Source organism: Streptomyces sp. bgisy100 (assembly GCF_057709105.1).
On sequence record NZ_JBYITE010000004.1, the window covers coordinates 1 to 56015 of the forward strand.

General features: G+C 72.7%; 47 protein-coding genes and 2 pseudogenes (1 of these 49 running past the window's edge). 22 read left to right on the forward strand and 27 right to left on the reverse strand.

Annotated elements, in window-relative coordinates; genetic code table 11:
* Positions 1-128: 128 nt before the first annotated feature.
* The 7 genes from AC3EQ1_RS04030 to AC3EQ1_RS04060 form a co-directional block, all read right to left on the reverse strand.
* The gene (locus AC3EQ1_RS04030) at positions 129-773 is read right to left on the reverse strand and encodes a LuxR C-terminal-related transcriptional regulator (RefSeq protein ID WP_351505671.1); all 645 of its coding nucleotides are present in this window, start codon (positions 771-773) and stop codon (positions 129-131) included.
* 193 nt (positions 774-966) lie between these two features.
* Entirely contained in the window at positions 967-2520 is a 1554-nt protein-coding gene (locus AC3EQ1_RS04035; protein ID WP_432092839.1) for a sensor histidine kinase, read from the reverse strand.
* Positions 2521-3027: 507 nt separating this feature from the next.
* The gene (locus AC3EQ1_RS04040) at positions 3028-5346 is read right to left on the reverse strand and encodes a prolyl oligopeptidase family serine peptidase (protein ID WP_432092840.1); all 2319 of its coding nucleotides are present in this window, start codon (positions 5344-5346) and stop codon (positions 3028-3030) included.
* Positions 5343-6875: a M20/M25/M40 family metallo-hydrolase gene (locus AC3EQ1_RS04045; protein ID WP_432092841.1), complete on the reverse strand. Its 1533-nt coding sequence runs from the start codon at positions 6873-6875 to the stop codon at positions 5343-5345. The genes AC3EQ1_RS04040 and AC3EQ1_RS04045 overlap by 4 nt, the downstream gene beginning before the upstream one ends.
* Positions 6868-7701, reverse strand: a complete 834-nt coding sequence (locus AC3EQ1_RS04050; RefSeq protein ID WP_432092842.1) for a M55 family metallopeptidase — start codon at positions 7699-7701, stop codon at positions 6868-6870. Before AC3EQ1_RS04050 ends, AC3EQ1_RS04045 begins: the two co-directional genes overlap by 8 nt.
* Before the next feature lie 398 nt (positions 7702-8099).
* Positions 8100-10523, reverse strand: coding sequence for an MFS transporter (locus AC3EQ1_RS04055; RefSeq protein WP_432092843.1), 2424 nt, complete (start codon positions 10521-10523; stop codon positions 8100-8102).
* 285 nt (positions 10524-10808) lie between these two features.
* Entirely contained in the window at positions 10809-11252 is a 444-nt protein-coding gene (locus AC3EQ1_RS04060) for an SRPBCC family protein (protein WP_432092844.1), read from the reverse strand.
* A 149-nt stretch (positions 11253-11401) separates the two neighbouring features.
* On the opposite strand from AC3EQ1_RS04060, the pseudogene AC3EQ1_RS04065 reads away from it, so the two are divergent.
* Both AC3EQ1_RS04065 and AC3EQ1_RS04070 read left to right on the forward strand, forming a co-directional pair.
* Positions 11402-11800 (forward strand): annotated as a pseudogene (locus tag AC3EQ1_RS04065) (Rv2578c family radical SAM protein); the annotation flags it as partial.
* Positions 11801-11853: 53 nt separating this feature from the next.
* Complete coding sequence (locus AC3EQ1_RS04070) at positions 11854-12414, forward strand: GNAT family N-acetyltransferase (RefSeq protein ID WP_432092845.1); 561 nt, start codon at positions 11854-11856, stop codon at positions 12412-12414.
* 171 nt (positions 12415-12585) lie between these two features.
* On the opposite strand, the gene AC3EQ1_RS04075 is transcribed toward AC3EQ1_RS04070, so the two are convergent.
* The gene (locus AC3EQ1_RS04075; RefSeq protein WP_432093030.1) at positions 12586-13125 is read right to left on the reverse strand and encodes a HEAT repeat domain-containing protein; all 540 of its coding nucleotides are present in this window, start codon (positions 13123-13125) and stop codon (positions 12586-12588) included.
* A gap of 644 nt (positions 13126-13769) precedes the next feature.
* Between AC3EQ1_RS04075 and AC3EQ1_RS04080 the strand changes: the two genes are divergently transcribed.
* From AC3EQ1_RS04080 to pssA, 9 genes are all read left to right on the forward strand, one after another.
* The gene (locus AC3EQ1_RS04080) at positions 13770-15587 is read left to right on the forward strand and encodes a 3-hydroxyacyl-CoA dehydrogenase family protein (protein WP_432092846.1); all 1818 of its coding nucleotides are present in this window, start codon (positions 13770-13772) and stop codon (positions 15585-15587) included.
* A gap of 85 nt (positions 15588-15672) precedes the next feature.
* Entirely contained in the window at positions 15673-16497 is an 825-nt protein-coding gene (locus AC3EQ1_RS04085) for a TetR family transcriptional regulator (protein ID WP_432092847.1), read from the forward strand.
* Between the two features lie 642 nt (positions 16498-17139).
* Entirely contained in the window at positions 17140-18477 is a 1338-nt protein-coding gene (ccrA, locus tag AC3EQ1_RS04090) for a crotonyl-CoA carboxylase/reductase (protein WP_432092848.1), read from the forward strand.
* A gap of 10 nt (positions 18478-18487) precedes the next feature.
* The gene (locus AC3EQ1_RS04095; protein WP_432092849.1) at positions 18488-20557 is read left to right on the forward strand and encodes a protein meaA; all 2070 of its coding nucleotides are present in this window, start codon (positions 18488-18490) and stop codon (positions 20555-20557) included.
* Complete coding sequence (locus AC3EQ1_RS04100) at positions 20554-21561, forward strand: HpcH/HpaI aldolase/citrate lyase family protein (protein WP_432092850.1); 1008 nt, start codon at positions 20554-20556, stop codon at positions 21559-21561. The genes AC3EQ1_RS04095 and AC3EQ1_RS04100 overlap by 4 nt, the downstream gene beginning before the upstream one ends.
* Positions 21562-21566: 5 nt before the next feature.
* Positions 21567-22094, forward strand: coding sequence for a MaoC family dehydratase (locus AC3EQ1_RS04105; protein WP_432092851.1), 528 nt, complete (start codon positions 21567-21569; stop codon positions 22092-22094).
* Complete coding sequence (locus tag AC3EQ1_RS04110; protein ID WP_432092852.1) at positions 22094-23299, forward strand: acyl-CoA dehydrogenase family protein; 1206 nt, start codon at positions 22094-22096, stop codon at positions 23297-23299. The genes AC3EQ1_RS04105 and AC3EQ1_RS04110 overlap by 1 nt, the downstream gene beginning before the upstream one ends.
* Before the next feature lie 168 nt (positions 23300-23467).
* A complete protein-coding gene (locus AC3EQ1_RS04115; protein WP_388846716.1) occupies positions 23468-24115 on the forward strand; it encodes a phosphatidylserine decarboxylase in 648 nt (215 codons plus the stop codon).
* The gene (gene pssA, locus AC3EQ1_RS04120; RefSeq protein ID WP_432092853.1) at positions 24102-24953 is read left to right on the forward strand and encodes a CDP-diacylglycerol--serine O-phosphatidyltransferase; all 852 of its coding nucleotides are present in this window, start codon (positions 24102-24104) and stop codon (positions 24951-24953) included. The genes AC3EQ1_RS04115 and pssA overlap by 14 nt, the downstream gene beginning before the upstream one ends.
* A 784-nt stretch (positions 24954-25737) precedes the next feature.
* On the opposite strand, the gene AC3EQ1_RS04125 is transcribed toward pssA, so the two are convergent.
* Positions 25738-26910, reverse strand: a complete 1173-nt coding sequence (locus AC3EQ1_RS04125; protein WP_432092854.1) for a glycerate kinase — start codon at positions 26908-26910, stop codon at positions 25738-25740.
* A gap of 141 nt (positions 26911-27051) precedes the next feature.
* Here AC3EQ1_RS04125 and AC3EQ1_RS04130 point away from each other — a divergent pair, with 141 nt between their 5' ends.
* Positions 27052-27558 carry an NUDIX domain-containing protein gene (locus tag AC3EQ1_RS04130; protein WP_432092855.1) on the forward strand — a complete coding sequence of 169 codons (507 nt, stop codon included), beginning with the start codon at positions 27052-27054 and terminating at the stop codon, positions 27556-27558.
* 274 nt (positions 27559-27832) lie between these two features.
* Positions 27833-28576 carry an SIR2 family NAD-dependent protein deacylase gene (locus AC3EQ1_RS04135; protein ID WP_432092856.1) on the forward strand — a complete coding sequence of 248 codons (744 nt, stop codon included), beginning with the start codon at positions 27833-27835 and terminating at the stop codon, positions 28574-28576.
* Positions 28577-28638: 62 nt separating this feature from the next.
* Here the strand turns inward: AC3EQ1_RS04135 and AC3EQ1_RS04140 are convergent, their stop codons facing one another.
* Entirely contained in the window at positions 28639-29193 is a 555-nt protein-coding gene (locus tag AC3EQ1_RS04140; protein ID WP_432092857.1) for a methylated-DNA--[protein]-cysteine S-methyltransferase, read from the reverse strand.
* 59 nt (positions 29194-29252) lie between these two features.
* Positions 29253-30818, reverse strand: coding sequence for an AlkA N-terminal domain-containing protein (locus AC3EQ1_RS04145; RefSeq protein ID WP_432092858.1), 1566 nt, complete (start codon positions 30816-30818; stop codon positions 29253-29255).
* Positions 30819-30954: 136 nt separating this feature from the next.
* Between AC3EQ1_RS04145 and AC3EQ1_RS04150 the strand changes: the two genes are divergently transcribed.
* Both AC3EQ1_RS04150 and AC3EQ1_RS04155 read left to right on the forward strand, forming a co-directional pair.
* Positions 30955-31188: a hypothetical protein gene (locus AC3EQ1_RS04150; protein WP_351505724.1), complete on the forward strand. Its 234-nt coding sequence runs from the start codon at positions 30955-30957 to the stop codon at positions 31186-31188.
* A gap of 2 nt (positions 31189-31190) precedes the next feature.
* Positions 31191-31811, forward strand: a complete 621-nt coding sequence (locus AC3EQ1_RS04155) for a Clp protease N-terminal domain-containing protein (protein ID WP_432092859.1) — start codon at positions 31191-31193, stop codon at positions 31809-31811.
* Positions 31812-32074: 263 nt separating this feature from the next.
* Here the strand turns inward: AC3EQ1_RS04155 and AC3EQ1_RS04160 are convergent, their stop codons facing one another.
* The 3 genes from AC3EQ1_RS04160 to AC3EQ1_RS04170 all read right to left on the reverse strand — a co-directional run bounded on the left by AC3EQ1_RS04160 (position 32075) and on the right by AC3EQ1_RS04170 (position 36630).
* A complete protein-coding gene (locus AC3EQ1_RS04160; RefSeq protein ID WP_432093031.1) occupies positions 32075-33487 on the reverse strand; it encodes a phytoene desaturase family protein in 1413 nt (470 codons plus the stop codon).
* Between the two features lie 170 nt (positions 33488-33657).
* Entirely contained in the window at positions 33658-34506 is an 849-nt protein-coding gene (locus tag AC3EQ1_RS04165) for an inositol monophosphatase family protein (RefSeq protein ID WP_432092860.1), read from the reverse strand.
* 288 nt (positions 34507-34794) lie between these two features.
* Positions 34795-36630 carry a gamma-glutamyltransferase family protein gene (locus AC3EQ1_RS04170; RefSeq protein ID WP_432092861.1) on the reverse strand — a complete coding sequence of 612 codons (1836 nt, stop codon included), beginning with the start codon at positions 36628-36630 and terminating at the stop codon, positions 34795-34797.
* A 344-nt stretch (positions 36631-36974) separates the two neighbouring features.
* On the opposite strand from AC3EQ1_RS04170, the gene AC3EQ1_RS04175 reads away from it, so the two are divergent.
* Together AC3EQ1_RS04175 and AC3EQ1_RS04180 are read left to right on the forward strand one after the other, a co-directional pair.
* Positions 36975-38120 carry an ADP-ribosylglycohydrolase family protein gene (locus AC3EQ1_RS04175; protein WP_432092862.1) on the forward strand — a complete coding sequence of 382 codons (1146 nt, stop codon included), beginning with the start codon at positions 36975-36977 and terminating at the stop codon, positions 38118-38120.
* 27 nt (positions 38121-38147) lie between these two features.
* Positions 38148-38314: pseudogene (locus AC3EQ1_RS04180) on the forward strand (IS5/IS1182 family transposase); the annotation flags it as partial.
* On the opposite strand, the gene AC3EQ1_RS04185 reads toward AC3EQ1_RS04180, so the two are convergent.
* From AC3EQ1_RS04185 to AC3EQ1_RS04200, 4 genes are all read right to left on the reverse strand, one after another.
* Positions 38315-39133, reverse strand: a complete 819-nt coding sequence (locus AC3EQ1_RS04185) for an ABC transporter permease (protein WP_432092863.1) — start codon at positions 39131-39133, stop codon at positions 38315-38317.
* On the reverse strand, positions 39130-40143 hold the full coding sequence (locus tag AC3EQ1_RS04190; RefSeq protein ID WP_432092864.1) for an ATP-binding cassette domain-containing protein: 1014 nt from the start codon (positions 40141-40143) through the stop codon (positions 39130-39132). The genes AC3EQ1_RS04185 and AC3EQ1_RS04190 overlap by 4 nt, the downstream gene beginning before the upstream one ends.
* Positions 40144-40572: 429 nt before the next feature.
* Positions 40573-40830 (reverse strand): hypothetical protein, encoded by a 258-nt coding sequence (locus AC3EQ1_RS04195; protein WP_432092865.1) that lies wholly within the window; start codon positions 40828-40830, stop codon positions 40573-40575.
* Positions 40831-41016: 186 nt separating this feature from the next.
* Positions 41017-41235: a hypothetical protein gene (locus tag AC3EQ1_RS04200; protein WP_432092866.1), complete on the reverse strand. Its 219-nt coding sequence runs from the start codon at positions 41233-41235 to the stop codon at positions 41017-41019.
* Between the two features lie 341 nt (positions 41236-41576).
* Between AC3EQ1_RS04200 and AC3EQ1_RS04205 the strand changes: the two genes are divergently transcribed.
* Positions 41577-42257, forward strand: coding sequence for a DUF5753 domain-containing protein (locus AC3EQ1_RS04205; RefSeq protein ID WP_432092867.1), 681 nt, complete (start codon positions 41577-41579; stop codon positions 42255-42257).
* Positions 42254-42463, forward strand: coding sequence for a DUF397 domain-containing protein (locus AC3EQ1_RS04210; protein ID WP_432092868.1), 210 nt, complete (start codon positions 42254-42256; stop codon positions 42461-42463). Before AC3EQ1_RS04205 ends, AC3EQ1_RS04210 begins: the two co-directional genes overlap by 4 nt.
* A 77-nt stretch (positions 42464-42540) precedes the next feature.
* Here the strand turns inward: AC3EQ1_RS04210 and AC3EQ1_RS04215 are convergent, their stop codons facing one another.
* The 7 genes from AC3EQ1_RS04215 to AC3EQ1_RS04245 form a co-directional block, all read right to left on the reverse strand.
* On the reverse strand, positions 42541-43542 hold the full coding sequence (locus AC3EQ1_RS04215) for a TIGR03842 family LLM class F420-dependent oxidoreductase (protein ID WP_432092869.1): 1002 nt from the start codon (positions 43540-43542) through the stop codon (positions 42541-42543).
* Between the two features lie 177 nt (positions 43543-43719).
* Complete coding sequence (hydA, locus tag AC3EQ1_RS04220; RefSeq protein ID WP_432092870.1) at positions 43720-45120, reverse strand: dihydropyrimidinase; 1401 nt, start codon at positions 45118-45120, stop codon at positions 43720-43722.
* A 109-nt stretch (positions 45121-45229) separates the two neighbouring features.
* Positions 45230-46507, reverse strand: a complete 1278-nt coding sequence (locus tag AC3EQ1_RS04225; RefSeq protein WP_432093032.1) for an aspartate aminotransferase family protein — start codon at positions 46505-46507, stop codon at positions 45230-45232.
* A 56-nt stretch (positions 46508-46563) separates the two neighbouring features.
* On the reverse strand, positions 46564-47406 hold the full coding sequence (locus AC3EQ1_RS04230; RefSeq protein ID WP_432092871.1) for a nitrilase-related carbon-nitrogen hydrolase: 843 nt from the start codon (positions 47404-47406) through the stop codon (positions 46564-46566).
* 203 nt (positions 47407-47609) lie between these two features.
* On the reverse strand, positions 47610-49424 hold the full coding sequence (locus AC3EQ1_RS04235; protein ID WP_432092872.1) for a hypothetical protein: 1815 nt from the start codon (positions 49422-49424) through the stop codon (positions 47610-47612).
* Positions 49425-49593: 169 nt separating this feature from the next.
* A complete protein-coding gene (locus AC3EQ1_RS04240) occupies positions 49594-49974 on the reverse strand; it encodes a PPOX class F420-dependent oxidoreductase (protein WP_432092873.1) in 381 nt (126 codons plus the stop codon).
* A 28-nt stretch (positions 49975-50002) separates the two neighbouring features.
* Positions 50003-50260: a helix-turn-helix domain-containing protein gene (locus AC3EQ1_RS04245; RefSeq protein ID WP_432092874.1), complete on the reverse strand. Its 258-nt coding sequence runs from the start codon at positions 50258-50260 to the stop codon at positions 50003-50005.
* 49 nt (positions 50261-50309) lie between these two features.
* Between AC3EQ1_RS04245 and map the strand changes: the two genes are divergently transcribed.
* Positions 50310-51077 (forward strand): type I methionyl aminopeptidase, encoded by a 768-nt coding sequence (gene map / locus AC3EQ1_RS04250; RefSeq protein WP_432092875.1) that lies wholly within the window; start codon positions 50310-50312, stop codon positions 51075-51077.
* A 24-nt stretch (positions 51078-51101) separates the two neighbouring features.
* Here the strand turns inward: map and AC3EQ1_RS04255 are convergent, their stop codons facing one another.
* A complete protein-coding gene (locus AC3EQ1_RS04255; protein WP_432092876.1) occupies positions 51102-51797 on the reverse strand; it encodes a 5-formyltetrahydrofolate cyclo-ligase in 696 nt (231 codons plus the stop codon).
* A 275-nt stretch (positions 51798-52072) separates the two neighbouring features.
* A complete protein-coding gene (gene ggt, locus AC3EQ1_RS04260; RefSeq protein WP_432092877.1) occupies positions 52073-53971 on the reverse strand; it encodes a gamma-glutamyltransferase in 1899 nt (632 codons plus the stop codon).
* A gap of 251 nt (positions 53972-54222) precedes the next feature.
* Between ggt and AC3EQ1_RS04265 the strand changes: the two genes are divergently transcribed.
* Together AC3EQ1_RS04265 and AC3EQ1_RS04270 are read left to right on the forward strand one after the other, a co-directional pair.
* Complete coding sequence (locus AC3EQ1_RS04265; protein WP_432092878.1) at positions 54223-54978, forward strand: hypothetical protein; 756 nt, start codon at positions 54223-54225, stop codon at positions 54976-54978.
* A 134-nt stretch (positions 54979-55112) separates the two neighbouring features.
* A protein-coding gene (locus AC3EQ1_RS04270; RefSeq protein WP_432092879.1) for a CocE/NonD family hydrolase crosses the window boundary here: on the forward strand, positions 55113-56015 show its 5' portion. The gene runs 714 nt beyond the window's last position; 903 of the gene's 1617 nt are visible here — the first part of the coding sequence; it begins with the start codon at positions 55113-55115; its stop codon lies off the right edge, out of view.

The window sequence follows — 56015 nt, forward strand, 5'->3', positions numbered from 1 at the left end:
GCCACACAGGACGGGACCGCCCCGGGCCGCAGGCACCCGCTCGGACCCCGGGTACCCGCGGCCCCGGCCCCGGCCTCAGCCCTGGCCCCTGGCTGTCGGCTGTCGGCTGTCGGCTGTCGGCTGTCGGCTCAGACCCTCAGGTAGCGGAGGACGGCCAGCACCCTGCGATGGCCGTCCTCCGACGGCGGCAGGTCGAGCTTGAGGAAGATGTTCGAGATGTGCTTCTCGACGGCCCGCTCCGACACCACCAACTGCTGAGCGATCCCGGTGTTCGTGTGTCCCTCGGCCATGAGGGACAGGACTTCGCGCTCCCGCGGAGTGAGGTGCTCCAGGCCCCGGGGCTGTCGTCCCGCGCCCATCAGGCGGGTCACCACCTCGGGGTCGAGGGCGGTGCCGCCGTCGGCGACCCGGCGCAGCGCGTCGACGAATTCGCCGATGTCGACGACCCGTTCCTTCAGCAGATAGCCGACGCCTGCCGAGCCCTGCGCGAGCAGATCGGCCGCGTAACGGGTCTCCACGTACTGGGAGAAGATCAACACGCCCACCTCGGGCGTCTCCCGGCGGATGGCGATCGCCGCGCGCAGACCTTCGTCGGTGTGGTCGGGAGGCAGCCGGATGTCGATCACGGCCGCGTCCGGCCGGTGTTCGGTCACCGCGGTGTGCAGGGCCGCCGCGTCACCGACGGCCGCCACCACCTCCACGCCCCGCAGGGCGAGGAGCCCGGCGAGCCCCTCGCGCAGAATCGCGGAATCCTCGGCAATGACGACGCGCATCGTCGGACAACCCCCGTGTTCTCGTCACCGTTCGGGACGCGCGCCGCCACCGGTCTCCCGGGCGGACCTGCCGCCCCGTCACCGCCCCGGACACACGCGCTCCCGGCTTCCCCGCCCGCCCCGCCACCGTCCTGACCTGCGTCACCGCCCCGCCATCCGTCCCGTCATGCGTTCCGTCATGCGTTCCGTCCCGTCATGCGTCACCGGCAGGTGCCGGGCGGGCGGAGCGGGAGACGGCGTCGAGCGGTCGACTCGACGGCGGGCAGGGCGGAGCAGGAGAGGGCGGGGCAGGACACGGCGGAGCAGGACACGGCAGTACGACGGTGACCACCGTAGGCCCTCCGGCCGGGCTGTCGACGACGAGTGTCCCGTCCACCGTCCGGACCCGGGCCAGCAGTCCCGTCAGACCGCTGCCGCCGCCGATCCGCGCTCCACCGCCGCCGTCGTCCGAGACGGTCAGCCGGAGCAGCGCCGCCTCCCGCCGCACCGCCACCGCCGCGGAGCTGCCGCCGCTGTGTTTGACGACATTGGCCAGCAGTTCGGCGGCGCAGAAGTAGGCGATGCTCTCGATCGCCGGAGGCGGCCGCTCGACGCCGTCCGCCGAGACCTCCACCGGTAGCGCGCAGTCCGCGGCCAGCGTGGCCAACGCCGGTCCCAACCCCTGGTCGAGGACGGGCGGATGGATGCCGCGCACCAGGTCACGGAGGTCGGCCACGGCCCGTTTGGCGTGGTCGCGAGCGGTGTCGACCACCGAGAGCAGCTGCTGCCGCTCCGCACCGGTGTCCACCAGTTCCCGGATCATGGTGAGGTGCATGCCCAGGCCGACCAGCCGCGCCTGCGTACCGTCGTGCAGGTCGCGTTCGATGCGCCGCAGGGTGGCTGCGGCGTCGTCCACGGCATGGGCCCGGGTCTCCTCCAGATCCCGGATACGGCTCTGGGCGGCACTCGGACCGAGCAGGACGCGCAGCAGCGACCGGTGCGGGGCCAGGGCGGCACGCAGCACCAGGGGGCCGCAGAGCAGCAGCGCCAGCCCCACCACCGACAACACCACCAGCAGCGGCCAGGAATCGACCTCCAGCCCGGCGAAGGACACCGCGACACGGCGGGTGGTGCCGTCCGGCTCCCGGACCGTGGTGTGGTTCCACCGCTGAAGCACCGGCATGGTCAGGAACACCAGCCCGTAGACGTAGGCGACGAGCACGGTGACGAACGGGAGCACCGCGGTCACCGGGGCGGCGAGCAGCCAGCCCACCGCCCGCCACCCGGCCGGGTCCCGGAGCATCGCGCGGCGCCGGTTGAAGAGGCCGGACGCGGTACGGCGCTCCGGCACGTCGAGGTGATCACCCAACAGGACCCGGGCCAGAGCACGGTGGGCACCGGCGGCGCCCAGACAGGCGCGCACGGCACCGGCGATCAGCCACGGCCCCAGCGGGGTCACCGACAGCACACCGCCGACCAGCAGCCCGGCCACCGCCAGGACCGCCCCGGCCAGCGCGAGAGGCAGCGCGAGGATCCCGTACAGCGCGGCGGCCAAGCTGTGGGAGGAGAACGGCGCGGTGAACAGTCGCGCCGTTCGTCTCCGACGCGGTCCCCCGTGAGCCGTGGAGGCCACGGTGCCACTGCCGCCGCTGTCGCCCCCGCCACCACTGCCGCCGCTGCCGACGCTGTCGCCGCCGCCGCCACTGCCGCCGCTGCTGGCACTGCTGCCACTGCTGCCACTGCTGCCACTGCTGCCACTGCCGGACATGCTCCGCCCCTCCTGGAATCTCCGCGGTCCCCCGCTCCGGCCCGCGTCCTTCACGGATTCCCGGACGAGGTCGGCGTCCCGGACGGTCCCCCGGACGCCGTCCCGGGCGGGCTCCCGGTCGTCACCCGGGTTGCGCTCCTCGCCTCCCCCGCCGTGCCGAATCCAGGATTTCCCGCGGACCCAGCGGCTCACCAGGGTGACACCACGAGTCCAGGGGGTTCGGCCTCCCCCACCCCCTCCCTCCCCTCCCCTTCCTCCCCCAGAGCGGTGAACTCCCGTACTGCGAAGGGTCCGTCACCGAGCACAGCGAGCTCACCAGGGCGACGCCCCCGCGCGGAACAGCGCTACCCGAACCGAACGGGCGCTGCCTCACCTAACGGCACTGCCTCACCGAGGCACTGCCTCACCGAAGCGCTGGCCCACCGATGCGCTGCCCCACGGACCGGCGCCACCCCCGCGAACCGGTGGCCCCAGAGGCCACCGTGCCCGCCGGCCGGACAGAGTCCCTCACGGCACACCGAGCCCAGGCGCCGTGGCTGTCCCGGACCGGTCAGCACGACGGCCGGCGCTCCCACCTTCCCCAGGAGCCCCCGAAACCTCCGGCGGCTCGGGCGGCTCGTACGGTTCGGACGGCTCGGACGGCTCGGACGGCTCCGGCAGTGCAAAACCGAACACCTCCGCGTAGAGGGCAAGTTCCGCTCCGAGCACCCGGATCATGGTGTCCGCGCGGCGGAATCCGTGCCCCTCCCCCTCGAACGTGAGGTACCGGTACGGCAACCCCCGCGCGGCCAGTTCGGCGGTGAACCGCTCGCACTGCTCGGGCGGGCAGATGACATCGTCCAGCCCCTGGACGAGCAGCAGGGGCGCTCTGATCCCGTCCGCGCGGTGCACCGGGGACCGTTCGCGGTTCCGGTCCGGGAGGTCGTCCGGCGGGCCCACCAGGCTGTCGAGATAGTGCGATTCGAAGTCGTGGGTGGCGTCGGCCCAGCTCGTGAGGTCCAGGACGGGGTAGGCGGCGGTGCCGCAGGCGTACACGTCCGTGCGGGCCAGGGAGGCCGCGGCCGTCCAGCCGCCGGCGCTGCCGCCGCGGACGGCGAGCCGGGCTCGGTCGGCGCTGCCCTCGTCGGCCAGGGCCAGGGCGACGGCGGCGCAGTCCTCCACGTCGACGATCCCCCACTGTCCCCGCAGCCGGTCGCGGTAGGCGCGCCCGTAGCCGGTGGAGCCGCCGTAGTCGACCAGGGCGACCCCGATGCCCCGGGAGGTGAAGTAGGCGACCTCCAGGTCGAGTACAGGAGCGGCGCGGCCGGTGGGGCCGCCGTGCGCCCACAGAACGTACGGCGGGAGCTCGCCGGCCGGGCCGGTGTGTGCGGGGTTGCGAGGCGGGTGGACATGGGCATGGATCTCCCGGCCGCCGGGCCCCGGGAACGTCCGGTGCCGGATCTCCGGGTAGTACGCCGGGGCGACCGGATCGTGGTGCGCGGCCCCGACGACCCGGGTACGGCCGGTGGCGGTGTCGAGTTCGACGACCTCGTGGCCGCTGTACGGCCCGGCGGCGACACCCGTCACCCGCGAGCCCTGTACGGCGAGGGACGGCTCCCAGTCCGTCCACGGCCCGGGGGCGTCGTACAGTTCGCCGGTCCGGGGGTCGAGGATGCCGAGGGCCGTGGTCTCCGTGCCGTGCACCACGGCGATCAGCCCGTCCGGCAGCGGGGCGAACCAGCGGCTGCCCAGCTTCCACAGCGGCCCGGCGAACTCCTCGGCGCGCGGGCAGAGTGCGGTGGCCCGGCCGTCCTCCGGGCGGACGCGGTACAGGTTCCACCAGCCGCCGCGGTCGCTCGCCACGAGCAGCGTCCCGTCGTCCGCCCAGGCGACCTGGGCGAGGGCCTCTTCCCCGCTCTCCGGCGCCCCCAGCAGCGTCCGGGGCGCGCCGAGGGTGCCGTCCGGCAGGACGTCGGCGAGCAGCAGCTCGGTGCCGTCCCAGGGCATCCGGGGGTGGTCCCAGGCGATCCAGGCGGCGTGACGGCCGTCGGGGGAGAGCTGCGGGCCGGTGACGAACCGGTGTCCGGCGCCGGTGAGTTCGCGCACGGCGGTCCGGTCCTCGGCGGCCGAGCCGTCCAGCGGCACCGCCGCGAGGACCCGCCGCACGTCGCAGGGGCGGTCACCGGTGAACTCCTCCAGCACGCACCACACTTCGCCGCGCTCGGGCAGGATCTGCGGGTCCGCCCAGCGCAGGCCCCGGCCGACCGGCGACAGCGGCGTGAGGGGACGGGGCGCACCGGGGCGGTCCGGGGCGCCGGGGAGATCCGGGGCGCCGTGGGTGCCGGTCGGCCGTCGGGTGCCGGTGGTGACATGGGCACCGGCCCCGCCGTGGGCGCCAGTCGGCCGTTGGGTGCCGGGTGCGCCATAGGTACCGGATCCACCGTGGGCACCGGACCCACTGTGCGCACCGGACCCACTGTGGGTGCCGGACGCGCCCCAGCCGGGGGAGCCCGAAGCCGCGTCCGGCTCGAAGGCGTACAGCCGCTGGTCGGCGAAGTGGACGAAGACGCCGAGCGGTCCGCCCCCGTCCCGGGGCACGGCCGCCCAGGGTCTGCCGCCGTACTCCATGACCCGGCTGCGGACGTTCCAGGGCGGGGGAAGCAGGGAGTGCGCGGGGCCGTCCGCGGTGCGCCGCACCAGGGCTCGCCGGCCGTGCTCACCGGGCCGCGGCTCGGTCCACCAGGTCTCGGCCCCGACCGTGCCGAGGAACTCCGGCCGGCCGTCGCGCGCGGCGGCCAGCGCGGCGTCGATCGGCGAGCGCCACCCGCCGTAGGGGGCCGTGGTCATGTTCCACCGCCCGTACCCGCACCATCCGGTTCCGTACCGCCCGGTTCCGTACCGCCCGGTTCCGCACCGCCCGGTCCGCCGCTCCCGGTCCGCGACGTGGTGCCGTTCCGCGACGCGGTGCCGTTCCGCGACGCGGTGCTGTTCCGCGACGCGGTGCCGTTCCGCGACGCGGTGCCGTTCCGCAGGAAGCGGTCGAGGGCACGGACGCCGAACCGGAGGGCCTCCACCGGCACCCGTTCGTCGACACCGTGGAACAGCGCCTGGTAGTCGAAGCCTTCGGGCAGCTTCAGCGGGGAGAAGCCGTACCCGACGATGCCCAGTCGGGAGAACTGCTTGGCGTCCGTCCCCCCGGACATGCAGTAGGGCACCGCGGTCGCGCCCGGGTCGAAGTGCTCCACGGCCTCCCGCATGGCCAGGAAGGACGGGGAGTCGACCGGGGCCTGCAGCGGGACCTCGCGGTGGTGGAACTCCCAGTCCACGTACGGGCCGGTGAGCCGGTCGAGGGTCTGCCGGAACTCGTCCTCACCGCCCGGCACGATCCGGCCGTCGACGAAGCCCGTGGCATGGCCTGGAATCACATTGATCTTGTAGCCGGCATCGAGCATGGTCGGGTTCGTGCTGTTGCGCACCGTCGGCTGGACGATCGCGCCGGCCGGGCCCAGCTCGGCGATCAGGGCGTCGACGGCGCGGGCCAGGGCCTCCGGATCGTCCGCGGGCAGCTCCGCCGCGATGCCGTGCGCCGCCGCGAGTTCGGTCAGCGCGGCCCGTACGGTCGGGGTGATGCGGACCGGCCACCGGTGGTCCCCGATCCGGGAGACCGCGCCGGCCAGTCTGCTCACGGCGTTCTCCCGGTTGACCTTGGAGCCGTGCCCCGCGCGGCCGTCGGCCGTCAGCCGCAGCCACGCCGTGCCCCGCTCCCCCGCCCCGATCGGGTAGAACCGCCGCCCGTTGGCGTGGAAGGTGAACGCACCGGACTCCGAGATGCCCTCCGTGCAGCCCTCGAACAGCTCCGGGTGCCGGTCGGCGAGGAAGCCCGAGCCGTACTCGCCGTTGTCCTCCTCGTCGGCGGTGAAGGCCAGCACGATGTCCCGCCGGGGCCGGGCCCCGGTGCGTGCCCAGGACCGGAGCACCGACAGGACCATCGCGTCCATGTTCTTCATGTCGATGGCGCCACGGCCCCACACCACGCCGTCCCGGACCTCGCCGGAGAAGGGGTGCACGGTCCAGTCGGCCGGTTCGGCCGGCACCACGTCCAGATGGCCGTGGACGAGCAGGGCCGTCTCCGTCGGGTCGGTGCCCTCGATCCGGGCCACCACATTCGTCCGGCCGGGCGCCCGCTCCAGCAGGACCGGTTCCAGGCCGGCCTCGGTGAGCAGCCCCGCGACGTACTCGGCGGCGGGCCGCTCGGCGCAGTCCCCGCCCCCGCGGTTGGTGGTGTCGATACGGATCAGGTCCGAGGTGAACCGCACCACCTCGTCCATGGCGGCCTCGTCCACCGCCGCCCCCTCCGGGGCCGTCCGCTCAGCCATACTGCTCCTCCGTCGCCGCCGACACGATGGTGGTGACGGCCTTGAAGCAGCGGATGCCGTCGTACATCGTGTCGCTCGTGTAGGCGACCCGGCGCTCCCCGGTGGCCGCCACGCCCGGAACCACCGTCGCCGCTCCCGCCAGGTGCTCCGCGTCGAATTCCAGCTCCACGGTGAACGGCCCCTTCCGGGCCGGTTCGTGACGCAGCGCCAGCCCCGCCGCCTCCTTCGCCGCCGCGCGGATGTCGGCGGCCGTGCGGGCCGGGGTGCGGCAGACCGCCGCGTACCGCGAGACGTAGTCCTTGACGGCCACGCCGCGCGCCCGCGGGGCCCACCCGGCGGCGTCCTCGCACGTTCTGTCGTCGCCGGTCACCAGCACCACCGGAACCCCGAACTCCGCGGCCACCAGGGCGTTGAGCAGGCCTTCGCTCGCGCGGGTGCCGTCGACCCAGACCCCGGTGACGGAGTTGGCCAGATAGGTGTGGGCCAGCACCCCCTCGGTGCCCGCACCGGTGTGATAGCCGACGAACGCCACCCCGTCCACGTCCCCGTGCTGCACGCCCTCGACCATGCTCAGCGACTTGTGCCGCCCGGTGAGCATCTGCGCCCGGTCGTCGAGCTGCTCCAGCAGCAGGTTGCGCATGGTCCAGTGCGCCTCGTTGACCACCACGTCGTCCGCGCCGCCGTCGAAGAAACCGGCGATCGCCGCATTCACATCGGACGTGAACAGGGGGCGGCAGCGCTCCCACTGCTCACTGCCCGGGAGCACATCGCCCGGCCAGGTCACACCGGTCGCGCCCTCCATGTCCGCGGAAATGAGGATCTTCATGCCACGACGGTACGCGCCGCCGCGGAGCCGAACCAGGCCTGTGGACAACCGCACCGGGCCGGCCGCGGGAAGTCAGCCCGTACGGCCCATGACCAGCGGCCGGACGGGCAACGGAGCACCTTCCGGGCGGACGCGACGGCCGTGACCGGCGGCCGGAGGGACGGCGCCACCCACGCGCCCGCAGCCGCGACGGAGGCACATCCCGGTGACGGACCGCCCTGACCGAAGCCTGCCCCGACCCCGGCCGCCGAGGGCGAAACCCTGTGTCGCCGAAGGCCGGCGCGGACAGCATGCCTCCTCAGCGCGGGCCCCCTCCCGACGGCTCCTCACCACCCGTTCGGCCGCACCACCGCCGGCGCCGCACCACCGCCGGCCGCGGTCGCCCGCCCGACCGCCCGTCAGTCCTCGTGCCCGAGCTGGAGGTCCCGTTCGGTGCGGCCCCCGCCGGCCACCTGGAGCACAGTGGCCACCGGCGGGTACCCGGCGGCGATCACCGTGTACTCGCCGGCCGACAGGTCGACGAACCGGAAGGTGCCGTCCAGTCCCGTCGTCAGGGTGTCGACCACATTGCCCGCCGCGTCCAGCAGGGTGACCCGGGCGTCCTCGACGGCGCGGCCCGCGTGCGCCCGTACGGTGCCGCGGAGCACCGCGCCGCCCGCGAGCTCGACGTCCTGCCGGGTCTCCCGCGCCGCCTGGACGGTGACGGCGAGGGCGGCCGGGCGGAAGGCCGGGGCGCTGGCGGCGAGGACGTACTCCCCGGCGACCAGCTCCCCCATCACATATCCGCCCTCCCGCCCGCTGCGGGTGGTGGCGACCACCTCGCCGCGGACGTCGGTGAGGGTCACCGTGGCGTCCCGCACCGGCGAGCCGTCCGCGGTCAGCACCGTCCCGGCGAGCCGGCCCGCGCCACCGAGCACCACGTCGAGGTCGACCGGGCGCTCGCCGACGGTGACGCTCACGGCCTGCGGCTGGTGCCCGCCCGCCGCCGCGATGAGCACATAGGACCCCGGTCCGGGCGTGCTCAGCGCGTACCGCCCGTCCTCGCCGGAGGCGCCGCGTCCGATCTGCCGGCCGGAGACGTCGATGAGGGTGAGCGCGGCGCGGGGCACCGTGGTCCCGTCGTGGTGCTGGACGGTGCCGCAGACCGGTACCCCGGTCGGCGCCGCGCCGGTGCCGGACACCGGGGCGGGGGCGGCGGTGGCGGCCCCGGAGGAGGACCGTGCGGGCGGGACGGTCATGGTCTCGGCGGTGGGGGCGTGGTAGGACACCAGGGGTTTCTCCGTCAACAGGAAGGCGAGCAGGAAGCCGAGCAGGAGCACCGGCACGAGGTAGAGGAAGATGCGCGGCATGGCCTCGGCGTACGCCCGGATGTATCCGTCACGCAGCGCCGCCTCCATGGCGTGCACCATCTGCGGGGTGATCGAGTCCGGCTCCGGCAGGGCGACCCCGGCGGGGAGTTCGTCCGCCAGGCTGTCGGTGAGCCGGCCGGCGAAGAGCGTGCCGAAGACCGCAGCGCCGACCGAACCGCCCATCTGCCGGAAGTAGTTGTTGGCACTGGTGGCCACGCCGAGGTCGGCCGGCGGCACCGCGTTCTGCACCGCCAGGACGAGCACCGGCATGACCAGTCCGATGCCGACACCGAGGATCGCCATCCAGACGCTGTACTCGGCCCGGCTCGTGTCCGTGCCGAGCCGGGACAGCAGCCACATGCCGACCGCGGAGACGGCGCAGCCCGTCACCGGATAGACCTTGTAGCGGCCGGTGCGGCTGATCAGCCGGCCGGAGAGCACGGAGGCGAGCACGATGCCGCCCATCATGGGCAGCATCAGCAGTCCGGACTCGGTGGCGCTCACCCCGTCGACCATCTGGAGGAAGGTCGGCAGATAGCTGGCGGCACCGAACAGCGCGACCCCGATGACCATGCCGATGAGCCCGGTCATGGTGAACACCCCGTCACGGAACAGCCGCATCGGAATGATCGGTTCGGGTGCGAAGTTCTCGACGACGACGAAGAGCAGCACCGAGCCCACGGCCCCGCAGGCGAGCCCGAGGACGACCCGGGAGGTCCAGGCGTACTCGGTGCCGCCCCAACTGGTCAGCAGGACCAGGCAGGTGGAGGCGGCGGCGAGGAGGAGCGCGCCGAGGATGTCGAGGCGTGGGCGGGCGGCGGGCTTCGGCAGCTTGAGCACGACGGCGACGACGGCCAGGGTGATCAGGCCGAAGGGCACGTTGATGTAGAAGCACCAGCGCCAGGACGCGTGGTTGGTGAAGAAGCCGCCGAGCAGCGGTCCGGCGACGGAGGCGAGGCCGAAGGCGGCCCCGATGACACCCATGTACCGGCCGCGTTCCCGGGCCGGGACGATGTCGGCCATGATCGCCTGGACGCCGATCATCAGGCCTCCGCCGCCGACGCCCTGGACGGCGCGGAAGGCGATCAGTTCGTTCATCGTCCCGGAGCGGCCCGCGAGGGCGGAGCCGACGACGAACACCACGATGGCGAACTGGAAGACGCCCTTGCGGCCGAAGAGATCGCCGCACTTGCCGTAGAGGGGCAGCACGACGGTCGAGGCGAGGAGGTAGGCCGTCACGGCCCAGGACATCCGGTCCAGGCCGTGCAGTTCGCCGACGATCCTGGGGAGCGCGGTGGCGACGATGGTCTGGTCGAGCGCCGCGAGGAGCAGGGTCAGCATCAGCCCCAGGAAGACCGCCCGGATCCGGCGCGGGCCGAGCTGCGGGGGCGGTACGGGGCCGGCGGGAGTGGGGCCGGCGGGGGCGGCCGCGGCGGGCGGCCGGGCGTCCTTCACCAGTGTGGTCCCGCCCACGTACAGCTCCCCTCGTCGCGTTTGCGCCGCCAGTTGTCGCATTGCACGACAACCGGGAGCAAGCGCGACGATTCACCGGGACGAGGGACCGGATCGGGGCCCGACTACCGTGCGCCGGACGGGCATCGGGCGCTCATCAGCGTGTTTCGGCCGAGCCGGGGAACCTGCGGCACCTGCCCGAAGCCACCGGAAAACCACTCGTTCCGGTGAGCTTCGGGTGCACTGCGGCGACGGCCCGGGAGCGCGACCCGTCGCCGGACGGCGCGCCTCCCGGTCTCTCTCGGGCTACTTCTCGACGTGGGCGGCGAGCTTCGCGAGCACCGCGTCGTAGATCCTGCCGAGGCCCTTGGGGGCGAAGGTCTTCTCGAAGAAGCCGCCGATGCCGCCCGCGCCGTTCCAGACGGTGGTGACGACGACGTTGGACGCGCCGGTCCCGGCCGGGGTCACGGTCCAGGTGGTGACCATGGAGGAGTTGCGGTCCTTCTCCACCAGCTGCCCGGCGCTGGGCTCGGAGACCTCCAGCAGGCAGTCGCGGACCCGCTTGCTGGTGGCCTGGAGCTTCCAGTGCACCAGGGTGCCCTCCCCGCTGCCGCCCTCGCGCACCTCGTACTCGCTGAAGTGCTCGGGGAGCAGCTCGGCGCGGGTGCCGGAGTAGTCGGCCAGGGCCGCGAACACCGCCTCCGGTTCCGCCTGGACGATCCGCTCCGTGGTGGCCTCGACCTGCGCCATCGCTGTTCCTTCCGTCGACCTGCCGGTGTCCGCATCCGGGCCCGGATCCGGTGCCGCACAGCCAACCACCGGCGGCGCGCCCGCCCAAATCCGGGCGCCGCCGGGCACCGGCCGCCGGTACACCAGCCACCCGGTACCGGCCGCCGCCGGGACCGGCCGTCTGGATGGCCCCGGTCATCCCCTTCCTCAGCGATACACCCGAGCAGCTCCGCGCGACGGTGCGGGCCATCGCGGCCGCCGGGGCGGCCTCGGTGACACCGCTGGTGCTGCATCTGCGGCCGGGCGCCCGGGAGTGGTTCATGGAGTGGCTGGGCCACCACCACCCGCACCTGGTGCGGCGCTACGAGACGATGTACGCGGGCGGGTCGTACGCTCCGACGTGGTACCAGCGCCGGATCACCCGCCAGGTCCACGAATACGCCAGGGAGTTCGGCATGGGCCCCTTCCGCGCGGGCGCGGCACGCCGCATCGCCGAACCGCCGGCCACGGAACCGTCGGCCCCGTCAGCCCCGTCGACTCCGGAACCGACGCAGCTCACGCTGCTGTGAGCGCCCGGGAAAACCGCGGTGCGCCGGCCGAAGCGCGCACCTAGCCTGAACACATGTTGCTCATCAGGGACATGACGGAGCGGGACCTCCGGGCCGTGTCGACCGCGCGGGTGCGCGGCTGGCAGTCCGCGTACGCCGGGCTGCTGCCGCAGGCCACGCTCGACGCGATGAGCGTCGAGGAGGACCTGGCCCGGCGCCGGGAGATCTTCGCGCACGGCCGCGGCACCGCCGGCGGCCCCGCCGATCTGGTGGCCGAGCGCGGCGGCGAGGTCATCGGCTGGGCCTGCACCGGCCCCTGCCGCGACGCGGACGCCGGCCCCGGCGACGGTGAGCTCTACGCCCTCTACGTACTCCCCGAGCACCTGTCCACCGGTACCGGGCGGGCCCTGCTGGCCGCTTCGCTCGCGCACGCCGCCGACCGCGGCTTCACGGCGCTGCGCCTCTGGGTGCTCGAAGGCAACGCCCGAGCCCGCCGCTTCTACGAGATCGCGGGCTTCGCCCCGGACGGCGGGCGGGATCCGAACACCGTGGACGGCGCACCGGCTCCGGAGGTCCGCTACGCGCTCCGGCTGTCCGGCGCGGCGCCTGCCGGCGCTGTCCCGCTCGGCCCGTAGCCCCCTTCCCGGCCGGCCGTCTCCATCTCTTCCAGCCGGCCGCCTCCTCCCCTCACCGACCCGCCGACCCCACCTCTTCCAGCCAGGCACCTCCTCCCCTCACCGACCCGCCGACCCCACCTCTTCCGCCCCACCATCTCCGCCTCGTCCGACCCGTCGCCTCCACTCCTCTCAGCCCGCCGCCTCCGCCCCCAGCCGCGCCAGCGACGCCGCCGCGGCCGCCGCCAGCCGGGGGTGGTCCCGGGCCGCTTGCAGCACCGGTACGGCACGGTCGTCGCCCAGCGCGCCCAGCCCCTCGACGCACGCCAGCGCGATCCGCCAGAACGGGTCGTGCGGGGCCAGCAGCCGCCGCAGGGTCGCGGTCAGCGCCGGCGCCGACTCCGGTGCGCGCAGCGCGGTGAGCAGCCGGACGGGGTGCAGGGCGTAGGCCGTGCGCAGCGGGTTGGTGGCCAGCGCGGCCGCCGCCCGGGCCGTCCGGGGGTCCCCGAGCCGGGCCAGGGCGACGGCCGCGGTGGCGCACCGCTCCGGGTCCCGGTGGTTGAGCAGCAGGACCAGCGGTTCGAAGGCGCGCCGGTCACCGGCGCACGCCAGGCCGAACGCCGCGATCTCCCGGGCCCACAGCGGCCGGCCGGCCTCGGCCAGCACCCCCGCCAGCTCCGCGACCGCACCGCCCGTACCGGCCGGAGGAACCGCCTCCGGGGACGCGTCCAACGGCGCCCGGGCCGTCGTCCGCGCACCGGACGCACCGCCACCGTTCGCCGCCGCGTGCGCCGCATCCGCACCCGCCGCCCCGTCCGCATCCCGTTCCGTGGGCGCGGCAGACGCCTCCGCCCCCGGGGCCGGCGCCACCGCAGTGGGCTCCCCGGTGAGCTCCGCGGTGAGCGCGACCAGCCGGACGTACTCCGCCCGCTCCGCCGCCCCCGCCGCTTCGCTCCGCACCCGTTCCGCCAGTTCGCGGAAGTCCTCTTCCATCGGCCGTCCTCCCCAGTGATCGGCAGTTGCCCGGCGTCCGTTCGGCATCCGTTCGGCAGCTGATCGGCAGTGGTCGGCGCCACATCTCCCGGCGCTCCCCGTCCTCTGGCGTACTTGGTTACTGACGGGTTAAGCTCTGGGTACGAGCACACCCGCTCGGGCGGCCTGGTGACGCAGCCGCCAGTGCAGTCGGTTCTGCACAGCACGCAGTACGGCACGGCCCCGGGACAGGGCCTGCCGCTTTCTTCTCCGGGCAGTGCTGCCCGTCGTGCATCACATCACGCAACTCCCTCCCGCGGTACGCCCTTTGGCGACCCCGGAAAACCCTCAGTCGTCACTCTCCCCGCGCCCTCGGCCCGGGGAACACCCTCTGGAGTCTCGCGATGGACCGTTCGTCCACCCCTGATCCCGCCCCTGTCCCCACCGCTCTCGGCACGATCGCCGTCGTCGGCCTCGGCACCATGGGTGCCGGTATCGCCGAGGTGCTGGCCCGCGCCGGCCGCGAGGTCATCGGGATCGACATCAGCGAAGCCGCCGCCCGGCAGGCCGTGTCCGCCCTGGAAGCGTCCACCGCCCGCGCCGTGGAGCGCGAGCGGCTGACCGAGCAGGAGCGGCGGGACGTTCTCGCCCGCTTCCGCACCTTCTCCGACCTGCAGGCGGCGGCCGACGCCGACCTGGTCATCGAGGTCGTGCCGGAGAGTTACGAGACCAAGCACGAGGTGTTCTCGGCCCTCGACGCCGTCGTCCGGCCGGACACCATCCTGGCGACCGGCACCAACGCCCTCTCGGTGACCCGGCTCGCCGCCGACTCCGCCCGTCCGGAGCGCGTGCTGGGCCTGCACTTCTTCAACCCGGCGCCCGCGATGAAGCTGGTCGAGATCGTCTCCTCGGTGCTCACCGCGCCCGCCGCCGTCGCCGCGGTGACCTCCCTCGCCCAGGAGCTGGGCAAGCAGCCGGTGGCGGTCGGCGACCGGCCCGGCTTCGTCGCCGACGGCCTGCTCTTCGGCTACCTCAACCAGGCCGCCGCGATGTTCGAGGCGAAGTACGCCACCCGCGAGGACATCGACGCCGCCATGCGGCTCGGCTGCGGTCTGCCGATGGGCCCGCTCGCCCTGCTGGACCTGGTCGGCATCGACACGGCCCGCCGGGTCCTGGACGCGATGTACGCCTCCTCCGGCGACCGGCTGCACGCCCCCGCGCCGATCCTGGGGCAGCTCGCCGAGGCCGGGCTGACGGGCCGCAAGGCGGGCCGCGGCTTCTACACGTACGAGGCCCCGGGCAGCGCCACGGTGGTGCCCGACGCCGAGACGCCGGACCCGGCGGGTGCGGCCGCCGGGTCCGGCCGCACGGTCCGCAGCGTGGGCGTGGCCGGCTCCGGGACCATGGCGAGCGGCATCGCCGAGGTGTTCGCCAAGGCGGGCTACGACGTCGTGCTGGCCGCCCGCAGCCAGGACAAGGCGGACACCGCCAAGGGCCGGATCGCCAAGTCCCTGGCCCGCTCCGTCGACAAGGGCCGGATGACGGCCGAGGCGCGGGAGGAGGCGCTGGCCCGGGTCACCCCGGCCGGCTCCCTGGACGCGTTCGCGGACGTGGACCTCGCGGTCGAGGCGGTGGCCGAGGACTTGGAGGTCAAGCAGCAGCTGTTCGCGACGCTGGACAAGGTCTGCAAGCCGGGTGCGGTGCTCGCCACCACCACCTCCTCGCTGCCGGTCGTCGCCTGTGCCCGCGCCACCTCGCGGCCGCAGGACGTCATCGGGATGCACTTCTTCAACCCGGCCCCGGCGATGAAGCTGGTCGAGATCGTGCGCACGGTCCTGACCTCCGGCGAGGTGCACGCGACGGTCCGCGAGGTCTGCAACAAGGTGCGCAAGCACCCGGTGGACTGCGGCGACCGGGCCGGATTCATCGTGAACGCCCTGCTGTTCCCGTACCTCAACAACGCGGTGAAGATGGTCGAGGAGCACTACGCCACCCTCGACGACATCGACGCCGCGATGAAGCTCGGCGGCGGCTACCCGATGGGCCCGTTCGAACTCCTGGACGTGGTGGGGCTGGACGTCTCGCTCGCCATCGAGCGGGTGCTGCACCGGGAGTTCCGCGATCCGGGCCTGGCTCCCGCTCCCCTGCTGGAGCACCTGGTGGCGGCGGGCTGCCTGGGCCGTAAGACGGGGCGCGGCTTCCGCGAGTATGCCCGGCGCTGACCGGTCACCGGGGTGGGGCGGGCTCCTGGAGCCTTCAGGGAGTCCGCCCCCGCACACGGACAGTGCACCGTGTTACGTTCCCCACATGTCCCAGCCCGTGAAGTCCGCTCGTACCCTGCGATCGTCCGAGAAGGGGGCGTCCGAGGGGGCCCCAGAGAGCGCGGGCAGCCGGCGGGCCGCCGCACAGCGCCTCAAGATGCGCCGCGAGCTGGCGTCCGCGGCGATGGAGCTGTTCGCGACCAAGGGCTACGAGGCGACGACGGTCGACGAGATCGCCGCCGCCGCGGGGGTCGCCCGCCGGACCTTCTTCCGGCACTTCCGGTCGAAGGAAGAGGCGATCTTCCCGGACCACGACGACACGCTGGTGCGGGCGGAGGCGGTGCTCGACGCGGCGCCCCCGCACGAGCACCCGCTGGACACCGTGTGCCGGGGCATCAAGGAAGTCATGCGGATGTACGCGTCGTCCCCCGCCGTCTCGGTGGAGCGCTACCGGCTGACCCGGGAGGTGCCCACGCTGCGGGAGCGGGAGATCGCCTCGGTCGCCCGGTACGAGCGGCTGTTCACCCGCTATCTGCTGGGCCACTTCGACGAGCGCGCCCACCATGTCGGCAACGACGACCCGCTGCTCGCCGAGGTCGCCGCCTCCGCGGTGGTGACGGCCCACAACCACGTGCTGCGGCGCTGGCTGCGCGGCGGCGGCAAGGGGGACGTGGAGGCGCAGCTCGACCACGCCTTCGCCATCGTCCGGGACACCTTCGGCAGCGGGATCGGCGCGGGCCGCTCCACCGCCGACCGGGAACCGGCGGCCTCGGTGTCCGCGACCGGGGAGGTGCTGGTCACGGTGGCCCGCACGGACGCGCCGCTCAGCGAAGTGATGCGCACGATCGAGCGGGCCCTGAAGGACCGCTGAGACCCGCCGGGCCCGTCAACGTCCCGGGGGCCCACGCCCGCCCACAGCACCGTGCGGCGGCCCGCAGGAGGCCGGAGCACAGCGGACGGAGCATCGCGGACCGGGCACGGCGGACCGAGCACAGCAGCAAGAGCGGGGCACGCACCGCGGGCCGTCCTGCCCCGTGCGGTCGGCCGCGATCCGGCCAAGCGGCCGACCGGCGTCACCCCGAAGGCTTCCGGGGGCTTCCGGCCGGCGCCTGCGGGCCTCCGGGCGGGTACGCCGGAAAGCATGAGGAGCGTAACTTTCCGTACATTTTCGAGCACTTTTGGCAACGGCCGCCTCCATAGAGGCGGCCGTTGTTGCTCATACGTACCCCCCGGATGACATCTGAGAGAAATTCTTGGCACGCAGTGTCTTGCCGAGTGGCACGCGGTGCCATACGTTGAGGGTGTCCGGGCGGCCGGCGCGCAGAGACACCCTCGTGCGTCGGCTGTCCCCGCAATCCATGCGCGCCCGGACGCCTGCGTCACAGGCACCTCCTGCGCGACCCGCGCTGCCAGCACCACATCGCGCCGAACCGACGGCACCGCGCATCACATCCACGCATCAAGACCCCAGCGTTCCCTCAAGCGTTTCTCGACGCTTCGCCGGAGGCCCCAAGTGAACGAAATCCTGGACGCAATCCTCTCTCCCGACAGCACCGCGGACGACTTCGCCGCGCTGTCGCTCCCCGAGTCCTACCGGGCGGTCACCGTCCACAAGGAGGACGCGGAGATGTTCGCCGGCGTGGAGAGCCGGGACAAGGACCCGCGCAAGTCGCTGCACCTGGACGACGTCCCGGTGCCCGAGCTCGGCCCGGGCGAGGCCCTCGTCGCCGTCATGGCCAGCTCCGTCAACTACAACTCGGTGTGGACCTCGATCTTCGAGCCGGTCTCCACCTTCAGCTTCCTGGAGCGGTACGGAAAGCTGTCGCCGCTGACCAAGCGGCACGACCTGCCGTACCACATCATCGGCTCCGACCTCTCGGGCGTCGTGCTGCGCACCGGCCCGGGCGTGAACTCCTGGAAGCCCGGTGACGAGGTCGTCGCCCACTGCCTGTCCGTGGAGCTGGAGTCGGCCGACGGCCACAACGACACCATGCTCGACCCGGAGCAGCGCATCTGGGGCTTCGAGACCAACTTCGGCGGCCTCGCCGAGATCGCGCTGGTCAAGTCCAACCAGCTGATGCCCAAGCCCAAGCACCTGAGCTGGGAGGAGTCGGCGGCCCCGGGCCTGGTCAACTCCACCGCCTACCGCCAGCTGGTCTCCCGCAACGGCGCCGGCATGAAGCAGGGCGACAACGTGCTGATCTGGGGCGCCAGCGGCGGCCTCGGCTCCTACGCCACCCAGTTCGCCCTGGCCGGCGGCGCCAACCCGATATGTGTCGTGTCCAGCGACCAGAAGGCGGACATCTGCCGCGCGATGGGCGCCGAGGCGATCATCGACCGCAACGCCGAGGGCTACAAGTTCTGGAAGGACGAGCAGACCCAGGACCCGCGGGAGTGGAAGCGCTTCGGCAAGCGGATCCGCGAGCTCACCGGCGGCGAGGACGTCGACATCGTCTTCGAGCACCCCGGCCGCGAGACCTTCGGCGCGTCGGTCTACGTCACCCGCAAGGGCGGCACCATCGTCACCTGCGCCTCGACCTCCGGCTACACCCACGAGTACGACAACCGCTACCTGTGGATGTCGCTCAAGTCCATCGTGGGCTCGCACTTCGCCAACTACCGCGAGGCGTGGGAGGCCAACCGCCTGATCGCCAAGGGCAAGATCCACCCCACGCTGTCGAAGACGTACAGCCTGGAGGAGACCGGCCAGGCCGCCTACGACGTGCACCGCAACCTGCACCAGGGCAAGGTCGGCGTGCTGGCCCTCGCCCCCGAGGAGGGCATGGGCGTGCGCGACGAGGAGAAGCGCGCCAAGCACATCGACGCGATCAACCGCTTCCGGAACGTCTGAGAGACCCTCGATGACTGAGCGCCAGACAGCGAGCGAGCCAGGGGCCGGATCCCAGCGCCCGGAGGCGAGCGAGCGCCCCAAGAAGGACCGTCCCTGGCTCATGCGGACGTACGCCGGGCACTCCACGGCGGAGGCGTCCAACGAGCTGTACCGGCGCAATCTCGCCAAGGGGCAGACCGGACTGTCCGTCGCGTTCGACCTGCCGACGCAGACGGGCTACGACCCCGACCACATCCTCGCCCGCGGCGAGGTCGGCCGGGTCGGGGTCCCGGTCTCCCACATCGGAGACATGCGGCGTCTGTTCCAGGACATCCCCCTGGAGCAGATGAACACCTCGATGACCATCAACGCCACCGCCATGTGGCTGCTGGCGCTGTACCAGGTGGTCGCCGAGGAGCACGGCGCCGACATCTCCAAGCTCCAGGGGACGACGCAGAACGACATCGTCAAGGAGTACCTCTCGCGCGGAACGCATGTGTTCCCGCCGGGGCCCTCCCTGCGGCTGACCACCGACATGATCACGTACACGGTGGCCAACGTCCCCAAGTGGAACCCGATCAACATCTGCAGCTACCACCTGCAGGAGGCCGGGGCCACCCCGGTCCAGGAGATCTCGTACGCGATGAGCACGGCCATCGCCGTCCTCGACGCGGTGCGGGACTCCGGCCAGGTTCCGGCCGAGAAGTTCGGTGACGTGGTCGCCCGGATCTCGTTCTTCGTGAACGCGGGCGTCCGCTTCGTCGAGGAGATGTGCAAGATGCGCGCCTTCGGCCGCATCTGGGACAAGATCACCCGCGAGCGGTACGGGATCGAGAACCCCAAGCAGCGGCGGTTCCGCTACGGCGTGCAGGTCAACTCCCTGGGCCTGACCGAGGCCCAGCCGGAGAACAACGTCCAGCGGATCGTGCTGGAGATGCTCGCCGTCACGCTCTCCAAGGACGCCCGCGCGCGGGCCGTCCAGCTCCCCGCCTGGAACGAGGCGCTGGGCCTCCCGCGCCCCTGGGACCAGCAGTGGTCCCTGCGGATCCAGCAGGTCCTCGCCCATGAGAGCGACCTGCTCGAGTACGACGACATCTTCGCCGGCTCGCATGTGATCGAGGCCAAGGTCGACTCCCTCGTCGAGGAGTGCCTGGCCGAGATCGAGCGGATCCAGGAGATGGGCGGCGCCATGGCGGCCGTCGAGTCCGGCTACCTCAAGGCGCAGCTGGTCTCCTCGCACGCCGAGCGGCGGGCCCGCATCGAGGCCGGCGACGAGAAGATCATCGGCGTCAACTGCTACGAGGGCACCGAGCCCAACCCGCTCACCGCCGACCTCGACACCGCGATCATGACCGTGGACCCCGCCAACGAGGCCCGCGTCGTCGCCGCGCTGCACGAGTGGCGCGACAACCGCGACGAAGGGGCCGCCCAGGACGCGCTGTCCGGTCTCAAGGGGGCCGCCGCCGGGGACACCAACCTCTTCGCCGCCACCCTCGCCTGCGCCCGCGCCGGCGTGACCACCGGCGAGTGGGCCTGGGCCCTGCGGGACGTCTTCGGCGAGTTCCGCGCCCCGACCGGGGTCAGCAGCGCACCGGTCGCCGTCGCCGCCGAGGCCGGGACCCCGCTCGCCGAGGTCCGCGAGAAGGTCTCCCGGACGGCGGAGGACCTGGGCAGCGGCCGGCTGCGGCTGCTGGTCGGCAAGCCCGGCCTGGACGGGCACAGCAACGGCGCGGAACAGATCGCCGTCCGCGCCCGGGACGCCGGATTCGAAGTGGTCTACCAGGGCATCCGGCTGACCCCCGAACAGATCGTCGGCGCGGCGGTGGCCGAGGACGTGCACTGCGTCGGCCTGTCGATCCTCTCCGGCTCGCACGCCGAGCTGGTCCCGGACGTCCTGGACCGGCTGCGCCGGACCGGTTCGGACGATATCCCGGTCGTCGTCGGCGGGATCATCCCCTCCGCGGACGCCGAAAAGCTCCGCGCGGCCGGAGTGGCGGCCGTCTTCACCCCGAAGGACTTCGGCATCACGGAGATCATCGGCCGTATCGTCGACGAGATCCGGAAAGCGAACAAGCTCGACCCCCTGGAGGTCCCCGCATGACCCGCCTGTCTCCCACCACCGCCCTCGACGGAGGGGCACCCTCCTCCTCGGTGAACCGCCTGCGGCCGCGCCGCTCCTGCCTCGCCGTGCCGGGCAGCAACCCGCGCTTCCTGGAGAAGGCGCAGGGCCTCCCGGCCGACCAGGTCTTCCTCGACCTGGAGGACGCGTGCGCGCCGCTCGCCAAGGAGGGCGCCCGGCACACCATCGTCGACGCGCTCAACAACGGCGACTGGACGGGCAAGACCAGGGTCGTGCGGGTCAACGACTGGACCACCCACTGGACCTACCGCGACGTGGTGACCGTCGTGGAGGGCGCGGGCCCCAACCTCGACTGCATCATGCTGCCGAAGGTGCAGGACGCCACCCAGGTGCAGGCGCTGGACCTGCTGCTCACCCAGATCGAGAAGACCATGGGCTTCGAGGTCGGGCGGATCGGCATCGAGGCGCAGATCGAGAACGCCAAGGGTCTGGTGAACGTCGACGAGATCGCCGCGTCCTCGCCGCGCCTGGAGACCATCATCTTCGGCCCGGCCGACTTCATGGCCTCCATCAACATGAAGTCCCTGGTCGTCGGTGAGCAGCCGCCCGGCTACCCGGCCGACGCCTACCACTACATCCTCATGCGGATCCTCATGGCGGCCCGCACCCACGACCTGCAGGCCATCGACGGCCCGTACCTGCAGATCAAGAACGTGGACGGGTACCGCGAGGTCGCCGGCCGCGCCGCCGCGCTGGGCTTCGACGGCAAGTGGGTGCTGCACCCGGGCCAGGTGGAGGCCGCCAACGAGGTCTTCTCCCCCTCCCAGGAGGACTACGACCACGCCGAGCTGATCCTGGACGCGTACGACTACTGCACCTCCGAGGCCGGCGGCAAGAAGGGCTCGGCCATGCTCGGGGACGAGATGATCGACGAGGCCAGCCGCAAGATGGCGCTGGTCATCGCCGGCAAGGGCCGCGCGGCCGGTATGACCCGCACGTCCAAGTTCGAAGCCCCGGAGGCCTGAGCACCATGCAGTTCGGACGCACCTACGAAGAGTTCGAGGTCGGGGCGGTCTACAAGCACTGGCCCGGAAAAACGGTCACCGAGTACGACGACCACCTCTTCTGTCTGCTCACCATGAACCACCACCCGCTCCACATGGACACGAACTACGCCGAGAAGACGACGGACTTCGGCAAGAACGTCGTGGTGGGCAACTACATCTACTCGCTGCTGCTCGGCATGTCCGTGCCGGACGTCTCCGGCAAGGCCATCGCCAACCTGGAGATCGAGTCGCTCAAGCACGTGGCGCCGACCTTCCACGGCGACACCATCTACGGCGAGACGACCGTGCTCGGCAAGACGCCGTCGCGGTCCAAGTCGGACCGCGGCATCGTCCACGTCGAGACCAAGGGCTACAAGCAGGACGGCACGCTGGTCTGCGTCTTCCGGCGCAAGGTCATGGTGCCGACCGAGAGCTACATCAAGGAGCGCGGCGGCGAGCAGCCCGGCCGCCCGGAGCTGTCGGCCCCGGCCGAGAAGAAGCAGGTGAAGTGATGAGCCGCCTCGCGCAGACGCACGGTCTGACGGACATCCAGCAGGAGATCCTGTCCACCGTCCGGGACTTCGTCGACAAGGAGATCCTGCCGGTCGCGACCGAGCTGGAGCACCGTGACGAGTACCCGACCCACATCGTCGAGGGCCTCAAGGAGCTCGGCCTCTTCGGGCTGATGATCCCCGAGGAGTACGGCGGCCTCGGCGAGTCGCTGCTGACGTACGCGCTGTGCGTCGAGGAGATCGCCCGCGGCTGGATGAGCGTGTCGGGCATCATCAACACGCACTTCATCGTGGCGTACATGCTCAAGCAGCACGGCACCCAGGAGCAGAAGGACCACTTCCTCCCGAAGATGGCGCTGGGCGAGGTACGCGGCGCGTTCTCGATGTCGGAGCCGGCGCTCGGCTCCGATGTGTCCGCCATCACCTCCAAGGGCGTCCGGGACGGCGAGGAGTACGTCCTCAACGGCCAGAAGATGTGGCTGACCAACGGCGGCTCGTCGACGCTGGTCGCGGTGCTGGCCAAGACGGACGAGGGGCACCCCGAGGGCACCGCCCCGCACAAGTCGATGACCACCTTCCTGGTCGAGAAGGAGCCGGGTTTCGGCGAGGTCCGGCCCGGTCTCACCATCCCCGGCAAGATCGAGAAGATGGGCTACAAGGGGGTTGACACCACCGAGCTCATCATGGATGGTCTACGAATCCCGGCAAATCGGGTTCTCGGCGGACAAACCGGACGTGGTTTCTACCACATGATGGACGGTGTCGAGGTCGGTCGCGTCAATGTTGCCGCCCGTGGCTGCGGTGTCGCGCAGCGCGCCTTTGAGCTGGGCGTTTCCTATGCTCAGCAGCGGCACACCTTCGGCAAGCCGATCGCTCAGCACCAGGCCGTCCAGTTCAAGTTGGCCGAGATGGCTACCAAGGTCGAGGCCGCCCATGCGATGATGGTGAATGCAGCACGCAAAAAGGACTCCGGGGAGCGCAATGACCTCGAGGCAGGGATGGCGAAGTACCTCGCCTCCGAGTACTGCAAAGAGGTCGTCGAGGACGCTTTCCGCATCCACGGCGGCTACGGCTTCTCCAAGGAGTACGAGATCGAGCGCCTGTACCGTGAGGCGCCGATGCTGCTGATCGGCGAAGGTACCGCCGAGATCCAGAAAATGATCATTGGTCGTCGGCTGCTCGAGGAGTATCGATTCCAGGGGTAATTGTCCGCTTTGGGGCAGCTTCTTCGAGAAGAAGATCACACCCTGCCATCGGTCTTCGGACACCGACTCGGCTCCTGGCTTGCCCAGTTGCCGCACGAAACCGATAGCATCCCGGAAAGCCGCCGTCCCCCATTACTGCGCGGCATTCATCCGCTACGAAGGTCATCCATGCCCCACAGCCAAACCTCTGCACCTCGCGGCCGGGTCCGCCTCGCGCGCGGAGCATCGCCGTGGCTCCTCCCGACCGTGGCCACTGCGGCCGTCAGTCTCAGCCGCGCCCGGCGCTCCGGGCGCTGGGCCGCGGCCGCTGTGCCCGCCACCGCACTGGCGGCGGGCATGCTGTGGTTCTTCCGCGACCCCGAGCGCGAGATCACCCAGGGCCGGGTGATCTCGCCGGCCGACGGTGTGGTGCAGAGCATCATGCCGTGGAAGGACGGGCGCACCCGCGTCGCGATCTTCATGAGCCCGCTGAACGTCCACGTCAACCGCGCGCCCCTGGCGGGCACGGTGACGTCCGTCGAGCACGTGCCCGGCGGCTTCGTTCCGGCGTTCAACAAGGAGAGCGAGAACAACGAGCGGGTCGTCTGGCACTTCGACACCGAGCTCGGTGACATCGAGATGGTGCAGATCGCGGGCGCGGTGGCCCGGCGCATCGTGCCGTACGTGCCGCAGGGCACCAAGGTGGAGCAGGGCGAGCGCATCGGCCTGATCCGTTTCGGCTCCCGGGTGGACCTCTATCTGCCCGAGGGCGTCGAGACGGCCGTCGAGGTCGGCCAGCCCACTATCGCGGGGGTGACTCGCCTTGACCGTGATTGATCCGGAACCGCAGACCTGGGTCCCCGAGGCCGTCGAAGAGGTCGAGGACGACGACATGCCGCTGTCCACGCGGCTGTCGATAGCGGACACGCTCACGCTCGGTAACGCGACGTGCGGCTTCATGGCGGTGTACTTCACCACCACCGGCGTCCTCATCCCGCACCTGACGGGCAGCGAGGACGGCGGCATGGCGCGGCACAGCGCCGCGACCGCGGTGATCCTCATGCTCCTGGCGTCGGTCTTCGACCTCTTCGACGGGCTCGTGGCACGCAAGCTGCGCAGTTCGGCGATGGGGGCCGAGCTCGACAACCTGTCGGACCTGATCAGCTTCGGACTGGCCCCGGCGTACTTCGTCGTGGTCTGGGGCATGGTCGTGCCCGACGCGCACCAGCGGGTCTCGGCGGTGGCCGCGATCGTGGTGCTGCTGGCGGTGGTGCTCCGGCTTGCCAGATTCTCCTGCGTCACCCTGCGTGACGGCATCTTCCAGGGCATGCCGAGTCCATTCGGCGCGCTGACGGTCGTCTCGATCGTCCTGCTGGAGCTGCCGTTCGTCCCGACGCTGCTCGCGATCATCGGCGTGGCCTGGCTGATGGTGAGCCGGGTCGAGTACCCGAAGCCGCGGGGACGGCTCGCGGTGGCGATGCTCGGCTGGATCGTGCTCAGCATGGGCCTGCTGGCGGCCTGGGCGTTCGACGCGCCCGGCGGACAGCTGCTGCTCCAGACCGGCTGCGCGCTCCAGGTGGTGCTGGGCGCGGTGATCCCGCTCTTCGCCACGGCGCGGCGGGTGAACACCTTCCGGGACAACCGGCGCGAGGCGCGGGCGGCACAGCTGCCGTAGCGCGACGCATGCCGAGCCGCCGGGGACGGCGGCAGAGGGACGGCCTCGAGGGCCCCCGAGCGAACTGCTCGGGGGCCCTCGTCGTGTGCGGGACGCCCTGGTCCGTGCGTGGGCGGTCCGTTGAGCCTCAGGGGATCCGGCCCCGCCCTGAGGCGCCTGCGGGGCGGTGGAGGGCCCGTGTGGACCGGTCGGGTGCGGGCTGCGCGTGTGGCGGGCCGGGGGCGGGCGACGGCGCGCCTGCCATCGTCACTACTACGGGGGCCGCCGGGTGCCCTGGGCCGGGGGCGTTCCGGTCCGGGGCCGGGGGCCTGGCCCGAGGTGTCCTGGCCCAGGGGGTGCCGGCCCGGGTGTTGGCCCTGGAGTGGCGGATTGCGGCGCGGGTGCATTCGGTCACGCCGGATTTTCGGTGGAAAGCGCTCCGGGGCACGGATCGGTGGGCGGAATTGCCGTCCGGGCCTTCGAATCGAAATACGGAGATTCCGGCGGACGGGGAACCGTCCGCCGGATTTTGTCTTTTCTTTTACCGCGGAGTGGAACGTGAAGCTTTTTCACGTCGTTTTGCGCCGAAGTCCCTTTCGGTACCCGTCGAGCGGATTCCGCCCGCCATCTCCCGCGAAACGGTCATGCCCTGCCTTGTCGCTTTATCGGTCTCTCCAGGTACCCGGTCACCCCGTACCCCGCCGTCCCCGAACCCGGTCGTCCGTGGTCTCCCACGGTCCGCGGTCCGCCCGTCGGAGGTCTCCCCCGGTCCGTGTGCTCCGGACCACGCGCGGTCCGGAGCGGTTCAGCGGACGAGGTCGCGCACGAGGTGCTGGGCCAGGCGTTCCAGGAGCGGGCCCGCCTCGGCGATGCAGCGGGCGGTGTCCGGTTCGAGGTCGGTGAGGGCGTAGGCACGGCGGATCCCGGCGGTGCGCAGGGCCTTCTCCGGGAGTTGCAGCCGGCCGCAGACGGCGACCACGCCCACGCCCTGTTCACGGGCCGCTGCCGCGACGCCGGCCGGGGCCTTGCCGTGCAGCGTCTGCTCGTCGAGCGACCCCTCGCCGGTGATGACCAGATCGGCGCGGCCGAGGGCCGCCGCGAAGCCGAGGACGTCGAGCATGATGTCGATGCCGGGCCGGAAGCGGGCACCGAGACCGACCAGGGCCCCGAACCCGAGGCCGCCGGCCGCCCCCGCTCCGGGGGCGAGGGCGTGCTGCGCGGCGGACGGGCCGACCGCCTCCTGAAGGACCGTCGCGTAGTGGGCGAGGGCGGCGTCGAGCGTCGCCACGTCCTCCTCGCCGGCTCCCTTCTGCGGGCTGTATACCGCCGCGGCGCCCTCCGGGCCGGTCAGCGGGTTGTCGACGTCGCCGGCCAGCACGATGTCGGTGTCGGCGATCCGCGGGTCGAGCCCCGTCAGATCGGCCGTGACCAGCTCGCGGAGCGGCGCGCCGCCGTGGGCGACCGGGTCGCCGTCGACATCCAGGAGCCGGGCGCCGAGGGCGGCCAGCATGCCCGCGCCGCCGTCGGTCGTCGCGCTGCCGCCGACCCCGAACACGATGGTGCGGGCACCGGCGTCCAGGGCGGCCCGGAGCAACTCGCCCGTGCCGTACGTGGTCGCCGTCAACGGCGCGAACACCCCGTCGGGCAGCCGGCGCAGGCCCGAGGCCTCCGCCATCTCCACCACGGCGGTGTCGCCGTGCACCGCGAACGCCGCGGTGCGCGGGGCGCCGAGCGGTCCGGTGACCTCCACCTCGTGCCGCTCGAAGCCGGCGGCGACCGCGGCATCGACCGTGCCGTCGCCGCCGTCGGCCACCGGCAGGGACTCGACCCGCAGTCCCGGAGCCGCGCTGCGCAGTCCGGCGGTGAGGTGCTCGGCGACCTGTACGGCCGTGAGGGACCCCTTGAACTTGTCCGCGGCGATGAGAACACGCCCCGTCTCAGACACTGCTGCGTCCGCCACCTTGCCAACCCCTTGCATTTTCGAACAGGCAGTCGCGCCGCTGCGACCCTATCCGCCGGAGGGGCGCGCTGTCAGTCTCCGCGGACGGGCCGAAAACGGACTTTGAGGTGCGGAAACGCGTCCGCGAGCGCGTTCCGGGCAGCGGCTACCCTCGGGGGAATGACGATGGACTATGCGACGTACATCGCCGGGCTCCCACGGGTTCTGGCCGGCGCGGGCGTCATCTTCCGGGACGCGCACGAGCGCCTGCTGCTGGTGGAGCCGAACTACCGCGACGACGGCGCCTGGATCCTGCCGGGCGGCACCGTCGAGTCGGACCGGGGCGAGACGCCGCGGCAGGCGGCGCGGCGCGAGGCGGCGGAGGAGATCGGCCTGGACATCGAACCGGGGCGGCTGCTCGCGATCGACTGGGTGCCGGGCACCGGCCGGCCGCCGCTGGTGTCGTACCTGTACGACGGCGGGGTGCTGGACGAGGCGCGGCTGGCGGCGGTCAGGCTCCAGGAGGCCGAGCTGACGGACTGGCGGCTGGTGCCGCAGGACGAGATCCAGCGCTACTTCGAGGCCGGCATGACCCGCCGGGTCCGGGCCGCGCTGGGGGCCCTGGCCGCGGGCACCGGGACGGTGGAGCTGGAAGGCGGACATCCGGTTCCCGCCCCCGGGCGCTGACGGCGGTCCGGCGGACGTAGCGATGCGGCCAGCGGCCCGAGGGACCGCTGGCCCACCGGCCTCGGCGCGCCGCCGGCCCGGCGCCCATCGGCCCGGCGCCCATCGGCCCGGCACCCATCGGTTCGGCGTTCGTCGGCCGGCGTTCATCGGCACGGCAGCCGTCGGCACGGCAGCCGTCGGTCCGGCAGCTGCCGGTCGCGGGGTGGTTCGCGGCGGAGCGCTCCCCGGCGAAACGCGGTCGCCGGAGCGGCGGTGCCGTGCGTACCCTCGCGGCATGAGCAACGGTACGCGGCCCCTCGTGGCGGTTCTGAGCGGTGCCGGGATCTCCACCGATTCCGGTATCCCCGACTACCGTGGGCCGAACGGGCTGTGGCGGAAGGACCCCGAGGCCGAGAAGCTCGTCACCTACGCGTACTACATGGCCGATCCCGCGATCCGGCGCCGCTCCTGGCGGATGCGGCAGGACGGCGCCACGCTGCGCGCGCAGCCCAACGCCGCGCATCTCGCCGTGGCCGAACTGGAACGGTCGGGCGTGCCGGTGCGGGTGATCACCCAGAACGTGGACGGTCTGCACCAGCTGGCCGGGATGCCCGACCGCAAGGTGTTCGAACTCCACGGCACCGCACGGGCCGTGGAGTGCACCGGCTGCCGGGAGCGCTCGTCGATGTCCGAGGCGCTGGAGCGGGTCGCGGCGGGTGAGGAGGACCCGCCGTGCCGGGTGTGCGGGGGCATCCTCAAGTCGGCGACGGTGATGTTCGGCGAGCGGCTGGACCCCGAGGTGCTCGGCTCCGCGCTGACCGTCGCGAAGGCGTGCGACGTCTTCATCGCCGTCGGCACCAGCCTGCAGGTGCAGCCCGCCGCCTCGCTGGCGGGCACCGCGGCGCAGCACGGCGCACGACTGATCATCGTGAACGCCGAGCCGACCCCGTACGACGAGCACGCCGACGAGCTGGTGCGCGAGCCCATCGGTACGGCGCTGCCGGCCCTGCTGCGGCAACTGGGCGACGAGACGGGCTGAACGGGCGACACCTCCGAACTGCCCTGTCGTACCGCCCCGCTCCTCCCCGGCCGTCGGGCGCGTCACCCGGCGGTCTTCGCCGCACCCCGGCCCCTCCGCGGTGGAAGCACCTGCGCCCGCGGGAAGAGGGTGTGTCCGGCGTCGCCCGACTCGTGGTCCAGGAGACGGCGTTTGCGGTCGAGTCCGCCGCCGTAGCCGGTGAGGCTGCCTCCCGCGCCGACGACCCGGTGGCAGGGGACGATGATGCCGATGGGGTTCCGGCCGTTGGCCAGGCCCACCGCCCGTGCCGCGGACGGGAGTCCGAGGCGGCCGGCCAACTGCCCGTAGGAGACGGTCCCGCCGTACGGGATGTCCCGCAGGGCGGTCCAGACGCGGCGCTGGAAGGGCGTGCCGTCCAGCCGCAGGGGCAGCTCGAAGGCGGTGAGTTCACCGGCGAAGTAGGCCTTGAGCTGCTCCACGGCCGCGGTGAACGGTGTGTCGTCCGGCGGGCCGAAGGTGTCCTCCGGGGGGCGGTGCCGCTGCTCGGTCATGTAGAGGCCGGAGAGGGTGCCGTCGGTGGCCACCAGGGTCAGCAGTCCGAGGGGGCTGTCGATCACGGTGTGGGTGCGCTGTGACATGCGGTTGCTCCTGGTTCGGGGCCGTCGCGGCCGCCCGGCGTGAGGTGGTGCGGCCGGGGTCAGCCGGTCGGCAGGTGGTTGATGGGGTGGTCGTCGGTCGCCCAGAGGTACTGGACTGCGTACGCCCGCCAGGGCCGCCAGGCCTCCGCGCGGGCGGTGAGGGCCGCGGGGGTGCCGGGCAGACCGGAGGCCCGGGCGGCGCGCCGCAGTCCGAGGTCGGTGGGGAGGAAGGCGTCGGGGTCGCCGAGGGCCCGCATCGCGACGGTCTCGACGGTCCAGGGGCCGATGCCCGGCAGCGCCGCGAGCCGTTCCCGCGCCGCGCCCCAGTCGCTGCCGGCGCCGAGGACGATCCGGCCGGCGGCGAGTTCGGCGGCCAGGGTGGTGAGCGTGGTGCGGCGGGTGCGGGGCAGGGCGAGCCGCTCGGGGTCGAGGGCGGCCAGGGTGTCCGGTTCCGGGAAGAGGTGGGTGAGCCCGCCCGCGGGGTCGTCGACCGGGTCGCCGCAGTCCCGGACGAGCCGGGCCGCGTGGGTGCGGGCCGCTGCGGTGGACACCTGCTGTCCGAGGACGGCCCGTACGGCGAATTCGGCCGCGTCGACCGTCCGCGGGACCCGGCGGCCGGGGTTCCGGGCGACCAGCGGGGCGAGGACGGGGTCGGTCCCCAGGAGGCCGTCGACGGCGACCGGGTCTGCGTCGAGGTCGAGCAGCCGGCGGCAGCGGCTGATGGCGAGGGTGAGGTCGCGCAGATCGGTGAGGGCGAGGGTGCAGGCGACGTGCCCGGACGCGGGGCGCAGGGCGACGACTCCGTGGCCGTAGGGCAGGCGGAGGGTGCGGCGGTAGGCACCGTCGCGCCACTCCTCGACGCCCGGTACGGCGGTGGCGGCCAGGTGCCCGAACAGGTTGTCCGGGCAGAGGGGCGCACGGTACGGGAGCCGGAGGGAGAGCGTGCCGGTGACGGCGGCTGGTTCGGTGGCGGGGGTCCCGGTGGTGGCGGAGGGGGCGGCGGCGGTGACGAAGGCTCGTCCGGTGCTGGGGGCATGTCCGGTGCCGGGGGCCCGTCCGTTGCCCGCGGCCCGGTTGCGCAGCTCCGACGGGGAAAGGGCGAACACCTCGCGCACCGTGTCGTTGAAGGTGCGGATGCTGGCGAACCCGGCCGCGAAGGCGACGTCCGCCATCGGCAGGACGCTGGTCTCGATGAGCAGCCGGGCGGTCTGGGCCCGCTGGGCCCGTGCGAGGGCGAGCGGCCCGGCGCCCAGTTCGGCGAGCAGCTGCCGCTCCACCTGGCGCGTGCTGTAGCCGAGGCGGACGGCGAGCCCGGAGACGCCCTCACGGTCGACGCAGCCGTCGGCGATCAGGCGCATCGCCCGCGCGACGAGGTCGGCGCGCTCGTTCCACTGCGGCGATCCGGGGCTGGCGTCGGGACGGCAGCGCTTGCAGGCCCGGAATCCGGCCTGCTGAGCGGCGGCGGCGCTCGGGTAGAACCGCATGTTCTCGGCCTTCGGCGGCACCACCGGGCAGCTCGGCCGGCAGTAGATGCGCGTGGTCAGGACCGCGGTGAAGAACCAGCCGTCGAAACGGGCGTCCTTCGAGCGGACGGCGCGTACGCACCTCTCGGTCTCGGTGTGCATGGGTTCCAGCATCGAGCACGGGAGGCGCTGCGGCTGGCGAGAATCCGACATCGATGTCGGGGGCCCGCGGCGGGGGCCGCACCCCGTTCGTCAATGATGGTTGACAGCAAGTTTTTGTCACCCTAGGTTGACACGTATGACGGAAGCAGCTGGAACGGAAGCGAGAGAGGCCGTGGACACCGCGGAGGCCGCCCTCAACGGCGACCCCGCCGTCGGCCTGCGCGCCGTGGCCGCGCTGCGCCGGCTCGTCGAACGGCTGGAGGCGCTCCAGGTCGACAGCGCCCGGCGGCACGGCTGGTCCTGGGAGGAGATCGGAGCAGCGCTGGGCGTGAGCCGGCAGGCAGTCCACAAGAAGCACGCCAGGAGGTAGGGATGTTCGAACGTTTCACCAGGCAGGCGCGCACGGTCGTGATGCAGGCCCAGCAGGAGGCCAGGAGTCTGGGGCACACCGATGTCGGCACGGAGCACCTGCTTCTCGGGGTGCTGGCCCAGGAGGGTTCCCCGGTGGCGGACACCCTGCGCCGTCGGGGCATCACGGCCCCGGCCTGCCGGAGCGCCGTCGAAACGGTGCTCGGCCGCGGGAACGGCCCGGACGGCCACGGCGCCGTCGACGCGGAGGCGTTGCAGGCGCTCGGCATCGATCTGGACGAGGTGCGCAGCCGCGCGGAGCGGACCTTCGGGCCCGGTGCCCTCGACGCGCCGGAGCCGGGCCCGCGGCCGCGGAGGCTGCTGCCGTTCCCCCTGGGCCGCCGGCGGAACCGGGACGGCGACCGTGGAGGCCACATCCCGTTCGCCCCGCGGGCCCGGCGGGCACTGCAGCGCTCGCTGCGCGAGGCCGTGGACCTGAAGTCCCGCCACATCGGTGTGGAGCACCTGTTGCTGGGCCTGCTCGACCCCGCGGACAAGCTGACCTCGGAGGTGCTGCGACGGCTGGGCACCGAGCCCGGGACGGTACGGGCCGATGTGCTGGCCGACCTCGCCCGGGCGGCGTGACGGGGCAGGCGTCGCCCGGGACATGGAGGCCTGACCGGGCTCGCGCGACCGGGTGCTTCCGGGCGAGGCGCGGGGCGCCTGAACTGTCCCGGGCCACTTGGTACATGGGCGCCCGACCGAGCACTGATGGCATGCCGCGCCAGGCGACGCCCCACGCGGCGCCCGGCGTTCATGAAGGCCGTCGGCGGTTACGGGTCGGAGGCCGCCCCGTTGCAGTCAGCGGTGCGGTGCGGTGCGCGCAATCAGTGGCGCGGTGCGGGCGGTCAGCGGTGCGGTGCGCGCAGCCTCCGCCAGACCGCGCGGGCGGCGTTGTGACCGCACATGCCGTGCACTCCCCCGCCCGGCGGCGTCGCCGATGAACAGAGGAACACCGCCGGCCGGGCGGTGGCGTACGGCACCCGCGCCGCCTTGGGGCGGAGCACCGACTGGAGGCCGTCGAAGGCGCCGCACCCGATGTCGCCCCCGACGTAGTTCGCGTTGCGGGCGGCCATCTCCGGGGGCCCGGAGACGGCTCGCGCCAGGACCAGGTCGCGGAACCCGGGGGCGAACCGCTCGATCTGCCGCTCGACGGCCTCGGTGGCGTCCCCGCGCCAGCCGTTGGGGACGTGCCCGTACGCCCAGAGGACGTGCCGGCCCTCGGGGGCCCGGCTCGGGTCGACGACGGTGGGCTGGGAGGTGATCAGGAACGGGATCCGGGGCGCCCGGCCGTGCACGGCGCGGTCCAGGGCGTCGCCGATCTCCCGGACGGACGCCCCCAGATGGACCGTTCCGGCCCGCCGGGCCTCCGCCGCGGCCCAGGGCACCGGGCCGGCCAGCGCGTAGTCGATCTTGAAGGCTCCGGGGCCGTAGCGGAAGGACCGGTAGGTGCTGCCGAGTCCGGCGATCCGGGCCAGCGCGGTGGGTGAGGTGTCGAAGACATAGGCGCGGGCCGGCGGGAGGTCGTCGAGCCGCTTGACGGTCGTACCGGTGTGGACGGTGCCGCCCAGGGTGCGCAGATAGCCGGCGAGGGCGTCGGAGACGGCCTGCGAGCCGCCCCGCGCCACCGGCCAGCCGTGCGCGTGCGCGGCGAGCGCGAACAGCACGGCCAGACCGCCCGTGGACATGCCGCCGAGCGGCGCGATGGCGTGAGCGGCCAGTCCGGCGAAGAGCGCACGGGCCTTCGGATCGTGGAACCGCCGGTTCAGCAGGGTGGCCGGCTGCGGACCGAGCGCCGCGAACCGGGCGAAGCGCACCGGGTCGCGCGGCACCCCCAGCCACGGCGGACGGAGGAAGTCCGCCGCCAGGGAGTCCCAGTGCCCGATGAACGGGGCGACCAGACGCCGGTACGCGCCCGCGTCACGGCTGCCGAGCGAGGCCGCCGTCTCACCGACCGTGTGCGCCAGCACCGCGGCCGTGCCGTCCGGGAAGGGATGCGCCATCGGCAGCTCCGGGTGCAGCCACTCCAGCCCGAAGCGGTCCAGGGGCATCGCGTTGAAGGCGGGTGACCCCGCGCCGAACGGATGGACGGCGGAACAGGGGTCGTGCCGGAACCCGGGCAGGGTGAGCTCCTCGGTGCGCGCTCCGCCACCCACCGTGGACTCGGCCTCGAACAGCGCCACCGCCATGCCCCGCCGGGCGAGTTCGACGGCGGCGGTGAGCCCGTTCGGCCCGGCCCCCACCACGACCACATCGAGCATCGACGCCACCGCAGGACCCCTTCGTCGGACGGCCGGACCCCACGGCCTCCTCGCTCGGCCGTTCGGGCTCCGCCCAGGATAGGCGGCCACCCGCCGGAGCCGGCCCGTCCGGACCCTGCCTGTCCGGAGCCGGCCCGTCCGGAGCCGGCGGGGCTCAGCCGTCGGCGGGCTCAGGCGTCGGCCGCGCCCCGCATCAGGCCGAGGATCCGCCGGGCCGACGCCGCGTCCCGGGCCGCGGTGAACGGCAGGGCGTTCCCGCCGGCCAGCCGGAACCGCTCGCCCGCGACCGTGGCGCTCGACCCGCCCGCCTCGGCGACCAGCAGCAGCCCCGCGGCGTGGTCCCACGGGTTCTCCCAGCCGAAGGCCACGGCGCCGAGCGTCCCTTCCGCGACGGCGAGATACTCCAGCCCCGCCGAACCGCACGGCCGCGGCGCCAGTCCCGGGACCTCCAGCCGCCGGAACGCCACGGTCTCCTCCGGGGAGGTGAAGTCGGGGTGCGAGGTGGCGACGGTGAGGGCGGCGTCCGGGTCCGGGGTGCCGCAGCGCAGCGCCGCGCCGTTCAGGGAGGCTCCCGCGCCCCGCACGGCGACCGCCATCCGGTCGGACGCCGGGGCGTACGTCCACGACGCGTACAGCTCGCCCCGGTAGGCGAGCGCGACGAGAGTGGCGAAGCCCGGGTCGCCGTGCACGAACTGCCGGGTGCCGTCGACCGGGTCCACGATCCACACCGGCGCGTCCCCGCTCAGCGCCTGGGCTATGTCCGGATCGGCGTGCACCGCCTCCTCGCCGACCACCACCGACCCCGGCAGCAGCTCGGAGAGCGAGGCGGTGAGGTGCTCCTCGGCGAGCCGGTCGGCGACCGTCACCAGATCGTGCGGTCCGTTCTTCTCGACGATCTCGTGCTCGGCGAGCTGCCGGAACCTGGGCAGGATCTCGGCGGCGGCCGCTTTGCGGACCGCTTCCTCTACGGCGGACAGGTTGCGGGCCGCGTCGGCCCCGAAGACGAAGTCATCGATCATTCACCCATCGAACCACGCACCGCCGACACCGCGGCCGTCCTGCCGGGGACGGGGCGATGGCCTGCGGGTTAACGGCGGCGAAGGGGCGACGGGGTGAGGTGACGAGGGCCACAGGGGGCGGGGTGAGGCAGGTGCCCCCCGGGCCCGGCGTATTGCGTCCGGGGGCTGGTCCGGGGGCTGGGGCGGCGGCGCGTGTCCCGGCGCCCGCCGGAGAGCCGAGCGCCTGCGGCGTGTGGCGCCGGCGCTCGGCTCTCCAGCGCCTGCGGCGTGCGGCGCGGCCCGCCCCGGTCAGCGGCCGGCCGCGTACCCCTGCGCGCCCCGGGGATTGGCCCCCGCCGACAGGATCCCCGTGCGCGGATCCCGGGCCACCGCGCACAGCCGCCCCTCCGTCCAGGGGCCCCCGACGGTCACGTGGTGGCCGCGGCGCCGGAGCTCGCCGATCACCTCCGCGCCGATCCGCGATTCGACCGTGACCCCGCCGGGCCGCATCCCCCGTGGGTGGAAGGAGCTGGGGAAGCCGTCCTGATGCCAGTTCGGCGCGTCGATGGCGCCCTGGAGGTCGAGCCCGCCGCGGACCGGCCGTCGCAGTGCCACGGCCAGGAAGAAGTGCACCTGCCACTGGTCCTGCTGGTCGCCTCCCGGCGTGCCGAACGCCAGCACCGGCTCCCCGTCCCGCAGGGCGATCGAGGGGGACAGCGTCGTACGGGGACGACGGCCCGGGGTGAGGGAGTTCGGCAGGCCCGGTTCGAGCCACGCCATCTGCAACCGGGTGCCGAGCGGGAAGCCGAGGGTGGGCACGACCGGGTTGGACTGGAGCCATCCGCCGCTGGGCGTGGCGGCGACCATGTTCCCCCAGCGGTCGACGACATCGAGATGGCAGGTGTCTCCTCGGGTGGTGCCGTCGGCCCGGGTCGTCGCGCCGTCGCTGTGAGCCGTCGTGGGCTCGCCGGTGCCGGGCGCCGTCGCCTCCGCGGGCGCACGCCCCCGGACGGCGGCCGTCCGTACGCCCGCGCCCAGCCGCGGTTCACGCCCCTCGGGGCCGCCCGGTCGCAGCGTGTATGAGGCCTCGTCCCCGATCAGCTTCCGGCGCGCGGCGTTGTACGGTCCGGCCAGCAGGGCCCCGACGGGCACCGTGCCCGGACCGTCGGCGTCCCCGTACCAGGCCTCCCGGTCCGCCATCGCGAGCTTGCTGCCCTCGATGAGCCGGTGCACGTACGCGGGGCTGCCGTAGGGCGGTTCGGCCGGGTCGTCGGGCAGCAGCGCGAGCTGCTGGAGAAAGGCGGGCCCCTGGGACCAGCCGCCGGGCTTGCAGACGGTCCAGCCGTTCCAGTCGTGGCTGACCGGCTCCTCGTACGTCGCGCCGAAGGCGGCCAGGTCGTCGCCGGTGAGGGTGCCGGCATGGCGCCCGCCGGAGCTGTCCCGCGTGGGACGGGCGGCGGCGTCGCTCAGCGCGTCGGCGACGAACCCCTCCCGCCAGACGCGCCGGGCGGCCTCGATCTGTGTCTCACGGCCCTCCCCGGCCGCCTCCGCCTCGGCGATGACGCGGCGCCAGGTGGCGGCGAGCGCCGGGTTCCGGACCAGGCTGCCCTCGGCGGGTGGGCGCCCGCCGGGGAGGTGGACCGCCGCGGACGAGGTCCACTCCGTGGTGAAGAGCTCCCGCACCGCCGCGACCGTGCGGACCAGGCCCTCGACCGGCGGATGGCCTCGCTCCGCATAGCCGACGGCGTACCCGAGGACGTCCCGGAGGCGCCGGGTCCCGTAGTCCCGGAGCAGCACCATCCAGGCGTCGAAGGCGCCCGGCACGGCCGCGGCGAGCGGGCCGGTGCCGGGGACGAGGTCCAGGCCCAGCGAGGTGTAGTGCTCGACGGTCGCCCCGGCCGGCGCCGGGCCCTGTCCGCAGAGCACCCGGACGGGCCCGTCGGCGGGGGCCAGCAGGATGGGCACCTCACCGGCGGGGCCGTTCAGATGCGGCTCGACGACGTGCAGCACGAAACCGGCCGCGACCGCCGCGTCGTAGGCATTGCCGCCGCCCTCCAGCACCGCCATCGCGGACTGGGAGGCGAGCCAGTGGGTCGAGGACACCATGCCGAACGTGCCCTGGAGGGTGGGCCGGGTGGTGAACATGGTGGCGGCTCCCTGTCCGGTCGTGCGCTCCGATCGTCCGGTCCGGTCGTCCGGGCCGATCGTCCGGGCCGGTGTGCGGTCCCGTCGGTGCTGTCGTCCGGGCCGGTGCACGGTCCCGTCGGTGCTGTCGTTCGGCCCGGTGCGCCGTCTCGCCGGTGCTGTCGTTCGGCCCCTCGGCGCCTTCGGCGCAGCCTACGCAGCGGGCTGTCCCCCGTCAGGGGGTGTGCACGAAGCCGTCCTGGACGGAAGGGGGCCGGGACCGGTGCTTGTCAGCAGGCCGACACGTGGCCTCGACCGACCACCGCGTTACGGCGCTCGGCCCGCACCGGTAGTACACCGGAGGCATGACTGCGCAACGCACCGCCGGCCTCGACAGCCGCAGCCTCGACGACCGGGTCCTCGGCGGCTGGCTCGGCCGGATCGCGGGCAACATGCTCGGCAAACCCGTCGAGCGCGGCGACCACTGGACCCGCGAGCGGATCGACCGCTATCTGCGCCGCACGGACGCCCTCCCCCTCACGGACTACCTCCCGCCCCCGCCGGCCGGAACCGCTACCGCACCGGGCGGAAGCGATACGGCAGCGAGTGGAAGCGATGGAACACCGGGCGAGTTCGAACTGCGCCCCGAGTGGCCGCAGTGTACGCGCGGCAACATCCGGGGCAGCGTCCGCGACGACGACATCGACTACACGATCCTCGGACTGCACCTGCTGGAGACCCACGGCTTCGGCTTCACCACCGAGCAGGTCGGCGAGCTGTGGCTGCTCCGTCTCCCCTATCTGCAGACGTTCACCGCCGAACGCGCCGCCTACCGCAACCTCGTGAACGGCCTGCGGCCCCCGGCCACCGCGACCGTCGACAACCCCTGTCAGGAGTGGATCGGGGCGCTGATCCGCGCCGACATCCACGGCTTCGTCTCCCCCGGGGATCCGCGGCGCGCCGCCGCCCTCGCCCGGCGCGACGCCGTCCTGTCGCACACCGGGAACGGCGTGTACGGCGCGATGTGGGCCGCCGCGCTCGTCGCCGCCGCCTTCACCGCGGCCACCCCACGGGCCGCCCTGGAAGCCGGACTGGCACAGATCCCGCCGGGGTGCCGGCTGGCCCGCACCGTCCGGCACACGGCCGCCCTGTACGACGCGGGCACGAAGTGGGAGGACACCCTCGACGAGCTGGACCGCGAGCTCGGCGGGCTGCACTGGATCCACACCCTGCCCAACGCCGCCGTACTCACCGCCGGACTCCTCTACGGCGAGGGCGACTTCAGCACCACCATCGCACTCACGGTCCGGGGCGGCCTGGACACCGACTCGGCCGGCGCCACGGCCGGCTCGGTCGCGGGCGTCCTGTGCGGGGCCTCGGCGATCCCCGCCCAGTGGACCGATCCCCTGGAGGACCGGGTGCGCAGCGCCGTCTTCGGCTTCGACGGGGTCCGAGTCAGCGAACTGGCGCAACGCACCGTCCGGTTGTTGGGGCGGAACACCGGCGGTTGAGGAACGGGGGCCCGACCGGGGGCGCCCACCCGGCCGGACGCTGTCGCGGCGGACAAGGCGTACTCGTCCCGTGCCGACCGCGCCCATGCGCGCAAACGGAAGATCAAGGCGGTGATTTCCGGAGAACGGCGGACCAGGCCGCCCACCGCAAGAAGCACGGAAGCAGGGGTGGGCGGCCGGTCTTCCACGACGCGTTACGTCGACTTCCGGTAGAGCCGGAATGCCCGTGCGGCCAGGAGACCCATCACGAGGACGGCCGCCGCGAGCAGTCCCAGACGGGTCCAGACCGTGCTCCAGTCGGTGTGCGCGAGCATCGCCTGCCGCGCCGCGACGACCGCCCATTCCACGGGGTTGTACCCGGCGACCTTCCCGACCCAGCTCGGAGCGAGGTGGAGGTCCATCACGGCAGAACTCAGGAACATCAGCGGCAGCGTGGTGAACTGGGAGATCGCGATCAGCGTCGCCTGTTGACGGGTCAGCAGGGCAACGGCACCGGACAGTGCCGCGAAGATCAGCGCCAGCAGTACCGCGGCCAGGACTGTCACGCCGACGCCGGCGACGCCGCCGGGGAAGCGGGCGCCTGCGATCAGTGCGATGACCACGATGACCAGGCTCTGGACGACTGTCTGGATCGCCTGGTGGGCCATGGTCGCGCACACCATGGCGCCTCGGCTGGCAGGAGAGGTCAGCAGCCGGTCCATCACGCCGCGGTCGATGTCCTGCAGGTAGGTCGTCCCTGCCCACGCGCTCGCGAACAGCGCGGTCATCATCACCACACCCGGCGCGAGGAACTGCAGGAAACCGCCACCGCCGTGCGCGAACCCGGGCAGGTTCACCACCGAGCGGAAGAGCTGCCCGAACAACAGCAGCCAGAGCACCGGCTGCACGAGCCCGATGACGAGGAAGGCGGGCATCCTCCGCAGCGTTCGCAGCAGGCGGCCGGTGAGGTACGCGGAGTGCATGATCAAGGTCAGCGGACGCGTGGCGACGGGTTCCCTGTGTGCGGTGGTCACTTCGCCGCCTCCAGAGCCTTCGGTTCCTCGGCACCGGCAGCCTCGAGGCTGTGACCGGTGTGCCGGAGGTAGACGTCGTCGAGCGAAGGGCGGGCAAGCGTCGCGGAGGTGACGACGATTCCCGCGTCTTCGAGTGCGGCCAGCACGGGCGGCAAGGCCCGGGCGCCGTCGTCGGTGCGGCCACGGACCGTGCACCCGTCCATGGTGATATCGCGTAGTTCCGGCACCCGTTGCAGCACCGCGCGTGCTCTGCCGTCGGCCTCTGCCAGCTCGACGTGCACCGCGTCGCCGCGCAGGTCACTCTTGAGCTCCTCCGGGGTACCCGCAGCGACCACCGTGCCGTGGTCGACGATCGCGAGCCGGTCGGCGAGGTGGTCGGCCTCGTCGAGGTAATGCGTGGTGAGCAGCACCGTCATCTGCTCGTCCGCGGCCATCCTGGCGATCTCGTGCCACATCTCGCTCCGGGCCTGGGGGTCGAGACCCGTCGTCGGCTCGTCGAGGAAGAGCACCTGCGGGCGGTGCATCAGCCCGACCGCGACGTCCAGCTTGCGCGCCATGCCACCGGAGTACGTGTTCACCAGCCGGTTCGCGGCGTCGGACAGGCCGAACCTGTCGATGAGCCCACGAGCCCGCGCCTCGGCGTCACGGCGGGACATCCCGTGGATGCGGCCCGCGAGCAACAGGTTCTCGGTCGCGGTCCCCATCGGGTCCGTGCCGGGCTTCTGAGCCACGAACCCGATCGCCTGGCGCACCCGGTCCGGCTTCGCCGCGACGTCGATGCCGGCGACGCGTGCCGATCCCGAGTCGGCGACCGACAGCGTGGAGAGAATCTTCACCGTGGTGGACTTGCCTGCCCCGTTCGGGCCGAGCAGCCCGAAGACGGTCCCCTTCGCAGCGGAGAAGCTCAGTCCTCGCAGCGCTGTGACCGGGGGTTTGTTCCTGCCTGTCGAGTAGGTCTTGACCAGATCAACGGCTTCCAAAGCCGTTTCTGCTCGCCGAACCGCAACCATCGCCGCACACCTTGTCAGTATCTGGTGTGACTCCCACCTTCCTGGTGTCACCGGACACAAGGAGGCTGAATGGCGAGGGCGGAACCCTACGGTGAGATGTCGCAGCCGACGTTAACAAGAGCGCGCAGGCAGTGGCAACAGCCTTCCCGCGCCGTGCGCAATCGGTACGAGACCCCCCATGAGTGCCCTGCGATGCCCGGCCCAACGGCCGTCATACCGGCCGGACTTCGACAGACGCAACCGGAGCCGCACCCACTCCGCATCGTTGGCACCCGGGGGCCAGGTGATTGCTTACCCGGCCGACTGCCGCTGTCCGTTGGACAGTCGCCCGGGGTCTTGCCCGCCCCTCTGCCGCGATCACTCAACGCGGGGGACGCCGGAATGGGCATCCGGCAAGGGGGCGGAGCCTGGGGGCGCACTTGGTGCAGCTCACGACATGCCTCGCATCCGGGCCCGCTGGAGCTTCGCCAAGGCCTGGAGCTGCCGCGTTTCGCGCTCCGTGCCCGGTCGCAGACGGCCGTAGGCCACTTCCCAGGCGAGTCCCGTGGGCCGCTCCAGTCCGATCATGAGGCCCTTCACCGTGCGCACCACGGCCACCATGTCGGCGTCCTTGTCGAAGACGACGGACCCCATCGTGATCTGTTCGGGCGACCTGTAGAACTCGGGGGGCGCCGCTGTCCTGGTCACGCCCGCACCTCCCTTCCGTGGGGATGGCCCGCGATCACGCCGTTGAGGCTCCGGACCTCCAGCGAACGGCCCGCCCGGCGGGCCTCCTCCCGCTCCCGGCCGCAGGGTTCGCACACATCGCACCCCTGGACAGGGACGGGCTCCAGCTTCGAGCCGGCCGACAGCACAGGTCCCGGCGGTGCGTTCTCACTCCGACTCATCGCGCATCCACTCCAGTCCGGCCACGTGCCGCTTCAGGAGTTCCCGGTCCGGCCGGGTGTACGGGCCCCGCGGGATGCCGGCGGGAAGCGGAATCCACGGAGCGAACGTCACGGTGTCCGGCGTCGGCTGCCCGGGGCCGCCTTCGGCTCCGGCCACTTCCGGGCCCACGACGCCGCTGGACACCGATGCACCATGCTCAGCCATCCGAACCCCTCACTGTGTGTGGCTGGTTGGTGACAAGAATGGGGTAGGAATCGGTACTGTGAGGAGAGCTTCAGCGCCCAACCTGGGCGTTGGTCGGGCTGGCATATGCGTACGCCGTTGACCGGCGTGGATGACGCGACGACCGCACGTGACCAGGTCAATGGTCAGGGGGAGTTATGGACGTGAACGGAGGGGCATCAGGAGACGGACAGGGTGCAGACGACCCACGCCGGGAGTTCGCCGAGGAGTGTCGGAGCGCGCGTGAGCTGTACCCGGATGAGCCTCTGAACCAGACTCAGCTGGCGAGGCTGACCAGGACTTCCAAAAGCACGATCTCCCGTGTGGAGACGCGCAAAGGGCCCATTCCTCCGGACCTTCCACCTCGATTGGACCAGGTCTTCGGGACGGACGGGAAGTTCAAGCGTCTCTATGAGGACGCCGTAGCGCGGTCCTTCCCGTCGCTGTACCGACAACGCATGGCCCTTGAACGGACGGCCCTGGTGATCCGCGAATGGTCCCCAACCATCGTCCCCGGGCTTTTCCAGACGGCCGACTATGCGCGGCTCTTGTTCAAGGGGGGCGCCCCTCTTGCGGGGGACGATGAGGTGGCGGCGTTCATTGCCAACCGGCTCACGCGCCAGGCCCTGCTGGACTCGGAGACTCCCCCCGACATCCGTGTGGTGCTCTGTGAGTCCGTTCTTCGGCGTCGTTTTTGCCCGCCGGACATCATGCGCCGCCAACTGGGGGTCTTGCTGGAAGCTGGGGAACGCCCGACTGTCCGCATCCAGATCCTTCCGCTGGACGCGCCTGCGCACCTGTTCAGCGACTGGCCCGTGACGCTCTTGACTGCCCCGAGCCACACGGTCACTGTCTGCGTGGAGAGCTATCGGACCGCCGGTATCGTTGAAGATCCGTCCGACGTGCGGACGGCGCTCCGTACCTACGATGAACTCACGAGCGACGCGCTTTCGGCACGGGACAGCGCGCGTTTGATCGTTCAGCAGATGGAGACACTGTTGTGAAGATCGGTCCGACCCAGTGGGTCAAGTCCAGCTACAGCAGCGCAGAGGGCGGTAACTGCCTGGAGTGGTCCCCGGCGCACGTCAGCGCCCACGGCACCGTTCCCGTCCGGGACAGCAAAGACCCGGAAGGCCCGGCCCTGATGTTCGAGCCGGCCGCGTGGTCCGCGTTCGTCACGGGTGTGCAGGCAGGGGAATTCCCCGCGTAGCGCGCGTACGCCGAACCGCAGAAGGCCCCCTCCCGGAACGCCTCAGGAGGGGGCCTCTGCAGGTCGGCCGTTGCGGGTCAGCCGTTGAGGGCCGGGATCACCTGCTCGCCGTAGGCGTCGATGGTGGCCTCCCTGGCGTCGTGCATGGCGTACAGCGCGAACTGGTCGACCCCCAGCTCCCGCAGGGCCCGGAGCTGCTCGATGTGCGCCTGCGGCGGGCCGAGCAGGCAGAAGCGGTCCACGATCTCGTCGGGGACGAAGGCGGTGTCCGGGTTCCCGGTCCGGCCGTGGTGGCTGTAGTCGTAGCCCTCGCGGGCCTTGATGTACTCGGTGAGGGCCTCGGGCACCAGGCCGGAGTGCTCGCCGTAGCGGGAGACCAGGTCGGCCACGTGGTTGCCGACCATGCCGCCGAACCAGCGGCACTGCTCCCGGGCGTGGGCCAGGTCGTCACCCACGTAGGCGGGGGCGGCCACGCAGATGGTCAGGGAGTCGGGGTCGCGTCCGGCCTCCTCGGCCGCGGTGCGCACGGCCCGGATCATCCACTCCGTCAGGAACGGATCGGCGAGCTGCAGGATGAACCCGTCCGCCCGCTGCCCGGCGAGGGCGAGGGCCTTGGGCCCGTAGGCCGCCATCCAGACCGGCAGCTTCCCGTCCTTCACCCAGGGGATGCGCAGCGGTGTTCCGCCGACGACCGCTTCCCGCCCCTCGGCGAGGTCGCGGATGACGGACATGGCCTCCCCCAGCCGGGCCAGGGTGTTGGGTGGCCGGCCGGCCACCCGCATGGCGGAGTCCCCGCGGCCGATGCCGCAGACGGTGCGGTTGCCGAACATGTCGTTGAGGGTGGCGAAGGTCGACGCGGTCACCTCCCAGGTGCGGGTTCCCGGGTTGGTGACCATCGGGCCGACGGTCATCCGCTCGGTGTGTTCGAGGATCTGGCTGTAGATGACGAAGGGTTCCTGCCACAGCACCGCCGAGTCGAAGGTCCAGCCGTGGCTGAAGCCGTTGCGCTCGGCGCGGCGCATCAGGCTGACGACGGACGAGGCGGGCGGGTCGGTCTGCAGAACGAGTCCGAAGTCCATGGGCACAGCTGCTCCTGTTCGGGGTACTGCCCTGATCGGTTTCTTGCCCTGATCGGTGTTGCCCTGATCGGGATACGGCCCGGTCCCGAGGTACGGCCCTGGCGGGGTGCCGGCCGGTCGGAGCCGGACTGGTACGTCGGGCCCGGTCGGGTCCGGACGGTTTCGTGCAGGGGGGCGCTAGTCCACGTACTGGCAGGTGCCGCGCGGTACGTACTGGCCGTGTCCGGCACGGCCGGTGAACTCCCGCTCGGTGATGACCGGTTCGCCGCGGGAGAGCACGGTCTCCACCCGGCCGGTGATCCGCTTGCCCTCGTACGCCGAGTAGTCGACGTTCATGTGGTGGGTCTCGGCGGAGATGGTCTGCTCGGCATGCGGGTCGTAGACGACGACATCGGCGTCGGCGCCCGGGGTGAGCGTGCCCTTGCGCCCGTGGAGCCCGAACATCCGGGCCGGGGCGGCGCAGGCGATCTCGATCCAGCGGCGGCGGGAGATGTGCCCGTCGACGACGGCCTGGTGCAGCAGGTCCATGCGGTTCTCGACGCCGGGCAGCCCGTTCGGGATCTTGGAGAAGTCGCCGCGGCCCAGCTCCTTCTGGCCCGAGAAGCAGAACGGGCAGTGGTCGGTGGAGACCACCTGGAGGTCGTCGGTCCGCAGACCCCGCCAGAGCGCGGCCTGGTGCTCCCGGGGCCGCAGGGGCGTGCTGCACACGTACTTGGCGCCCCCGAAGTCCGGCTCGGCGAGGTTGTCGGTGGACAGGAAGAGGTACTGCGGACAGGTCTCGCCGAAGACGGGCAGCCCCATGTCCCGGGCGCGCGCCAGCTCCGCGACCGCCTCCTCGGCGGAGACGTGCACCACGTACAGCGGCGCCCCCGCCACCCGGGCCAGCTGGATGGCCCGGTGCGTGGCCTCGGCCTCCAGCAGCACCTTGCGCACCTCGCCGTGGTGGCGCGGGTCGGTGCGTCCCGCCGCGAGGGCCTGTTCGACGAGGACGTCGATCGCGATGCCGTTCTCGGCGTGCATCATGATCAGCCCGCTGTTGGACTCCGCGCGCTGCATCGCCCGCAGGATCTGCCCGTCGTCGCTGTAGAACACCCCGGGGTAGGCCATGAACAGTTTGAACGAGGTGATCCCCTCGGCGACCAGCAGGTCCATCTCCTTCAACGTGCCGTCGTTGACGTCGGAGAGGATCATGTGGAAGCCGTAGTCGATCGCGCAGTTCGCGTCGGCCTTCGCGTACCAGGCGTCGAGCCCCTCGCGCAGGCTGTGGCCCTTGGTCTGCACGGCGAAGTCGACGATGGTCGTGGTGCCGCCCCAGGCCGCCGCCCGGGTGCCGGTCTCGAAGGTGTCGGAGGCGAAGGTGCCGCCGAAGGGCAGCTCCATGTGGGTGTGGGCGTCCACGCCGCCCGGGATGACGTACTTGCCGGTGGCGTCGATCGTCCGGTCGGCGGTCCAGCGCTGGGCGAAGTCGTTGCCGTGGGCGGCGAGGGCGGCGATCCGGCCGTCCTCGATGAGGAGGTCGGCGTGGATTTCCTCGGCCGCGGTGATGACGAGGCCGTTGCGGATGACGGTGCGCGTCATGGCTGCCGTCCTTTCGCTTCCGGGGTCGGAGCGGCCGGGTGGTGCGCCCCGGCCGGAGGGGATGTCTGGGCCCGGCCGTCGCCCGCCGCGCGCCGGGCGGCTGCGGCCGTCACGGCCGGCGCTCCTTCTCCATGTCGGCCTGCACCCGGCGCAGCGCGTCCTCGAGGAGGGCGGCGCCCTCCTCGGCCTCGGCGACGCTCAGACTGAGCGGCGGGGCGACGCGCAGGCTGTGGCCCTCGCGGCCGCCCTTGCCGATGAGCAGACCGTTCTCCCGGGCGTATTCGAGGGCCAGCCCGGCGGCGTGGGCCGACGGCGCGCCGTCGATGTCGGTCAGTTCGAGGCCGATCATCAGGCCCCGGCCGCGGACCTCCCGTACGACGGGGAGCCCCGCCGCGACGGCCCGCAGCCGCTCGATGAGGAGTCCGCCGACGCGCCGGGCGTTGCCCTGGAGGTCGTGTTCGAGCAGGTAGGTGAGGTTGGCGAGGCCCGCGGCCATGGTGACGGGGCTGCCGCCGAAGGTGGAGATGGAGTTGGCGTCCAGGCTGTTCATCACCTCGGCGCGGCCGACGACGCCGCCGATGGACATGCCGTTGCCGATGCCCTTGGCGAAGGTCAGCAAGTCGGGCGGCCCCGCGGCGCCGTGGGCCTGCCAGCCCCAGAAGTGCTCGCCGGTCCGGCCCCAGCCGGTCTGCACCTCGTCGGAGATCCAGAGGATGCCCTGCTGCTGGAGGACGTCGCGGAATGCGGCGAACAGGCCGTCGGGGGGTGCTGTGAACCCGCCGACGCCCTGCACCGGTTCGGCGATCAGCGCGGCCACCGAGCCGTGCTGGACCTGCGCGAGCATGTCCTCCAGGTCGGCGACGCACGCCGCGATGAACTCCGCGTCCGACAGCTCCGCGAACGGGCCCCGGGTGCGGATGCCGCCGTGCAGGTAGAGGGTCTGGAGCGGGGACAGAGTGGTGGGCGACCAGCTGGAGTTGCCGGTGATCCCGACGGTGGAGAAGGACCGCCCGTGGTAGCTGTTGCGCATCGCCAGGATCTGGTTCGACCGGCGGTACGCGGTGGCGAGCAGCAGCGCGGCGTCGTTCGCCTCGGTGCCGGAGGTGGTGAAGAAGACCCGGGCGTCCGGGATGCCGGAGAGCGCGGCGATGCGCTCGGCCAGGTCGACCATGGGGCGGTTGAGGTAGAGGGTGGAACTGTGGATGATGCGTCCGGCCTGCTCGCTGACGGCCTTGGTGACCTCGGGCAGGGCGTGCGCGGTCATGGTGGTGAGGATGCCGCCGAAGAAGTCGAGGTAGCGGTTGCCGTCGGCGTCCCAGACGTGGCGGCCCTCGCCGTGGGTGAGCTCCAGGGGGTCGCGGTAGTAGAGGGCGAGCCAGTCGGGCATCACGGACCGGTGCCGGCCCAGCAGCGCCTGGTGCGAGGACGAGGGAGGGACGGCGGTCACGGCTTCACCAGCCCCTCGTACGCGTCGGGGCGGCGGTCGCGGTAGAAGGCCCACTGCTGCCGGACCTCGTCGATCAGGCCGAAGTCGAGGTCCCGGACGACGAGTTCGTCCTCCTTGTCACTGGCGGTGTCGCCGACGAACTGGCCGCGCGGGTCGACGAAGTAGCTCGTGCCGTAGAAGTCGTTGTCGCCGTACTCCTCCTGCCCGACCCGGTTGATCGCGGCGATGAAGTACTCGTTGGCGACGGCGGCGGCGGGCTGTTCGAGCTGCCAGAGGTAGGCGGAGAGTCCGCGGGAGGTGGCGGACGGGTTGTAGACGAGCTGGGCGCCGTTCAGGCCGAGCTGCCGCCAGCCCTCGGGGAAGTGGCGGTCGTAGCAGATGTAGACGCCGACCTTGCCGACGGCGGTGTCGAAGACGGGCCAGCCCAGGTTGCCGGGCTTGAAGTAGTACTTCTCCCAGAAGCCCTTGACCTGGGGGATGTGGTGCTTGCGGTAGGTGCCGAGGACGGTGCCGTCGGCGTCGATGACGGCGGCGGTGTTGTAGTAGAAGCCGGACTGCTCGACCTCGAAGACGGGCACGACGATCACCATGCCCGTCTCGCGGGCGAGGGTCTGCATCCGGCGGACGGTGGGGCCGTCGGGTACCGGTTCCGCCCAGCGGTAGTGCTCGGGTTCCTGCACCTGGCAGAAGTACGGGGCGTTGAAGACCTCTTGGAAGCCGATCACCTGGGCGCCCTGCCGGGCGGCCTCGCGGGCATGTTCCTCATGCTTCACGATCATGGACTCGGTATCGCCGGTCCAGGAGGCCTGAACCAGTGCGGCGCGGACGACATGGGCCATGAGCTGCTCCTTCACTGCGCTGTACGGGGCGGCGTCGCCCCGCTCCCCCGCGGACGTCAGAGAGCCTCTACGCACGTAGACACGAACGTAGATGGAGAACGTAAGCCCCGTCACGCACCGTGGCAAGACCATCGCCGTCCACCGGCGCAGTCGATCAAGTTTCGTACCGCAACGGGCCACATCGGACGTACCGCGACGCCCCGTCAGACGGTTTTCGGCGCGCCCGGCGCCCCCGCCATCCGGAGCGCGTGGGCGAGGTCCCGGCGGCAGTGCCGGGAGATCCGGCGGGCGGTACCGAGCAGCAGGGGTACGAGCTTCCCCGGCTCGCTCTCCGCCACGCGCACCGCCTCCTCGGGGGTCCGGGTCCGCAGCAGCGCGGTGAGCAGGACGTCCGACTCGGTCGAGCGGTCGGCGGCGAGCAGCGCCAGGGCGATCTCCGCGACCTCGGCCGGCGGACGGGCCACGGCCTGCCGCAGCAGGGCGCCGCAGTCCGCGGTGCGGCCCGCGCCGGAGAGCGCTCCGGCCGCGGCGGCGAGGGCGGACGGCGGCAGACAGGCCGCCTCCCAGAGCAGGGTGGCCACGTCGGCGGCGAGCCCGGCGCCCTCCAGCGCGGCGAACAGCGACGGCAACTGCTCGGGAGGCCCGGCCACGGCCTCGCACAGGACGACGTACGCCGCGCCGCCGCTGCCCGCGGCACGGAGGGCGGCGAGCCGGGCCACGGTCTCGGTGGTGGAACGCGCGGCGGCCCCGGCGGCGGACGGGGTGGCCTCCAGGGTGGAACGGGAGGCTGCGGGGGCCTCTTGGCCGCTGTCGTCGGCGGGCTCCGGGTCACGTGCGGCGGCTGCTTGACCGGCTTCGGCGGGGTCGGTCCACCGGGTGCCGGAATCGGTGGAATCGGCCGAGTCGGCGCGGGCCGCCGCCCGCTTCGCGGACCGGGTCCGCGGGGCCTCGAAGGCACCGGCGAAGCGGGCACCGCGCGGCCGGGCGGGCTCGGAGTGCTCGGCGGAATCGGCGTGCTCGACGGGCTCGGGGAGGTCACGGAAGTCGCGGAACTCGGGAGCCTCGGGGGACTTGAGGAACTCGCGGAACCCGCGGGACGCACCGGGCGCTCCGGGCTCAGCGTTCTGTGGCGGCGCCACGACCGTCGGGGCCGCGGGGAACCAGGGCGCCTCCGGCACCGCGGCGGGTTCCGGGTCCCCGGCGGCTTCCGGCCCCGCGGCGGGCACGGCCGGCTCGTCCAGCCCCGCGAACCGCGCACCCCGCAGGAGCCCGCCGGCGTTCTCGCCCGCCCCCGGTCTCTCCACGACACCCGTTCTCTCGACGGCGCCCGGGTCCCGGGCCACGTCCGCGCCCCGTCCCGGATCACCGGCCCGGCCCGCGCCGGCTTCCGCGGGACCGGTGCCCGCCCCTTCCGGCCCGCCGAACCCGTGGTGCTCCAGGAAACCGGGGTACCCGAGGTCCTCGTGTCCCGTCCCGAAGCCCAGCGGCCCCTCGCCCGGCGGCGGAACGGCCTCGTCCAGCACCGCGAGCCGGCTGCGCAGCTCCGCGCAGCGGGCGGCGGCCCGTTCGTGGTCGTCCCGGGCCCAGGCGAGATCCGTGGCCAGCCCGTCGCCGTCGGACGGGGCGCCGCCGCGCGCCGTGAGCTCGTCGGCCAACTCCCGCTCGCGGGCCCCGGCGTACTGCTGCTCGCGGCGCATCACGTCCAGCCGGTCGAGCAGCGCGTCCCGGCCGCCCTCCCGGCGGTCGTGCGCGGCGACCGACGCGCGGTGCAGCCGCTCGGCCAGCGGGCGCTGCTGCTCGGCGGACATCTCACCGTGCCGGACGGCGAGGTCCTGGAGGAGGGCGTCGACCACGTCCCAGGGCAGCACCTCGGAGCCGGCCAGACAGGCCCGTACCCCCTCGGGGTCGCGCTGGGCGAAGACGCCGTACCAGCCGGTTTCCGGATCCAGCGCGTCCAGGAGTCGGCGCAGATAGTCCGCGAACTCCGTCACGGCATCGGGGAGTTGCCTGTCCCGCATTGCCTGCCCCTCCTCCCCGGGCCGCGAGGGCCACGAGGTCTGCTGGCATTCGACACCCGCCGCGTTAGGCGAGAGTGACAGGCATGCTACGGACAGTTTTCGTCAAGCGCACGGGGGTCCGCAGAACCCGTGACGGCAGAACGTGCGGGCGACGGGCGCGCAGGCCGCCTCAGAACGTGACGGCGATGGCCGTGTGCGGCCGCTTGCCGAGCCGGACGAGCGCCCCTCCGCCGTCGACGAACCGGAAGCGCCAGCCGTACTTGCGCGCGAGCAGCTTGCGGACCCGGCGCAGACCCTCGGCGTCGAGGAGCCTCGCCTCCCCCTCCGCGTACGGCGCGCCCTCCGGCACCCGGCCGCGCACATCACAGACGGCAACCCGCACCCGCCCGCTGTTGCGGATGCGCTTCACCTTTCCGGAGTCGCTGCGGGTCCAGACGAAGAGCTCACCGCCGTCCGCCACCGCCCAGACGGGGGTGGGGACGGGGGTGCCGTTCCGCCGGCGGGTGACGAGGCTGACGTAGGGGCTGCGGCCCAGTTCTTCCGGGGTCATGGGACCACTCTCCCCCATCGCTCCCCCGTCACCCGGTGGCGGTCACCGGCACACACCGCCCCATCAGCTCGTCCAGGGAGAGGCCGAGGGCGCCGGCCAGCGCGGCGACGGTGAAGAACGCGGGGGTCGGGGCCCGCCCCGTCTCGATCTTGCGGAGGGTTTCCGCGGAGAGCCCGGCCGCCGCGGCGACCTGCACCATGCTGCGCTCGCCGCGGGCCTCGCGCAGCAGCGCGCCGAGCCGTTCACCGCGTTCGCGCTCTTCGGGAGTGAGAGGAGTACGGACCATGACCGTGATACTAATACCGGTATAAGAATTGGAGCAAGGAGGCCGACCCATGGTGGAGATCAAGACGGACACGGCGCTGGACGCCATGCGCGCGACCGGGCGCGTGGTGGCGGAGGCGCTGGACGCGGTGCGGGGTGCCGCCGAGGTCGGAGTGTCCCCCCGGGAGCTGGACGAGGTCGCCCGCGGGGTGCTGCGCGACGCGGGTGCGAGCTCCCCGTTCCTCGGCTACCGCCCGCACTTCGCCCCGACCCCCTTTCCCGCCGTCGTCTGCATCTCCGTCAACGACGCGATCGTGCACGGCATCCCGTCCGACCAGCGGCTGCGCGACGGCGACCTGGTGAGCGTGGACTGCGGGGCGGTCGTGGACGGCTGGGCGGGCGACGCGGCGGTCAGCTTCACCGTCGGCACCCCCCGTCCGGCCGATCTGCGGCTGATCGCGACGGCGGAGGCGGCCCTGGAGGCCGGCATCGCGGCTGCTGTCCCCGGCGCCCGGATCGGCGACATCTCCCACGCCGTAGGCCGGGTCTGCCGCGACGCGGGCTACGGCATCATGGCCGACTACGGCGGCCACGGCGTGGGACGCCGGATGCACGAGGACCCGCCCGTCCCCAACGAGGGCCGCCCCGGCCGCGGAATGCCGCTGCGGCACGGCATGGTGCTGGCGATCGAACCGATGCTCCTGGCCGGCGGCCGCGACGAATACCGCACCGGCGCCGACGGCTGGACCCTGCTCACCACCGACGGATCACGAGCGGCCCACACGGAACACACCGTCGCCGTCACGGACGACGGGCCACGGGTGCTCACGGCGCTTTGAGCCGACGTTCCGGAGCCCGCACTCTCATCGGCCGCGGTGCCGTGCCGCGAGCGCGGGAATCGCGGCGATCTGCTCCGGCATGAGATCCGACCAACGGATGCCGGAAGGTCGGTGCGGGTTCGGGCAGACGATGGTCTCGTCCGGGGTGACGATGAGGTCGACGCCCACATCGTGCTCGCCGGTGGGGATCGGGTCCTCGGTCACCTGGAGCCCATGGACCGTGGTGACGACCACGGTCGCCGGGGTCACCAGACCGGCTTCCGTGAGCAGCGCGAATTCGATGTCCGAGTACCCGGCGCCCTTGCCGATACGGGCCCCGTCCCGGTCGACGGCGACGCTGCCGAGGACGATCAGGTCCAACGGCCGGAGGGCATCGACCTCGACAGTGGGGGCGATGATCGCGGCGGTCCGGCTGACGGCAGCCTCTTTGGGCGGGACGGTGAGCACGGCCGGGTCGAGAAGGTAGAAGGGTTCGCGGGTGGCGAGTTTCGGCACGGCCATGTAGACAGTCCTTCCCTCCTCCAGTGCCCGCGCCCGCACCGGAAGCTGAGCCTTGTCCGGGACGGCTTTGATGGTGCCGGCACGCTGCCAAGCGGGCAGCGCTGCCAAGCGGGCAGCGCTGCCAGACGGGCTGCGGCTTCGTCGGCGCCCTTGAAGTTCGGGATGCGGCCGTGCACGGAGGCATCGTGGACCGCATCGGCGGCGGTGAGAACGTCCCATGCTTGGGTGCGTACGGCTTGTTTGGCCTGGTTCAGCGAGATGGCTGCCACCGGTGTCTCCGTCCACTTCACGCAGCCGTCATCAGCGCCGGTCCAACTCGGCGACGACCTCGAAGACTCGACGAGTCCGGACCATCGCCTGCCCACTTGCGGAGCACCGCCGTCATCGCCGACAAGCGTCGACGCACACCCGCACTGCCCCGAGTGGGCGGCAACCCGCTGAGTATCCGCTGCGAGCCACCACCACGCCCCGCCGACCCCTGCGACCGCAAACACCTACCCCGCCGGACGCACCACCATCGCCGACCCCCCGCCGCGCCGTTCCTTCTCCGCCGCGGCGAGCCACCTGCCGTCGGGCAGGCGCTGGACTCCGGTGGCGGCGCCGATCTCCGGGTTCTGCTTGAACCGGTGGCCCAGCGCTTCGAGCCGGCCGCGCACCGGGCTGTTCCAGAGGCCCGGTTCGAGTTCGGTGGTCTCCGCGTTGCGCTGGCTGGCCCGGGGTGCGGCGATGGCGTCCACGAGGGGCATGCCGCGGTCCAGGTGGTTGGTCAGCGTCTGGAGGACGGTGGTGATGATCGTCGCGCCGCCCGGGGAGCCGAGGGCCAGAACCGGCTTGCCGTGGTCGAGCAGGATCGTCGGGGACATCGAGGAGCGCGGCCGCTTGCCCGGGCCGGGCAGGTTCGGGTCGTGGACGGCCGGGTTCGCGGGCGCGAACGAGAAGTCGGTGAGCTCGTTGTTGAGCAGGAAGCCGCGGCCGGGCACGGTGATGCCGCTGCCGCCGGTCTGCTCGATGGTGAGGGTGTAGGCGACGACGTCGCCCCACTTGTCGGCGACCGTCAGATGGGTGGTGTTCTCCCCTTCGTACGGGGTCGGGGCGGCGGTGCCGCGGCTGTCGCAGCCGCGGCCGGGGTGGCGCGGGTCGCCGGGGGCGACCGGGCTCGTCAGGGCCGCGTCCTCCTTGATCAGGCAGGCGCGCGAGTCGGCGTAGCGCTGGGAGAGCAGCTGCCGGGCCGGCACGTCCTCGAAGGCCGGGTCGCCGACCCAGCGGCCGCGGTCGGCGAACGCGATCCGGCTGGCCTCGATGTAGCGGTGCAGATAGTCCCGTTCGCCGAGCCGGGATACATCGGTGCGCTCCAGCATGTTGAGCGCCTCGCCGACCGTGGTCCCGCCGGACGAGGAGGGCGCCATGCCGTAGACGTCGAGCCCGCGGTAGGCGGTGCGGCTGGGGGCCTGGCGTCTGGGCGCGTACGACCGGAGGTCGGCGGCCGTCAGGTCGCCGGGCCGGACCTCGCGGTCGGCCCCCGGGGCGACGGGAGGCTTGCGGACGGTCCGGACGATGTCGCGGGCCGCCGCTCCCCGGTAGAACGGGCCGATGCCCTCGCTGCGCAGGCCGGCGTAGGTGCGGGCCAGGTCCTTGTTGGTGAAGGTCGAGCCGATCTCCGGGAGTTTCCCGCCGGGCAGGAAGAGTTCGGCGCTGGCCGGGAAGTCCCGGAAGCGGGCCTCGTTGTCGGCGGTCTGCTGCCGGAAGGTCCGGTCGACCGTGAAGCCGTCGCGGGCGAGCCGTTCCGCCGGTTTCAGCACCTGGCCGAGGGACCTGCTGCCCCATGCCTTCAGCGCGGCGTCCCAGGTGGCGGGGGTGCCCGGGGTGCCGACGCCGAGGCCGCTGGTGACCGCCTCGGCGAACGGGACCGGCTTGCCGTCCTCCAGGAAGAGATCCTTCTCCGCACTGCGGGGGGCGGTTTCGCGGCCGTCGATGGTCTGCACCGTGCGGCGCTTCGCGTCGTAGTGGACGAGGAATCCGCCGCCGCCGACCCCGGCCGAGTACGGCTCGGTGACGCCCAGCGCGGCGGCGGTCGCCACGGCGGCGTCGACCGCGTTGCCGCCCTTCCTCAGCACCTCGATTCCGGCCGCCGAAGCGTCCGGGTCGACGCTGGAGACGGCACCTCCGTGGCCCACCGCGACGGGCGACTTGGGCGGGGGCGCGGCAGGTCCGGCCCGGTGCGCGGCAGGCGCGGCCCGGTGCCCGGAGTCCCCGGGGGCGGTGTCCGGCGGTCCCGGCGGGGCGGCGGCGGTGGCGGAGAGGACGGCCGCGGCGGCGGCGAGCAGGGACACGGTCCGTACGGCGGCCGGTGCGGGGCGCGCGGTCGGGCCGGTACGACGGGAGCGACGCAGCATCCATACCTCCACGGGGCAACGGTGTCCGGCAGCCTAACTTCGCCGCGGGGAGGCCGGAAGCCCGTTCCGGGACAGGAAACCGGGGCCCGTGCGCGGCAGTCGTCGGCCCGTCCTGCGCACCGTGCACGGCAATCGTCGGCCCGTCCTGCGCACCGTGCGCGGCAGTCGCCGATCCGCGGCCGTGCGTGGTCCGCGGCTCCCCGAAGCCGGCCCCCGACACCGCTCCTCCCGCCCCGCTACCATCCCCGCCCATGAACGACGACCTGCGCAATATCGTCCTCGGAGTCATAGCCACCGGCGTCGCCGCGGCGATCGGCTGGTGCACCCGTACCTATCTGTGGCGGCGCACGCTCCGCCGCAAGCAGCGGTTCTTCGGGCTGCCGGACCACGCGGAATGCCTGCTGGTGGTGAACCGCAAGGCGGGCGGGGACTGGAGTGTCGCCCGGCGCGACGTCTTCGCCCTGCTGGAACTCTCCGCCCTCATCAAGGAGTGCGGCGCCCAGATGCAGGTCGTCGCGCACGACGCCGTGCAGCAGGGCTTCGGGGAGCGCACCGAGTTCTGCATCGGCGGCCCGGTGTCGAACCAGCGGATGGCCGCGCATCTGCGGACGCTGCTGCCGGGAGTGCGGGTGAACACCGACGACGCACCGGGCCCGGAGCGCGGTGCCTACACGATCGGGAACGAGCGGTACCTCCTCACCTCCGGCGCGGTCGAGCACGTGCTGCTGGCCCGGGTGGCCGCCGGGGAGGACCGGCGTCCGCTCTTCCTCGCCTGCGGTCAGCACTCCAACGCCAACCATGCCGCGGCCCGCTATCTCGCCCGGCACCACACCGCGTTGGCCCGCAAGCACGGCAGCGGGACGTTCTGCCTGCTGCTGAAGGTGGTCAACTCCGAGGCGTACGGCCCGGATGTGGTCGAGCTGGTCGCCGATGTCACGCGGGCCGCGACCACACCGGCTCCGACGTCGGCTTCTGGCACGCCGCAACCGGGCGACGCCGCCGAGTAATCAAGATGTCAACGATCGTTACTCTCACGTAACTTGCGGGGCCATTACCGACGGTAAGGCTCTGGGGTTACCGTCGGGTCACTTGGCAGGCGCGCGTCGGCGACGAGGCCGGCGGCAACGGGAGGAGCTCCGCCATGGGACACCCGCGCACGGCATTCCGCACCTCGGCGGTGGGCGCCGTCTCGGCAGCCGTACTCGCCGGAACGGCCTTCGCCCCGGCCACCGCCGCCCCGGCGGCGGCCCCGGCCGCGGCCCGTGCGGCGCCCGCCGGTACGGCGTCCGCACAAGGCCTGCCGGACGTCAGGTTCGTGGACATCAAGGGCGACGGCGGCACGGTCCTCAAGGCCAATGTGGTCACCCCGCCCGGCGCGGACGGCCGGCGGCGCCATCCCGTGATCGTCCTGCCCACCAGCTGGGGCATGCCGCAGGTGGAGTACCTGGCGCAGGCGAAGAAGCTCGCCGACTCCGGCTATGTCGTGGTCAGTTACAACGTGCGCGGCTTCTGGCAGTCCGGCGGCAACATCGAGGTCGCCGGTCCGCAGGACATCGCCGACGCCTCCGAGGTCATCGACTGGGCCCTGGCCAATACCCCGGCGGACCCCGACCGGATCGGCATGGCCGGAGTGTCCTACGGCGCGGGCATCACCCTGCTCGCCTCCGGCTTCGACAAGCGCATCAAGGCCGTCGCGGCGATGAGCGGCTGGGCCGACCTCACCGACTCCATCTACAGCGAGCGCACCCAGCACCTCCAGGCCAGCGGGCTGCTCTCCGGGCTCGGCAAGGTGACGGGCCGGCCCAGCCCCGAATTCGAGCGGGTCACCGCGGACTTCCTCGCCTCCCGGCTGGACAAGGAGGACGAACTGCTGGCCTGGGGCCGGAAGCGCTCCCCCGCGACCTACCTCGACCGCATCAACGACAACGGCGCGGCGATCATGATGGGCAACGCCTGGGGCGACAGCATCTTCCCGCCCAACCAGTACGCCGACTTCTACGAGAAGCTCACCGGCCCCAAGCGCCTGGAGTTCCGGCCGGGCGAC

What these genes read in the sequence shown, in the direction of transcription:
- AC3EQ1_RS04145 (WP_432092858.1), bottom strand. Translation starts at nt 30,818, where the DNA reads ATGCACACCGAGACCGAGAGGTGCGTACGCGCCGTCCGCTCGAAGGAC.
- AC3EQ1_RS04105 (WP_432092851.1), top strand. Translation starts at nt 21,567, where the DNA reads ATGCAGTTCGGACGCACCTACGAAGAGTTCGAGGTCGGGGCGGTCTAC.
- AC3EQ1_RS04190 (WP_432092864.1), bottom strand. Translation starts at nt 40,143, where the DNA reads ATGGTTGCGGTTCGGCGAGCAGAAACGGCTTTGGAAGCCGTTGATCTG.
- AC3EQ1_RS04045 (WP_432092841.1), bottom strand. Translation starts at nt 6,875, where the DNA reads ATGGCTGAGCGGACGGCCCCGGAGGGGGCGGCGGTGGACGAGGCCGCC.
- map (WP_432092875.1), top strand. Translation starts at nt 50,310, where the DNA reads ATGGTGGAGATCAAGACGGACACGGCGCTGGACGCCATGCGCGCGACC.
- AC3EQ1_RS04095 (WP_432092849.1), top strand. Translation starts at nt 18,488, where the DNA reads ATGACTGAGCGCCAGACAGCGAGCGAGCCAGGGGCCGGATCCCAGCGC.
- AC3EQ1_RS04200 (WP_432092866.1), bottom strand. Translation starts at nt 41,235, where the DNA reads ATGGCTGAGCATGGTGCATCGGTGTCCAGCGGCGTCGTGGGCCCGGAA.
- AC3EQ1_RS04175 (WP_432092862.1), top strand. Translation starts at nt 36,975, where the DNA reads ATGACTGCGCAACGCACCGCCGGCCTCGACAGCCGCAGCCTCGACGAC.
- AC3EQ1_RS04040 (WP_432092840.1), bottom strand. Translation starts at nt 5,346, where the DNA reads ATGACCACGGCCCCCTACGGCGGGTGGCGCTCGCCGATCGACGCCGCG.
- AC3EQ1_RS04080 (WP_432092846.1), top strand. Translation starts at nt 13,770, where the DNA reads ATGGACCGTTCGTCCACCCCTGATCCCGCCCCTGTCCCCACCGCTCTC.
- AC3EQ1_RS04030 (WP_351505671.1), bottom strand. Translation starts at nt 773, where the DNA reads ATGCGCGTCGTCATTGCCGAGGATTCCGCGATTCTGCGCGAGGGGCTC.
- AC3EQ1_RS04165 (WP_432092860.1), bottom strand. Translation starts at nt 34,506, where the DNA reads ATGATCGATGACTTCGTCTTCGGGGCCGACGCGGCCCGCAACCTGTCC.
- ggt (WP_432092877.1), bottom strand. Translation starts at nt 53,971, where the DNA reads ATGCTGCGTCGCTCCCGTCGTACCGGCCCGACCGCGCGCCCCGCACCG.
- AC3EQ1_RS04070 (WP_432092845.1), top strand. Translation starts at nt 11,854, where the DNA reads ATGTTGCTCATCAGGGACATGACGGAGCGGGACCTCCGGGCCGTGTCG.
- AC3EQ1_RS04110 (WP_432092852.1), top strand. Translation starts at nt 22,094, where the DNA reads ATGAGCCGCCTCGCGCAGACGCACGGTCTGACGGACATCCAGCAGGAG.
- AC3EQ1_RS04100 (WP_432092850.1), top strand. Translation starts at nt 20,554, where the DNA reads ATGACCCGCCTGTCTCCCACCACCGCCCTCGACGGAGGGGCACCCTCC.
- AC3EQ1_RS04240 (WP_432092873.1), bottom strand. Translation starts at nt 49,974, where the DNA reads ATGACCCCGGAAGAACTGGGCCGCAGCCCCTACGTCAGCCTCGTCACC.
- AC3EQ1_RS04115 (WP_388846716.1), top strand. Translation starts at nt 23,468, where the DNA reads ATGCCCCACAGCCAAACCTCTGCACCTCGCGGCCGGGTCCGCCTCGCG.
- AC3EQ1_RS04265 (WP_432092878.1), top strand. Translation starts at nt 54,223, where the DNA reads ATGAACGACGACCTGCGCAATATCGTCCTCGGAGTCATAGCCACCGGC.
- AC3EQ1_RS04235 (WP_432092872.1), bottom strand. Translation starts at nt 49,424, where the DNA reads ATGCGGGACAGGCAACTCCCCGATGCCGTGACGGAGTTCGCGGACTAT.
- AC3EQ1_RS04215 (WP_432092869.1), bottom strand. Translation starts at nt 43,542, where the DNA reads ATGGACTTCGGACTCGTTCTGCAGACCGACCCGCCCGCCTCGTCCGTC.
- AC3EQ1_RS04125 (WP_432092854.1), bottom strand. Translation starts at nt 26,910, where the DNA reads ATGCAAGGGGTTGGCAAGGTGGCGGACGCAGCAGTGTCTGAGACGGGG.
- AC3EQ1_RS04135 (WP_432092856.1), top strand. Translation starts at nt 27,833, where the DNA reads ATGAGCAACGGTACGCGGCCCCTCGTGGCGGTTCTGAGCGGTGCCGGG.
- AC3EQ1_RS04245 (WP_432092874.1), bottom strand. Translation starts at nt 50,260, where the DNA reads ATGGTCCGTACTCCTCTCACTCCCGAAGAGCGCGAACGCGGTGAACGG.
- AC3EQ1_RS04085 (WP_432092847.1), top strand. Translation starts at nt 15,673, where the DNA reads ATGTCCCAGCCCGTGAAGTCCGCTCGTACCCTGCGATCGTCCGAGAAG.
- AC3EQ1_RS04130 (WP_432092855.1), top strand. Translation starts at nt 27,052, where the DNA reads ATGACGATGGACTATGCGACGTACATCGCCGGGCTCCCACGGGTTCTG.
- AC3EQ1_RS04255 (WP_432092876.1), bottom strand. Translation starts at nt 51,797, where the DNA reads ATGGGACGTTCTCACCGCCGCCGATGCGGTCCACGATGCCTCCGTGCA.
- AC3EQ1_RS04060 (WP_432092844.1), bottom strand. Translation starts at nt 11,252, where the DNA reads ATGGCGCAGGTCGAGGCCACCACGGAGCGGATCGTCCAGGCGGAACCG.
- AC3EQ1_RS04225 (WP_432093032.1), bottom strand. Translation starts at nt 46,507, where the DNA reads ATGCCCGACTGGCTCGCCCTCTACTACCGCGACCCCCTGGAGCTCACC.
- AC3EQ1_RS04050 (WP_432092842.1), bottom strand. Translation starts at nt 7,701, where the DNA reads ATGAAGATCCTCATTTCCGCGGACATGGAGGGCGCGACCGGTGTGACC.
- AC3EQ1_RS04230 (WP_432092871.1), bottom strand. Translation starts at nt 47,406, where the DNA reads ATGGCCCATGTCGTCCGCGCCGCACTGGTTCAGGCCTCCTGGACCGGC.
- AC3EQ1_RS04160 (WP_432093031.1), bottom strand. Translation starts at nt 33,487, where the DNA reads ATGCTCGATGTGGTCGTGGTGGGGGCCGGGCCGAACGGGCTCACCGCC.
- AC3EQ1_RS04150 (WP_351505724.1), top strand. Translation starts at nt 30,955, where the DNA reads ATGACGGAAGCAGCTGGAACGGAAGCGAGAGAGGCCGTGGACACCGCG.
- hydA (WP_432092870.1), bottom strand. Translation starts at nt 45,120, where the DNA reads ATGACGCGCACCGTCATCCGCAACGGCCTCGTCATCACCGCGGCCGAG.
- AC3EQ1_RS04170 (WP_432092861.1), bottom strand. Translation starts at nt 36,630, where the DNA reads ATGTTCACCACCCGGCCCACCCTCCAGGGCACGTTCGGCATGGTGTCC.
- AC3EQ1_RS04035 (WP_432092839.1), bottom strand. Translation starts at nt 2,520, where the DNA reads ATGTCCGGCAGTGGCAGCAGTGGCAGCAGTGGCAGCAGTGGCAGCAGT.
- AC3EQ1_RS04140 (WP_432092857.1), bottom strand. Translation starts at nt 29,193, where the DNA reads ATGTCACAGCGCACCCACACCGTGATCGACAGCCCCCTCGGACTGCTG.
- AC3EQ1_RS04155 (WP_432092859.1), top strand. Translation starts at nt 31,191, where the DNA reads ATGTTCGAACGTTTCACCAGGCAGGCGCGCACGGTCGTGATGCAGGCC.